The sequence below is a fragment of the Enterococcus sp. E4-150 genome (assembly GCF_035726465.1).
Lineage (GTDB): Bacteria > Bacillota > Bacilli > Lactobacillales > Enterococcaceae > Enterococcus_B > Enterococcus_B faecium.
In genome coordinates this window covers 1-57,671 of sequence record NZ_JAPRGK010000003.1, presented here as the reverse complement: position 1 = coordinate 57,671, position 57,671 = coordinate 1, and the positions used below count along the sequence as shown (strand labels likewise).

Here is a 57,671-nt window from a genome sequence, read left to right as displayed (position 1 = left end):
CAAAATTCTGAAACAAAAAACGTAACTCACAAAGAGTTGTTTTTGCGTTCTTTCTTGAATGATTAGGTCTGAATCTTTTGTTCACAACCTTATTCATGGTGCCCCGGCTTGAGCTGATAGATTTTTGAAGGACGGCCGATTCCTACAGGACGTTCACCGATCTCATCGAAATATTGGAGCATAGCTTTCTTAAAATTGGAATGATCGATCGTTTTATAATCGATCCCTAAGAATTTAGCAAATACTTTTCGAGCTTCCGTAATCGTGAAATCTTTACCTAAAACTTGTAGAACTTGCGGCTCGTGTTCCATTTTATTGACTACACGGTTGAATGCTTTCAAGATGATTTGACTATGGTCAAAAGCCAAAGTATCTTTGCCAGAAGACTCTCCAGTGACTAAATCAAGCGAGATAGCCACTTCTCCGCTAGATAAATGGATCTTGTTACTATGACGTTCTAGTGTGAACCAGCGTACTTCCTTGGCATCATCTCCGGCGATTAGCGGTTCTTCTCCAATAAAGGCTAAGTAGCTGACTGTGACGACCCAGCCTCGCGGATCTCGATTAGGCGTACTGAATGTATGCAGTTGCTCAATATTTTCTTTTGAAATAACCACACCAGTTTCTTCCTTTGTTTCTCTTAAGACGCTTTCTCCAGTTGACTCATCCTTTTGGACAAAGCCACCAGGCAATGCCCATGAATTTCGATAAGGATGCCCTTTTCTTTGGATCAACAAAACTTTCAGCTGATCTTCTTCTTTGTTATAGCACATCAGTACGATATCGACAGTCAAAGAGGGCTTGTCATATTCTGGACGTTCCTGTTTTTGATACCAGTTAAGAAATTCTTCTTCACTAGCTTCATGTTCATAATATAATTTTTCTTCTTCTTTAGAAGCAAAACGGTTCATCTGACCACCTCCATTGACAGTAAAAGTACTTTTTACCTTATTGTAGCAGACTCTGAAAAAAAACCAAGGATTTACTTGAAAAATCTAGGTTATCATTTAAATATGAAAAATAAATGGAAGTATGAGATTGAATAAAAAGAAAAGCAGATAAAACGGCAATACTTTATACCGCTCTTCACGAATGGCAAAGAAGCCACAAATAACGATATATACGTCAATGATAAAACGCAAAATCCAAGCTGCTGTCATAAAACTGCTCAAATGCCCATGGAGGTTAAAATAACCATACATACGAATATAAAAATAGCTGAATATTAAATGTGCTAATGAAAGAAAAGCAATACTAAGTGTAAAAAAAAGATGTTTCTTCTGCATGATTGTTCCAGTCCCTTACTAAGATAGATAGTCTTTATTATACCACGTGTGAGGGGAGAAATAAAAAGCCGTTTTTTAGTAGATATGAAACAAAACAAAAACCCGCATTTATTCAACCTATTCATCCTTTTAAAGGATAGATTGAACGTAGATAGAAGTCGTTTATCCAGTCTTTTTCATTTTGAAAAAAAGCTAACAGCATGCTTTTTTTATGGTATACTAGCAAGGAAACGAATTCGCATCATGCGATAAAGGAGGAAGAGCCCCGTGGCAGAAAAGGAAACTTTTTATATCACTACGCCAATCTATTATCCAAGCGGCAAACTTCATATCGGCAACTCGTATACTACGATTGCATGTGACGCAATTGCTCGTTATAAACGGTTGATGGGCTTTGATGTGTTTTATCTCACTGGAGTGGATGAACATGGTCAAAAAATCGAAACAAAAGCAGAAGAACTAGGTGTAAAACCGCAAGAATATGTAGATAAAATGGCGGCTGATGTCAAGAAATTATGGAAAACGCTTGATATCAGTTATGATAAATTCATTCGCACGACAGATGATTACCATAAAGCAGCTGTTCAAAAAATATTTGATCGTTTATTAGAACAGGGAGATATTTACTTAGGTGAATATGAAGGCTGGTACTCTGTTTCTGACGAAGAATTCTTTACAGAAACACAACTTGCAGAAGTGTACAAAGATGACGAAGGTAACGTGATCGGTGGTAAAGCGCCAAGTGGACACGAAGTAGAATTGGTAAAAGAAGAATCATACTTCTTCCGCATGAGCAAATACGCAGACCGTCTGTTGGAATACTATGAAGAACATCCCGAATTCATCCAGCCAGAATCTCGTAAAAACGAAATGATCAACAACTTTATCAAACCAGGATTAGAAGATCTTGCAGTTTCAAGAACAACCTTTACTTGGGGGGTGCCAGTCAAGAGTGATCCGAAACATGTGGTGTATGTATGGATCGATGCATTATCCAATTATATTACTGCACTAGGATATGGCTCCGAAGATGAAAGTCTATTCGAAAAATACTGGCCTGCAGATGTTCAGATGGTCGGTAAAGAAATCGTTCGCTTCCATACGATCTATTGGCCAATCATGCTGATGGCTCTTGATTTGCCTCTACCTAAAAAAGTATTTGGGCATGGCTGGTTATTGATGAAAGACGGAAAAATGTCTAAATCAAAAGGAAATGTCGTTTATCCTGAAATGCTTGTGGAACGTTATGGTTTAGATGCACTTCGTTATTATTTGCTTCGTGCTGTTCCGTTTGGGTCAGATGGTGTCTTTACGCCAGAAGATTTTGTTTCCCGTGTCAATTATGATCTGGCAAATGATCTAGGGAACTTATTGAATCGAACGATTGCTATGATCAACAAATATTGTGATGGACTCGTTCCTGACTATGCCTCACTTGTCACTCCATTTGACAGTGAACTGTCTACGACGGCTGCTAACGTTGTCGGACGTTACCACGATGCAATGGAAAAAATGGAATTCAATACAGCGTTGGCTGAAATCTGGGTGCTGATTTCTCGTGCAAATAAATACATTGATGAAACAGAACCATGGATATTAGCAAAAGACGAAGAAAAGAAAGCTGAATTGAATAGTGTCATGATCCATTTAGCTGAATCTTTGCGTATCGCAGCGATATTACTTCAGCCAATCATGACAGAAACGCCAGAGAAGATCTTCAATCAACTAGGATTGGACTCTGAAACGATGAATCTTGAAGGATTACACTTTGGCGAATTTCCTTCAGGAACAAAAGTAGTTGCAAAAGGTACACCAATCTTCCCACGTTTAGATATGGAAGAAGAAGTGGCTTTTATTCAAGAAAAAATGTCTGAAGGTACTCAAACAAACGAAGATACAGTCAAATGGGATCCAGAAGAAACAGAACTTGTTTCAACGAAAGAAAAACAAATCAAATTTGATGTATTTGAAAAAGTAGAACTAAAAGTAGCAGAAGTCATCAACTGTCAAAAAGTAGAAGGGGCAGATAAGTTGCTGCAATTCCGACTAGATGCTGGAGACAGCCAAGACCGTCAAATCTTGTCAGGAATCGCTGAATTTTATCCTGATCCAAGCGAATTGATCGGGAAAAAAGTCGTCATTGTAGCAAATCTGAAACCACGAAAGATGCGTGGACAAATCAGTCAAGGAATGATCCTTTCTGCAGAAGCACCAGATGGCTCTTTACAAGTGATCGAAGCACCAAAATCCATGCCAAATGGCTCAGAAATCGCATAGAAATTCAAAGGGGGTATGACACTAGTTGTGTCATACCCCCTTTTTCCGAAATTTGAGAAGCAATTTTCGTAAATTCCTTCTTATTACTTGAAGCCAATCATATAATACAGAAACAGAGAACTATCCAAAATAAATCCTAGAAAAAGAAGTACGAGCTTCGCTGATTTTTGTTAATTTAGAATAATACTAATAGGAATCGTAAAAACAGAAAAAAAGCATAATGATAAAGGGTCGGGCAGATTTTAATTGATTCATCTGGTACTCTTTTTTATTGTCCTTACATTCATAAAGTTTGAATGCAATGACTTTGTTACATCTATATTTATATCTAACAGTAGCGTTGATGTGTTAATTCTAAGTTCTATCACTTTATGTTCAATTAGTTTGTGCTCTTATATGTGTGATTGAAAATATAGATAAAAAAACAATCATCGGCTTTGACTTCGATGATTGTTTTCTTTATTTTGTAAAAATCCTATCACTTGATTTTATGGTAACCTTTTATTTTTGTCTTCAAACGGTTTGGTAAGAGAGCAGTAAGCAGTGCAAATGGGATCGAAAAGACATACCAGAAAATCGTACGTCCGATACCATAATGTTGATAGAGCTTTGTCAACATCACGTGTAACAAGATCAACCCTAAAAGCAAGGAGCCAGCTATAAACCAATGATTATCCCAATGCATGACTTCACTAAGTGCCATCACTCCAAAAGGATAGAAATAAAAATAGATCCCGACTAAGGTCATCCGCCAGTTCTTTGTAAATGTTCCGATATTCAATAAAAAGAAAATCGCTGAAAGCAAAATACCGATAGGCGGAAAAAGCCCAACCAAAAAGGAATACAACATCCCCCACAAGATCATCACAGGACCTTTGATCAATGCAACGATTGCGATGAACAAAGTCAGCAATATTAGTTTTTGTGATAACGTTGCAACAGTCATTAATCCAAATAAAATTAATGTGAACCAATGCCAACGGGACTGCTGTTGTTCTTTACGGGAAAAATCGACCCGGTTGGATAAATAATCTGCTAATTTCGGATAAGAACGCTTAAAATCCATAAACTGTTCCTCCTTCGTGGAAAAGGTAGGTTTAGTATACGAAAAATAAAAAAGAAATACATCCGTCTTAAGAGGGAGTTTTTCACTGAAAGTGGAGAAAAAAGAATGGTAAATTAAAATATTCTCAGTTATACTGAAAATTATACCAAATTTCAAAGAAGAAAGAGGATGGGAATGAAAGGCAAACTAAAACGAGAAATCAATCTGTTTGGCGCATTAGCTACCGTTATGGGAACCGTGATCGGTGCAGGCGTCTTCTTCAAAACTGCTGCTGTTACTGCTAGTACTCAGTCTACAAGTTTGACATTGCTAGCTTGGCTTTTGGGTGGTTTCTTAACGATCTGTGCTGGATTGACAGTGGCTGAATTAGCTACAGCAATCCCGGAAACTGGTGGAGCTGTAAAATATATTGAAGCTGCGTATGGAAAATTGCCCAGCTTTTTATTAGGATGGGCGCAAAGCTTGATTTATTTTCCTGCTAATATTGCTGCATTATCGATTATCTTTGCGACACAATTGACGAACTTATTACAATTATCTACCGATTATCTTTTGTTGATTGCAGTGATCACCGCTGTTTCTGTGACAGGGTTGAATTTGTTAGGAACAAAAGTCGGTGCTTCTGTACAATCAGTGACGTTGATTGTTAAATTAATACCAATTGCTGTGATTGTCATATGGGGATTATTGACCCCAGGACAAGGAACTGTCCAGTTATTTCCAATCGAAGCTGGAAAAGATGTTACTTTTGTCGAAGGATTGAGCAGTGCGTTGTTAGCAACGTTGTTTGCTTATGACGGCTGGTTAGGTGTCGGTGCAATGGCAGGGGAAATGAAACGGCCGGAAAAAGATTTGCCTAAAGCAATTATTCTTGGTTTGAGTTTTGTAACAGTCGTTTATCTATTGATCAATTTTGTTTTTTTGAAAACTTTGCCGATTGATCATCTTGCCGGTAATTTGAATGCAGCTTCTGAAGCATCAGACGTCATTTTTGGGGGAATCGGTGGAAAGCTGGTCACTATTGGGATCTTGATCTCGGTATACGGTGCATTGAACGGTTATACACTAACTGGGATCCGCGTGCCTTATGCGATGGCTTTAGAAGACGAGCTACCTTTCAGTAAACAGCTGACAAAGCTTTCAAAGAAGTTTACGGTTCCTTATGTTCCTGCGATTTTCCAGTTAGCAGTAGCTTGTATTATGATGAGCCTTGGTTCTTTCGACTTTTTAACAGACATGTTGATTTTTGTGATGTGGCTATTCAGTTTACTGATTTTTATCGGTGTCTTTATTTTAAGAAAAAAAGCGCCGGAATTGCCACGTCCATATAAAGTACCACTTTATCCAATCGTTCCGATTATTGCGATTCTCGGCGCTATTTTCATTTTAGGTATGACGATGATGACGCAAACGAAATTAGCATTGATCGGTATAGGTGTTACCTTGATAGGTATCCCAGTCTATTATCAAAAAAAGAAAAAACGCTCAGAAGAGTAAAATATTTCAACAACAGACAGAAAAAGTACGAACTAGGTCCTCTAGATCTTCGTGCTTTTTCTATTTCAATAAAACAAGTTCTTCTATTTTGATTTTTGCTACTTCTGCAAGTAGTGCTTATGTGCTAAAGTAAGAATGAAAAGGAGAGATAAACATGATATTTGATTCTCATACCCATTTAAATGCTGAACAGTTCAATGAAGATATTCCAGAAACGATTCAGCGAGCACAAGAAATGGGGGTAACGAAAATGGCGGTCGTGGGCTTCGATACGCCAACGATTGAAAAGTCTTTGCAATTAAGCCATGACTATCCAAATATATACAGTATTATCGGCTGGCATCCGACAGAGGCTGGCAGTTATACGAAAGAAATCGAAAATAAATTACAAGAACAATTGACTTTACCAAAGGTTGTAGCATTAGGGGAAATTGGCTTAGATTATCATTGGATGGAAGACCCGAAAGAAGTCCAAGATAAAGTATTTCGCAGACAGATTGCTATCGCAAAAGAAATGAACCTACCAATCAGTATTCATACTAGAGAAGCACTTGAAGACACGTATCAAATCCTAAAAGAAGAAGATGTTCGAGATATCGGTGGAATCATGCATAGTTTCAGTGGTGATTATGAATGGGCAAAACGGTTTCTTGACTTAGGGATGCATATTTCATTTAGCGGTGTCGTCACTTTCAAAAAAGCATTAGACGTCCAAGAGGCTGCAGCAAATGTACCAATCGAACGATTACTTGTGGAAACAGATGCCCCTTATCTGGCACCAGTTCCTTTTAGAGGAAAGCGAAATGAACCAGGCTATACTCGTTATACAGTAGAAAAGATTGCTGAACTTCGGAATCTTCCGACAGAAGAAGTGGCTGCCCAAACATGGACAAATGCGCACCGATTATTTGGTCTAAGCGAACATGGATAAGATGAAGATCCAAGAGATTATAGTCGTTGAAGGAAAAGACGATACAAGAAGGCTGCGGGAAGTAGTTGATGCAGATACGATAGAAACAATAGGGTCTGCAATAAATGAAGAGATCCTGATGCAAATTGAACATGCCCAAGAGACTCGTGGAGTGATCGTTTTTACCGATCCTGATTTTTCAGGAGAAAAAATAAGAAAAATCATTATGGAAGCTGTTCCTCAGGCAAAACATGCTTTTTTGCCGCGCACACAAGCTAAACCAAAGAAAAAGGGAAGCCTTGGTGTCGAGCATGCAAGTGATGCTGCTATTTTAGAAGCATTGAAAAAGGTCGTGACGCCAGACATTTACCAAACGGCTGTTTCTGAAATCACTAGACAAGACCTTTTAGACTATGGTTTAATAGCTGGGGCACAAGCAAAAGAAAAACGAGAAAAACTAGGTGACGAGTTGCGCATCGGTTACACGAACGGCAAACAATTGGAAAAACGTTTGAAGATGTTTCGTATTACGCCGAAAGAACTCGCCCAAGCAATGAAAATAGTGGAGGAACAACATGAGTGAATATCGTGAAATTGCGACACCCTCTAGAACAAAAGAGATTTTATTGAAACATGGTTTTTCATTTAAAAAAAGTTTAGGACAAAATTTTCTGACTGAACCAAATATTTTAAGGAAAATCGTAGAAACTGCGCAAATAGATGAACATACGAACGTGATCGAAGTTGGACCAGGAATCGGTGCATTGACGGAACAATTAGCCAAGCATGCAAAACAAGTCGTAGCATTTGAGATCGATGATCGTTTGATCCCTGTATTGGCTGATACGATGCAACCCTATGACAATGTGACTATTGTACATCAAGATATTTTAAAGACCGATTTGTCAACAGCTGTTAGAGAAACATTTCATGAGGAGCTTCCGTTAAAAGTCGTAGCGAATTTACCTTACTATATTACGACACCGATCATGATGCATTTTCTTGAATCAGATTTGGTTGTGGATGAACTAGTCGTCATGATGCAAAAAGAAGTAGCTGATCGTATCTCTGCTGAACCAGGAACGAAAGCTTATGGTTCATTATCGATTGCTGTTCAATATTATATGGAAGCCAGTTTAGCATTCATCGTACCAAAAACAGTATTTGTCCCTCAGCCAAATGTAGATTCAGCGATTTTGAAACTGACAAGAAGAGATATACCGGCAGTCGAAGTGACAGACGAAAAAGCATTTTTCCGATTGACAAAAGCGGCATTTCAACAAAGAAGAAAAACGCTTTGGAATAACTTGCAGCATTCGTATGGCAAAGATGACCAGACAAAAGCATGGTTAGCAAAAAGCTTGGAAACAGCTGGAATCGATCCAAAACGTCGTGGGGAGACTTTGTCATTACAAGAATTCGCCGCATTAAGCAATGCGATGTCAGAAAATATGCAGTAAAAAAGAGGTTGTGACAGAAGTTGTGAAAAAGCTGTCCTGCATCAAGTAATAAGAACAACCAAACAAAAATAGTTCCTCATGTTTTTCGTTTGTTTGGGCTTGTTACCGCAGATGCAAGCTTTTGAACACCGTTTACCAAGAGGTTGTGAAATCAGCGCTTTGACCTGAGTATTAGAGAAACAAACGGCAAAATAGTTCCTCATATTTTGCCGTTTTTTGAGCTAATACCGAGGTTCAGCTGATTGAACACCGTTTAAGAAAGAGGTTGTGGGCCTGCCGTTTAACTCTAAGTCACAAGGAACAATTTCAAAAAACAGCTTCTCATGTTTTTGAGTTAGTTGGTCTTATTACTTGATGCAAGCTTTTGACAACTATTATGCCGAACAAGGAGATGTAACACAAATTTTGTCACATCTCCTATTTTTGTTTCTTGATCAAAAAATTCTTATACTTGATACTCACACTCATTTTGTATGGATTTAGAAAAGAATATGTGTCTTGACAGTTATTAGTAAGTGAGTTATACTAAGTCGACATTTATGTGTCAAGACATATTAGGGGAGAGAAAAAATGAGAAAAAATTCAGTTCGAAAACTAACGATTTCTGCTTTATTGATTGGGATGGGGGTCATTATCCCAATGGTCATGCCTAAAATCATGATTCCACCAGCTTCCTTTACTTTGGCGTCTCATGTGCCATTATTTATTGCGATGTTTTTTACACCAGGAGTTGCAGTGGCTGTTGCGCTAGGTACGACATTTGGTTTCTTTTTAACAACGCCGGTTATCATCGCATTGCGAGCATTGTCACATCTTGTGTTTGCGTTGATTGGGGCTTGGTACTTGCAAAAGCATCCGAGTATCGTTTTAAAAAATGGACAGTTTACTTTTGCTAATTGGCGTTTCCAAGGGTTCAATTTTGTGATCGGTGTGATTCATTCTTTAGCAGAAATGCTAGTAGTCAGCATCTTTTACTTTATTGGTAATATGCCTGAAACATATTATTCTCAAGGATATTTTTATACAGTATTCATCTTGATGGGGATTGGTGGGCTCATCCACAGTTTAGTTGATTATAATATTGCTTATTTTATAGCAGGAACACTCAGCAAATATTTTGATATCCCCGTATTTACGGCAGCAAAAAAAGAAAATCGGAAAGAGTCGATTCAAGGGTACGCGAAGAAAACGACATATTAGACATGATCTCTCAAAAAAAACTCTCATCTAGTAATGGATAATAAATCCTCTAAGATGAGAGTTTTTTGTCCTAAAAAGAGCTGCACCAACATCTTCTGGCACAGCTCTAACAGGGGGCAATTTATGGAAGTTTGATGACTTGTTCTGTTTCTTTATCAAAGAAGTGGCCCTTGCTGATGTTGAAAGCAAGGTCGACTATTTCGCCTGGTTTATGGAAATCTCTTGCATCTACTTTTGAGATGAACTCAGTAGAACCAGTTTTTGTGTAAAGCATCGTTTCAGCTCCAAGTAATTCGGAAACGACAACTTCTGATTTGACTACGGCTTCAGGTGAAGCTTCAAGGGCTACTTGTTCACTGTGGATGTCTTCTGGACGAATACCGAAGATAACTTCTTTTCCTTCATAACTTTTTTCAACTAATACTTTGTTTTTCCCTTCAGGAATACGAAGCTTAAGCCCATGTCCATCTGTGATAACACCATTTTTCAATGTCACATTAAAGAAATTCATGGCAGGAGATCCAATAAAGCCGGCAACGAACATATTGACGGGTGTATCATAAACTTCTTTCGGTGTACCGATTTGTTGGATAAATCCGTCTTTCATGATAACGATTCGGTCAGCCATAGTCATTGCTTCTGTCTGATCGTGAGTAACATAGATGGTCGTTGTTTCAAGACGCTGGTGAAGTTTGGCAATCTCAGCACGCATGGCTACACGTAATTTAGCATCTAAATTTGATAATGGCTCATCCATTAAGAAGACTTTTGCATCCCGAACGATTGCCCGTCCCAATGCCACACGTTGGCGTTGTCCACCAGATAAAGCAGCTGGTTTTCGTTTCAAGTATTCTGTCAGACCTAAGATCTCTGCTGCATTGTCCACACGTTTTTTGATGTCTGCTTTATCATATTTACGTAATTTCAAGCCAAAAGCCATATTATCAAAAACAGTCATATGAGGATACAATGCGTAGTTTTGGAAAACCATGGCAATATCACGGTCTTTAGGTGCCACGTCATTCATGACTTTTCCGCCGATATTTAGTTCTCCTTCAGAGATATCTTCCAGTCCCGCGATCATTCGCAAAGTAGTTGACTTTCCACAACCGGAAGGACCAACAAAAACGATAAATTCACGGTCTTTGATTGATAGATTAAAATCAGTTACAGAATAATTTTCTGCATTGTCATATTTTTTATATACGTTTTTCAGAGCCATTTCTACCATAATACGTTCCACACTTTCTTTTTTAGTTTTATTAACTATTTAAAGTATAAATGAAAGCGTTAACTAACTTCAATGTCATGTTGAACAAGAATTTTTTCTTTTTTTTGTCAATGTGCTAGTTTTAAGCTTTAATAAATATCCATAAGAAATAAAAACTGATACACTGGAGTAAATAAGTATGTTAACAATATCAAAAGGAGTGTCTCTTATGAAAATCGCTTTGATCGCTCATGACCGAAAAAAACCTATGATGGTGAAATTAGCAACAGCGTATAAAACAATATTGGAAAAACATGAACTTTTTGCTACCGGGACGACTGGGCAGAGGATCACGGAAGCAACCGGCTTGCCGATCCATCGGTTTAAATCCGGACCGTTAGGCGGGGATCAGCAAATTGGAGCCATGATTTCGGAGGATCAGTTAGATTTGGTGATTTTTCTTCGAGACCCGCTGGCTGCACAGCCCCATGAACCAGATGTAACAGCACTTATCCGTTTATCTGATGTCTATGAGATTCCGTTAGCTACGAATATCGGAACAGCTGAGGTGCTACTAAGAGGACTGGAAGCCGGCTTCCTAGATTTTCGAAGAATCGTCCATGAAATAGACAAGCGTCCACTTTCATTTTGATGGATAAGCGTATGGAAAAATAACGTTTAATGTTCGCCTATATGTAGCTATAAAAGCTAAACAAACTGATAATATGCGATATAATACGAACGTATTGGATAATATAAACAATAATATTAGTTTTTCGTATTTGCAGTAAATGTGAAAATATGCTATAGTTTCTGTGGGAAAAGATCCCAAAAATAATACAGAGTAGAAAATAAAGCGTTAAGTGCTAAGAGGATGGGATGTTGCCTCTTGGACGAAGGACGTAATGTTCGCGGTTTTATTTTCGCATTCGCTGCATGATACGATGTAGCAGCTCTTAAAGGAGATGCTAAAAATGAAGAAACACCGGTTAGACGCACGTATGATTGCTATTATGGGCTTATTGATTGCATTGATGGTCACTTTGTCCCGACTGGTAGCAATCGAGACCCCATTTATTAAAATCAGTGTCACATTTATTCCACAAGTGATCATGGGCATTCTTTTTGGTCCTTTTTGGTCAGGGATAGGCGCAGTTTTAGCTGATTTAGTAGGAATGGCCCTCTTCTCGAAATCTGCATTCTTTATTGGATTTACATTGAATGCATTTATTGAAGGAGCAATCTACGGATTCTTTTTCTATCGAAAAGAGATCACTTGGAAAAATGCCATTCTGGCTACGCTTAGTGTCACGCTGATCATCAACTTATTTTTGACACCATTATGGCTTGCGTTGATGTACCATGTGCCATTGTTCAGCTGGGTCGTTTGGGCGCCCCGCCTGTTAAAAACAGTAATATGGTTACCGATTCAATCAATTGCCATTTATTACGTAGGACGTAGTATTCCTTACAAAAAAATTTTAAGAAGTTTAGCGATCCACGCTAAATAAAAAACAAGCAGTCTTCCCATCCCAGAAGACTGCTTGTTTTTATTGTGCTGTGAATTGTGCTTGATAGAGCCGTCGGTAATAACCATCTTTTTGAAGCAGCTCATCATGGGTGCCCATTTCGACAATAGCTCCCTGATCCATCACTAATATCTGGTCCGCATTTTTGATTGTGGACAGGCGATGGGCAATCACAAAACTGGTTTTTCCTTCCATCATTGCTAAGAAGGCTTGTTGGATTTTTTTCTCTGTCAATGTATCGACTGAGCTGGTAGCTTCATCTAAGATCAACATAGGGGGATTACTGATCATCGTTCGAGCAATCGTCAACAGTTGGCGTTGTCCATCTGATATCTTTAACCCTTGACCGCCAATCTTAGTATCTAATTTTTCCGGCAAACGTTCTACAAATTCATACATGTAAGAGGCTTTTAGGGCATCATTGATTTCTGCGTCACTTGCTTCCGGATTTCCAAAACGAAGATTTTCTCGCAATGTACTGTCAAATAGCCAAGTATCTTGTAACACCATTCCAAAACTTTTACGTAATGTATCACGTTGGATAGAGCGGATGTCATGGTCATCGACTGTAATTGTTCCTTTTGTTGTGTCATAAAAACGCATCAGCAAATTAACAAGTGTGGATTTTCCGGCCCCTGTTTTTCCTACTATAGCAATGGTTTGACCTGGATAAGCAGTAAAATTGAAATCTTCGATCAAACGCTGTTTGGGGTCATAAGAAAAAGAAACATGATCAAAAGAGACTCTTCCTTTGATATTTTTGGGTTCCAAGGCATAGGCATCTGGCAAATCAGGCTTTTCTTCTGGCTGATCGATCAAATCAAATGCTCGTTCTAGACCAGAAAAAGCGGTTTGCAGTTGTGTCGTGATTCCAGAAAGTTCGATAAATGGTTTAGAAAACTGACTTGAGTAGATCGTAAAGCTGGAAATCACACCAACAGTGATTGACGAACCACTCTTCAATGCCAATAGGCCGCCAACTAAACCAATCGATAAATAAGCAAGGTGATCTACAAAACGAGAAGACGGGTTTGTCAAGGAAGAAGAAAATTGTGCCCGTTGTCCTTTTTCATATAGATCAGCATTTAGCAGTTCAAATTGCTGTTGACTAGCTTCTTCTTGCTGAAAAGCTTTCACGATTTTCTGGTTACCGATTCGTTCGGTCACAAAGCCCGAGATATCCCCAATAATCCTTTGCTGTCTATCGAAATTTGTTTGTGAAGCACGAGCAACGATCCAACTCACAAGGAAAATAATTGGTGTAGAACAAAGAACGACCAATGTCAGAAGTGGACTTAGACGCATCATAAAAATAAACGAAAGAATGATGATTGCCACTCCAGAAAATAATTGATTGAAGGCCGCAGAAATTGCAATGGAAATATTGTCCATATCATTTGTAAATCGACTGACGATATTTCCGTGTGAGTTTTGATCATAATAACGAAGTGGCAATCGATTCAGATGAGCAAATGCATCTTTTCTTAATTTTGCAACGGATAAGTAAGCTAACCGATTGCTTAACACTTGGATGAGCCATTGACTGACTACGTTGATTAAAACGATACCACCGAATAGAATAAGTAAATGGAACAATCGATTGAAGCGGACCTGTCCTTCTCCAATCATTTGATCGATACTTTGACCAATTTGTAACGTCATCACAACTGTTGCAATCCCATTGATGATTCCTAGTATCACAGCTAGCCAAATGTCTTTTGCATAGGCAGTAAGGTAAGGAATGAATCGGCGGAGCGTCTGCAAGGATAATTTTTTTACTTTCATAACTATTCTTCCTCCTGTGATGCGACGATTTCCTGATATTCTGCTGATTGAGCAAGTAATTCTTCATGGGTACCCTGAGCAGCAATCTTACCTTGATCCATCACTAAGATATGATGTGCTTCTTGAATAGAGCGGACACGTTGGGAGATAATAATCACTGTACTGCCAAGATAAGTCTGTAGCGCCTTACGCAAATCCAAGTCTGTTTGATAATCCAACGCACTTAAAGAGTCATCTAAAATCAGTAATGCTGGCTTGGCAATCAAAGCTCTTGCAATCGTCAGTCGCTGTTTTTGTCCGCCAGAGAAATTTTTCCCATTTTCCATGACTTTTGTATCTAAACCATTTGGAAGCTGACGGACAAATTCTTCTGCCTGAGCGATTTTCAGAGCTTCCCAACATTCTTTTTCTGTGGCGTCTTTCTTACCCCATTGAAGGTTTTCACGAATAGTCCCGGTAAATAGTACAGAAGTTTGGGGAACAAGAGCAATTTGCTGACGGAGATGATCCAGCTGCCAAGAACGAACATCCATTCCGTCCATTATAACTGTACCGGAACTGACATCATAGAAACGCGGAATCAATTGTGTCAAAGTCGTTTTCCCGCTTCCGGTTGGACCAATGATTCCAAGGACTGTATTTCGCTTCAGCTGAAATGTAATATTTTGGAGAGAAAGACCAGAATCAGGAGTATAACGGAAGTCAACATGGTCAAAAGCGATAATTGCTTCAGAAGAAAAATCGGGAGTAGTACTGACCTCAGCTTCAAGAATCGAATTTTCTGTGTCTAGCACCTCTTTCACCCGATTTCCTGAAGCTTCGGCACGTGTGAAGATCACGACGAGGTTTGAAACAACGATCAGTGCCAAAAGCATTTGATTCATATAATTGATCAAAGCAAGAACTTGTCCTTGTTGCAAGCTACCAATATTTACTTTGATCCCGCCAACTGTCAGCAAACAGATGATCCCGATATTCATGATCAAGGTTGTAGCAGGTGATAATAGGGCAGAGATATTGGAAACACGTAAATAATTGTTCGCTAGATCATTTGTGCTTTTATCGAACTTCTCTGTTTCTTTTTTTGTCTGCGCAAATGCGCGGATGACACGAACACCGCTAAGATTCTGACTAACGTGTTCATTGAGCTGATCTAGTTTTTCTTGCACTTTTTGGTAGAGAGGAACGGTTTTTTTGATGATAAAAAATAAAATGATTGAGAAAACAGGCAATAATGCTAAGAAAAACAGACCTACTTCCCAGTCGATCACAAAAGCCATGACCACTGACCCGATACTTAAAAACGGTGCTCTGATCAATAAACGAATGACCATTGCTAAAGCTAGCTGAAGCTGATTGATGTCGTTTGTCATTCGGGTGATCAAGGTATCTGTTCCAAAATGATTCAACTCGTTGTGAGAGAAAGTATTGATTTTTTTGATTAGCTGATTACGTAACTCTGTACCAAATCCTTGTGAAGCTACTGAAGCATAGTATTGGCAAATGATAGCACAAATCAGACCAATCACAGACATAGCGACCATCCATAAGCCCATTTCAATGATTTTTCCTCGGTCATTCATTTTTAGTCCATTATCGATCAAGGAAGCCATCATTAAAGGCAGGACAAGTTCGAAGACAGCTTCAAGAAATTTGAAGAACGGGCCCAAAATGATTTGCTTACGATAGTCTTTTGCATAACGTAATAACTGAATCATATGATTCCTCCTATTATTTATTTGTCCACAATTGAAAAAACAAGTACTACCACATTGTAGCTTAGGAAATTTAGAATGAAAAGAGAACAAGCCTTTTCATAAATGAAAGTTTTATTATGAAGAAGCTTTAGAAATTGAATAGACTATTTTTTTTTAAAAAAAGAAAATGAGACAACATGCCAGTCTCTTCATTCATAGGAACGTCTATTTTACTTAATTTTTCTATAAATGAATTCTGCATAAAAAATATATCAAGTAAATGTTTATAGACGAAACTCTATTTACTTCTTTTTTAATTTGTTCTTGCAATCTTTTTTACTAAGTAATTTTTGTAAAAAAGTGGGTTGAGAGAAATCTAATTGATTTTCAAAGAAGGAGTATGAAAATGAGAAAAATATCTATTCGTTTATTGTGGGGACTATCTTAGAGGAATAAATAATAGTGGAGAAAATTATGGTTTGGCGCAGATTCTATCAGGTTTGATGGAACGAAGACAACCTCCCGACATCAAGTCAAAAGCTACTTGAGATTTTGATCTGAAAATAAAAAAAGAAAACAAGGTAGGAACATCAATGTTTCTACCTTGTTTTCGTAATCAATGGGAAAAAACTAAGAGTGGTGTACGTAATCAATAAAAAGGATGGTGACAACAGTACCTCTTTACTCTCTGAAAGCATCATAACTCGTTTTTCCTCATTATGCCAATAAATTGTTGTTATACCACATATAAGGATTTGTAATAGCTAAAAACAGACAGGAAAGTTGAAATCTGTGAATCTTATTTTGTATGGAAGGATTTATAGAACGCAAAAATCAAGATAAAGATGAATAAAAATCCTGTTTCGGCTATATATTGCGTATCTACGCCAATAAAACGAGTTTGTTCTGTCATAGCCATATAAAGCAAAGGCAAAAATACAACTACAGCGAGATAAGATCCGATGATTTCTCGAAAAGTTTTCCAGGAAGTATGTTTCCTGTTTTTATATTTATCCGATTTCATTGAATAGTCATAGCCTCCTTATTCTTTCATATGTTGAAATTCCAGTATAAAAACTGGAAGGAACTGTACGTTTTTTAGAATAAAAATTATAAGGGATAAGTAGGCTGCTGTCTATAATAAGATATATTTTTCAATTCTTTATTAAAGATTTTATTGACAAAATGAATCCGTTTTCTATGATGGAGGAGGGGTGAATAAGTTGTTGAAGAAGGAAATTTTATGTTACTTAGAGAACCAGACAGCCTTTTTCGATTTAGAACATATGAACGAGGTCTTTACAGCACAAAGGTTAGCTGATCATTTTGGGGTAAAAAGAAACACAGTCAGTCATTATTTGAACCAGTTAAATGATGAGCAACTACTAGTCAAAATCAATTCTCGACCAGTGATTTATTTCCACAAAGAAGCTTTTGAAAAACAATTTTTTAAGTTACGCACGAATTTTTATTTTTCTATCGATGATCTCAAAGAGGAACAGCCTTTTTTCGCGCAACCAAAAGACTTATTCTCTTTTATGATCGGATACGACGCCAGTTTGAAAGAAAGTATCGAACAAATCAAAACAGCTCTTTACTATCCAGATGGCGGATTACCACTTTTGATTACAGGCGAAAGTGGCACAGGTAAAAGTTATTTAGTTAATTTGGTCTATCAGTATTGTCTGCTTCATGATCTGCTAGAAGATTCTGCACCATTCATCACTTTTAATTGTGCACAATATGCAGATAATCCTGAACTTTTGACTAGCAATTTGTTTGGACATGTTAAGGGAGCGTACACTGGTGCAGAAGAAAATAAAAAAGGGGCTTTTGAAGCAGCAGATGGTGGGATCTTGTTTTTAGACGAGGTACATCGCTTAACACCAGAAGGTCAGGAAAAACTGTTCACCTATCTTGATCAAGGTGTGATTTATCGTATGGGAGAACCTAATTTGTCACGCCGGATCAAAACACGTCTCTTTTTTGCTACGACTGAAGAGATTACTAGTCATTTCTTAACAACTTTCATTCGAAGAATACCTATCCGAATCGAACTACCTGCACTTAATCAGCGTAGTCGTAATGAACGGCTAGAACTGATTTACTCTTTTTTTCTCGAAGAACAAAGAAAAATGGGGAGCCCTTTGTCAGTCAGTGGACCAGCTTTGTCACTTTTAACAAGTCAGAAATTATCCGGAAACATAGGAGAGCTGAAAAATATCGTCAAAGTTTCAGCAGCAAAAGCATATGCTGAACAGCGTGAACAGCCTGAAATCCATGTCACGATCCATCATTTGCAAAAAGAGCTACTTGCGCAGCCTATTACTAAAAATACAGCACAGCAAGGAATCTATATTACGCAAGACCAGACCTTAGAGCAATTAATGGAGAAGCAACAGCCCGAACAGCAGCGAATCGTTAAAAGTTTTGAGCAAATCCTACTTGATTTCAAGAAAAATAACTGTCTGCTATATTCTTGCGAAGGAAAATTAAAGCAAGAAGTGATTCAATTATTTGATTTTTTGCTGTTTGAGACCAGTAGACAAGAAAAACACGAGCTGCTGGTTTATTGGACACAATCTATCCGAGAGACCTTTCGACAAATGGAAACTGCCTATCAAATCAAATTCGATGGAAACAGTGTCTATGCCTTGAGTTACTATCTCTATCAGCGAAGCACTATCAAATGGTTACCGGAAGAACATGATATTATCCAACTAATCAAAGAATTAGAACAACAAGTTTCTCAGTCTTATCCATCTAGTTATCACTATGTCCAACGAATTCTGGAATTAAGTAAGATCAAATTAGATATTGAAGACACAAGTATGGATCGGATTTTACTGACGATCTATCTAAAAAAAGCGAAATGGTCAAAAGAAAAACGACTGCCAAAAGCGATGATTGCTTCTCACGGTTATGCAACTGCTAGCAGTATGGCAAATGTAGTAAATCGTTTATTACAAGAGGATCTATTTGAATCATTTGATATGCCACTAGATGTCACACCACAGCAGATTGCTTCAGAAATCCTTGATTATTGCGAAAACAGCGATGTTTCAAATGGATTGATCATATTAGTAGACATGGGATCTCTGAAAGAAATCCATCAGTTTTTTAAAAAACAGTTATCCGTACCGCTTTTGATTTTGAATAATGTAACGACACCTTTAGCAATCACAGTAGGGGAATGCCTGCAAAAAAATGTATTATTAGAAGAGATAGCAGAAGAGACTGTTCGACAGATCCAGCCAGAATGGCGACTGCTCTATCCAGAGGAAAACAAACCCAAAGCACTCATTACTACTTGCTTCACTGGAATCGGTACGGCGGTCCACTTAAGTGAACTGCTAGAAAAAAGCTTACCTACGGCTTGTCAGTTGAAAATCATCCCATATGAATATCAGCAATTGAAAGATAAGAAAAACAGTGACCCATTATTTTCCATATACGAAGTCGTAGGAATGATTGGCACCACAGATCCTGATATCACCAATATTGACTATCTTTCATTAGAAGACCTCATCTCGGGGGAAAAGATGTCTGTACTAGCTGAATGGTTGGACACTACTATGAATGCTTCAGAGAAGGAAATATTCAATCAGCGCATCATTCGTAATTTTTCATTGGAAAAAGTACTGGATTCCGTGACTATTCTAGATACAGAGAAGGTGATGGGAGAAATCGATCATTTTATGAGAGAATTAGAGGTGCAGTTGAATCGAAGCATCAGCAATCCCAAAAAATTAGCGTTGTATGTCCATGTGAGCTGTCTCATTGAACGATTGATCCGACAAATGCCAATCGAAACCTATCAAGGATTAGAGAAATGGAAGCAGTGTCAAAAAGAAGGGTTATCTGCTATTAAATCTGCGTTTAGTGTCATTGAAGAGCATTATAGTGTCATGATCCCCAATTCTGAGATTGCCTATATCTATGATATTTTGAGTGAAGATACAGAGTTTCTCTCGATAGAAGAAGAATTTTGAACATAAGCAAGTTGTTGCCACTAATTTTGGCATGCAACTTGCTTTTTTAGTATGTGTAAGTGAAAAGAGGAGATGAAAAAGTGGATAGAGAAATTATTTTAGCTTCCCATGGAAAATTTGCTTCAGGGATATTAGATTCATTAGAGCTGATCTATGGGAAAAATCATTCTATTACTGTATTGGATTGCTATATTGATGAGAATTTTGATTTAGCGGAAACAGTAAGCCAGCTTTTTATGAGGTACAAAGATAAAGAAATCATTGTTCTGACGGATCTTTTTGGCGGAAGTGTCAACAACGAATTCTTACAATATATCAATCGGGATCATGTCTATCTCGTTGCCGGATTGAATTTGCCACTATTGATTGAGCTAGTATCTCGGTTGGACGCTGAAGTAGAGACAACTGTTTTGATCCAGCAGGTGCTAACTGATTCAAAAAAAATGATCCAGTTTTGTAACGAGCGGCTCAATCAGAAAATAGAAGAAGACGAATTTTAGGAGGAAGAAAAATGATTGTATTGACAAGAGTCGACCATCGGTTATTACACGGACAAGTAGCTTTTTCATGGACACAAACAATAGGCGCAGACTGTATTTTGATTGCTAATGATGATGTACCTACGAATGAGATACGAAAGACAACGATCAAATTAGCCAAGCCACAAGGAGTCAAACTAGTGATCAAATCAATTGATGACTCGATTGCCGCGTTGAAAAGCGGGGTGACAGATAAATATAAGTTATTCATCGTAGTGGAATCGATCGAGGATGCATATAAGCTGGCAGAAGCGTATCCAGAAATCAAAACCATCAACTTAGGAGGGATCAAGGCAAAACCTGGTACTCGCAGCATCGGAAAAGCGGTAAATATTTTACCAGAAGAGGAGGAACGCTTGAAACGATTAATTGACAAACAAATAGAAGTAGAAATCCGTCAAGTACCAGCAGATAAAAAAGTGGATGTAAGAGAAGTTTTGTAAGAAAGGAAGAATCTCAATGATTGTACAAGCAGTCTTATTAGGAATTGTTGCATTTGTCGCACAATCAGAATATGCACTAGGGACATCGTTGCTTTCTCGTCCGATTGTGACGGGGCTGTTTACAGGAATCGTGTTAGGTGATGTAAAAACTGGGATCATTATGGGCGCAACTTTAGAGTTAGCATTTATCGGATCGTTCTCAGTAGGTGCTTCGATTCCACCTGATGTTGTGACCGGTGGGATTTTAGGGACGGCTTTTGCTATTACAGCTGGAGCCGGTACAGAAACCGCGCTTTTACTAGGTTTGCCGATTGCTACGTTGACATTGATATTGAAAAATATTTACTTAGGGCTTTTGATTCCAATTATGAACCATAAAGCAGACAATTATGCAGAAGAAGGAAATTATAAAGGAGTCGAGCATATGCACTTGCTTGCCGGTATCGGTCTTTCCTTGATGCTTGGTGTTGTGGTAATGGTTTCTTATATGGTGGGAAGCAATACGATCGGAAATCTATTAAATATGATTCCTGACTTCGTTCAAAAGGGGTTGTCAGTAGCTACAGGGTTGATTCCAGCTCTTGGTTTTGCGATGCTTGCTCGTTTGCTGATCAACAAACAAGTTGCACCATATTTTTTCTTAGGTTTTGCTATAGCTTCTTACTTAGAGATTCCTGTGACCGGAGTAGCTATTTTTGGTGCGATTTTAGCAGTTGTGGTAGTCAATATTATGAATGTCCGTCAACTACCACTTCAAACAACTGCAGGGGAGGTAGAAGAAGATGAAGAATTCTGAGATCAAAAACAGCAAAATAACGAAAAAAGAGCTAAATCACGTATTTTGGCGTTCTTTTCAAATGGAGTTTTCTTGGAATTATGAACGTCAGATGAATATGGCTTATGTTTATGCAATGATTCCGATTTTGAAAAAGTTATATCAGTCGAAAGAAGAAATGGCAGCAGCTTTGAAACGGCATCTAGAGTTTTTTAACACGACCCCACATATCGTTACACTGATTTTAGGAATCACGGCTGCAATGGAGGAAGAAAATAAGGATGATCCTGAATTTGATGTGACTGCGATCGATAGTATCAAAACATCTTTGATGGGACCTCTTGCAGGGTTAGGAGATTCTTTCTTTTGGGGAACTTTGCGATTGATTGCCACAGGTGTGGGTACCTCTTTAGCCATGCAAGGAAATATTTTAGGCCCTATCTTGTTCATTTTGATTTTCAATATTCCGCACATTCTGTTTCGCTATCTAGCAACAGGTTGGGGATATCGCTTAGGAACGGGTTTTTTGAAAAAGATCCAGGCAAACGGTATGATGGAAAGTTTGACATTAGGCGCGTCTATTATTGGACTGATGGTCGTTGGAGCAATGACTGCCACGATGATCACCATCAATATTCCTTTAAAAATCGGTTCAGGAGAAAATGCTGTGACTGTTCAAAGTATTTTTGATGATATCGTTCCAAATATCTTATGTCTTGGAGCATTTGGCATAGTGTTTTATCTATTGAAGAAAGAAGTGAAACCATTAACGATCTTGATCGGACTAGCTTTCTTTGGAATTTTTGGTTCGTGGATAGGGATTTTTTAAAAAAGGAGCAGAGAAAATGTTTACGATGCAAGATTATATCTATGAAGAAAAGGAAGTACTAAGTACGATCTTGAAAAAGAATGATTTTTCGACAAGAGAACATATGAAAAAAACAGTGAATTTACTGATCTTAGCAACGGGTTCATCTTATAACGCTTGTTTAGCAGCGAAGCCAGCATTGGAATCTTATGGTGATCTTACTGTCGATATTCAAGAACCTTTTTATTTTTTCCATTATGGAAAACTTTCTCCTTCAATCGATACTGTGATTGCTGTGTCACAAAGCGGGAAAAGTGCTTCTACTGTTGAAGCAGTAAAAATGATACAAAAACAAGGGTTACCTGTTGTTGCTATCACAAATGACGTGCAAAGTCCACTTGCTTTAGAAGCTGCACAAATTATTGATTTAGGTGCCGGGGTAGAATCAGTAGGCTTCGTTACAAAAGGCTATTCTGCGACTGTTTTACAGTTACTACTCTTAGGGATAGGAATTGGAATAAGTAAAAATAAAATCAGCAAAAAAATAGAACAAGACTACATGCAACAGTTGCGCAAAATAATCAACCATTTACCAGCGATTATTCAAAAAACGGAAGAATTTTTTGATGGATATCAAAGTTTATTTCGTTTAGCACAGCGTTTCGTCACCATTGGATATGGTCCAAACTGGGGAACAGCTAAAGAAGCAGAGACGAAATTGACTGAAACAATCCGCGTTCCGTCACAAGGATTTGAGTTAGAAGCTTATATGCACGGCCCATACCTGGAGGCAGATACTTCGCATTTGCTATTCTTTATTGAAGGGGAAAGTGTAAATAAGGAACGTTCGCAAAAGTTGCAAAGATATATGAGTCGGTACGTTGGAGAGACTCTCACCATTACCACAAAAAAAGCAAGAAACGAGAAAACACTTGGATTAGCAATAGAATGTGATGAATATCTGTCTGTATTAGCGCTTGTCGTTCCGTTTCAACTATTCGCTTATAAAACCGCAGTAGCTAAAGGTATTGACTTGAACAAAAAGATTTTTGAAGACTTTGATACAGTCTTGAAAAGTAAATTATAAGAGGTGGAAATCATGCTGAAATTCAATGAAGAAGAACAAATCAAAGCAATAAAAGGCGCACTAGCTTTACGTCCGCAAGTAGAAGAAATCATCGATAAACTTTATGCGGAAAAATTTGACGCTGTCTATTATCTAGGAATCGGTGGAACGTATGCTTCCTCGATGCAAGCTGTCACTTATATGAATGGGAAAAGCAACTTGCCTGTCTTTGTACAGCATGCTGCAGAATATTACACTACTGGAAACAAAAGATTAACAAAAGATTCTATCGTTGTCGTGTCCTCTGTTACTGGGACAACCCAAGAAGTAGTGAAAGCAGTAGAAGAAATCAAGAAAGTAGGAGCGACACTGATTGGATTTATCGATAAAGCGGAGAGTAAGTTGTCTCAACTATGCGATTTTGTGGTTACTTATCCAGCTCCCGGAACAGAACAAATCAAATTTTTTATGGTAGCAGATCGATTGATGTATTTGCATGGGGAATTCGAAGATTACTCAGAGTACTATGAACAGCTCGAACATTATTTGCCAACAGGGTTAGTTGAAGCAGAGAAAAAAGCAGATGCATTTGGCTTATCATTTGCAGAAAAGCATCGACGTGATAGCATGCATTATTTTATCGGAGCAGGGAATCAATGGGGAGCTGTTTATTCATATGCCATGTGTTACTGGGAAGAACAAAGCTGGCTCCCATCGAAATCTATCCATGCTGCCGAGTTTCTTCACGGGACGTTAGAGATCGTTGAAGAAACGACCCCAGTCACTTTATTTTTAGGCGAAGATGAACAGAGAGTGTTATCTGAACGTGTAGCTAAACTTTTGCCAAAAATTTGTAGTAATTATACATTGATAGATACAAAAGACTATCCAGTAGAAGGTATCAGCGAAAAATATCGCGGACGTGTTTTGTCTTTCTTATTGATGCATGTAGTGACACAACGCATCGATGCTCATGTGGAGCAGTTGAACTGCCATCCATTAGAGATACGCCGCTACTATCGTCAGTTTGATTATTAGGATAGACTGGATAAAAAGAATATAAAAAATAAAGAGAGCAGCGATAACTGCTCCCTTTATTTTTTTAAAATATTGGCATCAATTACGTTATAAAACACATTTTTTGCATTATCTACAGTTCAACTTATAATCTGTTTAATGGGACATGTGGGTGCCAACCATTTTTTGTTATGCAATAGTACTATTTTGTTGTTGCATGGATCCGTAGTAAAAGTCCAAGTACAACGAGTTGCGCCAGTTTACATAGCGTTTTGTATCCAGAATGTTGACTAAAACAAAAGTTCCTATGTCAACCGTCAACAGAGACAATCTGTCCGTTGCAGGACCTGACAGATTTAGAAATGTTCAATCTGTCTCTTATGTATTTTAAATCAATACTCACTAGGAGAAGTTTCCTAACCTCCTAATAGTAATGCTGGTAGTAACATTGTCAAAACTGCTTCCTCTTAGGAACAAGCAAAGCATAACGAGTGTAAAAATAAAATGTAGACTATTGTAACATATCATTGATTATTTCAAGTAAAAACGATAAAAGAAGTAAACAAACACTTAAAAACAATGGAAATTAGTCCCAACTTTAAGAAATGTATACTATAATGGAAATTATCAATTATTTATTTGGAGGAATATCCATGAAACAAAAAATCGCAGTTCTGGGTCCTGGATCTTGGGGCACTGCTTTAGCACAAACATTGGCAGAAAACGGGCATGATGTCCGTATTTGGGGAAATGTACCTGAACAGATTGATGAAATCAATAAGTATCATACAAATCAGCATTTTTTACCTGATTTGACGATCCCAGAATCGATTATCGGATATAAAGAATTGGCAGAAGCAGTGGATAACGCAGATGCTATTTTATTTGTTGTTCCAACAAAAGCGATTCGTTCAGTCGCACAGGAACTTATTGGTAAAATGAATACTAAGCCAATCATTATACATGCAAGTAAAGGACTAGAACAAGATACGCATAAACGAATCTCAGAAGTTTTGGCTGAAGAAATTCCAGAAGAAAAAAGACAGGCAATTGTTGTATTATCTGGTCCTAGCCATGCTGAGGAAGTGGCAGTACATGATATCACAACAATTACAGCTGCAAGTATTGATCAAAAAGCAGCAGCCTATGTACAAAAACTGTTCATGAATGATTATTTCAGGATTTATACAAATAATGACGTGATTGGCGTAGAAACTGGTGCAGCACTGAAAAATATCATTGCAATTGGTGCCGGCGCTATCCATGGATTAGGATTCGGAGATGATGCAAAAGCAGCAATCATGACTCGAGGATTGGCAGAAATCAGCCGTCTTGGTGTCGCGATGGGTGCCAATCCTCTGACATTTATCGGTTTGAGTGGTGTGGGGGACTTGATCGTTACTTGTACAAGTGTTCATTCTCGCAATTGGCGTGCCGGTAACTTGTTAGGACAGGGACATAAGCTGGAAGAAGTTCTAGAAAACATGGGAATGGTCGTTGAGGGTGTGGCAACGACAAAAGCAGCAGTAGAGCTAGCTCAACAGCTAGGTGTTGAGATGCCAATTACTCAAACAATCTATAATGTTTTGTATAATGAAGAAGATATCAAAAAAGCAGCAAAAGAAATCATGTTACGTGACGGAAAAATGGAGAATGAATTTTCTCTTCGTTAAATAGATGATCAATAGTTAATCGTCGTTTAGGAGGAACAGCAAGTGAAGGTCAAAAAAGCAGTCATTCCTGCCGCTGGGCTAGGAACACGTTTTTTGCCGGCAACAAAAGCCATGGCAAAAGAAATGCTTCCAATCGTGGATAAACCAACGATCCAGTTTATTGTGGAAGAAGCATTGGATTCGGGAATCGAAGATATCTTGATCGTAACGGGAAAAGAAAAAAGACCCATTGAAGATCACTTTGATGCAAATATCGAATTGGAAAACAATTTGCGGGAAAAGGAAAAAACAGAATTACTCGCTTTAGTTGAAGAAACGACTCAAGTCAATCTTCACTTCATCCGTCAATCTCATCCAAGAGGACTGGGGGATGCCGTGCTTCAAGCAAAAGCATTTATAGGAAATGAACCGTTTGTCGTCATGCTGGGGGATGATTTGATGAAAGATGATATCCCATTGACTCAACAATTGATGATGGATTATGAAGAAACACAAGCTTCCGCTGTTGCCGTCATGCGTGTACCAGAAAATGAAACATCTAAATACGGAATTATTGATCCTAAAACAGATAGCGAAAAGGGTCGTTGCAGAGTAAAAGGGTTTGTAGAAAAACCTGAAATGGGAAAAGCACCAAGTAATTTAGCCATTATCGGACGTTATCTACTGACTCCTAAAATATTTGAGATATTAGAAACTCAAGAACCAGGAGCAGGAAACGAGATACAGCTAACGGATGCACTTCAGACTCTTAACCAGACAGAGGCGGTCTATGCGAGAGAGTTTAAAGGAAAAAGATACGACGTAGGCGATAAGTTAGGATATATGAAGACAAATATTGAATATGGACTTCAACATTCGGAAATTGGGGCTTCATTAAGTGCATATATTATCCAGTTGAGTAAAAAGCTAAGAACAGAAAGTTAACTGGAAATAAGTGGCCTGCTGAGAATGAAAGGCTATTTGTTATTAAAGCGGCAGCTTGTGCGTCATTTGCGCAACTGTCGTTTTAGTTTTTTGACTCTAGATCAGTTGAGTCGTGGAAAACGAAAGATAGAAAAAGACTTTCGTGAATAGATTCAGAAAATATTCTGCTAATGGTTTAATTTTTTTTTAAGTTGTATAAAAGAAAATGATTACATAAGAGAAATGAAAGCCAAGCCAGAAGATTCATAGTAGAATAAAAAGGCGAATTTTTTAATTATAAAAAAAGGTGTGTGTTCACTATGGGAAAATTAGTCGCTGTTGCACAGTCGCTGCTTGATATACTCAAGTGGCTGATGGAAGGAAGCAATTGGATATTTGTGTTGCCACTATTGCTTATTAGTCTATTTATCATGTTTCGCATGGTCAGAAAAAAAGAAACGTTTCTGATTTTTATCTGGTATGCAGCATCCGTTGCGGTTGCTACCTTGATGGTTGAATTGGCGTTAGGTAGTTGGGAAGCTTGCGTATTTGCTTTATTTTTTGCTGTACTGTATCTAATCATTTATATCCCATATATGAAAAGAAAGTCTCGGATAGGCAGAAAAGGTAGACATACAACTACTTTTTCTAGTACAGATTCTCTCGAACAAAGTAGAAGAACGAGAAGAAGACGGTAATATTCAGTAGGTATACGCAAAAAAAGATAAAATAATGGATAAACTATTGAGATGAGAGATTTATTTAATTGGTGGAAAAAAGTTTTTTTCACTTATATAAAAGAATCTTTTTTAAAGGAATGCTTGTTGTATCGGGATAAGCCATTCCTTTTTTTATGTTATTTATATATATATAAATCATACCAATGTTTTTTTGTATTTTCGTGCTTGCACTTGGATAAGAGATTACTTACAATAAATTCAGATAGAAACAGCTGAATAAAAAAAGGCTCCCTGACCCTTAGTTGGCGCTAAGAATCAGGGAATGACCAGTCACACACATACACCCTGACCGATCATTTTGCCATAGTCAATGCAGTGCATCGACCTAATTTATTGTACCTAATCTAGGGTGAAAATTCTACCCCTATGTAGATATTTTCCATGGTCTGCACGTTGTTTTATTTGCTATGTCAAGGTATTGGGCGTATTCGTTCAATGCCTTTTTTGTGTTTGAAACAGCAAAGACCACATGTGTTACTGTCTAACTACTGTTTTTTTATGTACTTCCTTAGATTAGGCAGCTGTTTCTATTCATGTCAAGTATAGCTAGGCGGGAGAGATAAATGAGTTTATGTTATTTTGACTATTATCACCAATTGGAAGAAAAATTAAGGATAGAAGAGCCGCTGATGCTTCAAGCTGGCACTTGGATCGCGAAACAAATTAATCAAGGTGGTAGATTGCAGATATATGCTAGCCGCACACTAAGTGGTGTAGCTTTTGAATTTTGGGATCAAACCCCGGATCTTGTACCAAGTATATTGATTGAAAATCCAGCCGGAGGTGTCTATGAAACGCTAGAAGGTGCAGGACAGGCAATTATTGATCAGCTTTCTGTCAAATCAGAAGACATTTTTCTTCTTCTTTCGAATGAAGGAAGAAACCCGGCAATCATCGAACTAGCTCAGTGGATCAAAGAAAATGGTCATCCATTAATCATTGTTACTGGATTTGATTTGTCACGAAGTATCAAATCGCAACATAGCAGTGGTTTGCGATTATTTGAATTTGCTGATTTGGTTTTGGACAACCACGCCAATTTACATGATGCAGTCTTGACTTTGCCAAATCTAGATCCAGCGATCTGCGGAACAGCCTCTCTTGCAACGATCTTTTTGCTGCAGCAAGTTTTGTATTTTACAGCAAAACAGCTAGTCCAGGACACAAGTGGAAAATAGTTATCCACATGTTGACAAAGTTCCTTGAAAAAATAATGTTCCACATAAAAATGGAGCGTTTGAAAAAAAGAAAACGATTATTAATGAGGATTAACAACGACTACTTTTTTTGTTTTAGTTATTTTAAGATGGATCATCTTTGATTTTAAGCTTGTTTTGTTTAAAGTTTGTTATTTTTATAAGTTGTTTCACAGTTATGAGAAATGAGTTATAAGAATATGTAGTGTCAGAAAAATAAAAAGTAGTGGAAAAAGAGACAAGAAAGAATCCATATGGATTCTTTCTTGTCTCTTAATACACGTTGATGAAAGAGTCTTCCCCAAAACTCTTTACAAAGTAATTATAGTACATTTGTTATCATTATTGCAATGAAGTTTACCTGATATAACAAAATTGTCCAACAGGATACCTTTTTCTAATAGAAAGAAAATACACAAAAATTGAAGGATAGATAATGGATATTTATAAGTGTTTATTATTTTTTTTTGCAATGAAATTCAATTTTTCAATGATTGTAAAATGAAAAAAACAGGACGAGATTTTCTCTAATCTAAAAATAAAAAAAGAATTTTAAGGAAAAACAGAGAAATAAAATACTTAATATAAATGGAAAGAGAAAAAAATAATCATACATAGGAGAAAAAAAGCAAAATAGAAAAAAGTGATTTTCTAATAAATTATTCATGTGGAAATGTCATTTTTACTGTATAATTCATTTGATTATCCATTTTTTATTCATCAAAATTACTGAAAAAAGAAAGGAAGAAATAAATTTGAAGAAAACAAATTCTTCAGGAAAACCGAAACGCGACTTCACTAAATTATCGACACCGCATACGTATGTCATTATTTTTGGTGTAGTCATCTTTGCATGGATACTGACTTTTGTCGTTCCAGCAGGAAAGTTCAGCACGCAAGATATTGAATACAAAGATGCAAATGGCGAAACAAGTACTCGTACTGTTTTACGTCAAGATTCCTTCCGTTATGCTTACGAGCTGGATAAGTCGTATGTGTTTGATCAATTAGAAGAACTGCAAGATCATCCAGCAGAACGTGAAAAACTGGATGTTCCGGAAAAAGGATTGGAAAAAGTCATTGCTGACGGAGAAAAAAATCTTACTCAGGAAAAGCTAGATGAAATCTCCTTGACAGATGATGTGCTTTACGATCAGTACGGCGAAAATATCTATGATACTTCTAAAAAATTGCATAAAACAGCCAAAATATGGGGAACAGATGATTTTGGCGGCTTTGGTTTCTTAAATTTTGTTTTTGAAGGACTAGTATCTGGAGATAAGTATGGATCTGCTGTAGGGATCGCTGCATTGATCCTTGTTGTTGGAGGTGCTTTTGGTATTATTATGCGTACCGGAGCGATCGACGCAGGTATCTATGCGTTTATCAGTAAAACTAAGGGACTGGAGCGTTTAGCTTTACCGCTATTATTCTTTGCTTTTTCATTCGGTGGCGCTACATTCGGGATGGCAGAAGAGGTAATTCCATTCTCAATGGTGATGGTTCCATTTGTCATTGCGTTAGGATATGACTCGATCGTAGCAGTAACCGTGACTTATGTCGCATCTCAAGTCGGAAATGCGACCTCTTGGATGAGCCCGTTTAGCGTAGCGGTGGCTCAAGGGATTGCTGGAATCCCCGTGTTGTCTGGTGCGACATTCCGATTGATTATGTGGGTAGTTGTTACTGCATTAGCCGCTGGTTATATGATGATATATGCAGAAAAAATCCGTAAAAAACCAGAAAGTTCGTTGACTTACAAATCAGATGATTATTTCCGTTCTCATATCAAAAAGACATCTGATGAAAATAAAAAATTCATGCTTGGGCATAAACTGATCTTATTAGAGATGTTAGTTGTCCTTGTCTGGATCGTTTGGGGCGTGACTCAAAAAGGCTATTACATTCCAGAAATCGCTTCTCAATTCTTTGTGATGGGATTAGTTGCTGGAATCATTGCTGTTCTTTTCAAATTAGATGGAATGAAAGTCAATGACATCGCTTCTTCTTTCCAATCTGGTGCAGCTGATTTAGCTGGTACAGCAATCGTAGTAGGTATGGCCAAAGGGATTCTTCTTGTCTTGGGAGGATCTGATGCATCTGTTCCTTCAGCTTTGAATACGATTTTGCATGGGATCGGGACGGCGTTGACCGGTGTTCCAGCTGTCATTGGTGCTTGGGCGATGTACATCTTCCAAAGTTTGTTCAACTTGGTTGTTACATCAAATTCAGGACAAGCAGCTTTGACTATGCCAATCATGGCTCCACTGGCAGATTTAGTAGGTGTATCCAGACAAGTAGCAGTTCTTGCTTATCAGCTTGGTTCAGGTTTTATGGACGCTTTTACACCAGTATCAGCCAGCTTGATTGGTGTGCTAGGTGTTGCACGGATCGAATGGGCAAAATGGGCAAGATTCCAAATCAAGATGCAAGGATTCCTGTTTGTTTTAGGAACTATTTTCATCATGATTGCCATTGCAATAGGTCTGCAGTAGTACTGGAGACCTGTAAATAAAAAAGTAATCCAAACAGTAGATAAGGACTCCAAGAACCGTCATTTTACGGTAAAATCAAAGGAGTAAAGATTCTATCGTTTGGATTATTTTTTAAGATCCTATCATCAGTTATACTTAAAGAAAGAGGAAAAATGTATGAAAATCATTCGACAAATTGAAGTGTTTGCACCAGATTACTTAGGAAAAATGGATGTACTGATTGCCGGTGGGAAGATTTTGGCTGTAGAAGAACAGCTAGAAGGCGGCTACGAAGGAGTGGAAGTAGAAGAACTTTCAGGTGAGGGAAAAGTACTAACCCCGGGTTTCATTGACTGTCATTTCCATATTTTAGGTGGAGGAGGAGAAGGCGGTTATCAAAATCGAACGCCAGAAGTCACATTGAGCCAATTGACTACAGCTGGTGTAACGACAGTTGTCGGTTGTTTGGGAACAGACGGAGAAGGTAGAGATATGACTGCGTTGATCAGCAAAGCGAAAGGTCTGGAAGCAGAAGGAATCTCCACTTATGTATACGAAGGTTCGTACCGATTGCCGGTAAAAACAGTAACAGATTCTATCATCAAAGACTTTTTGACAATTGATAAAATTATCGGAATCGGAGAAATCGCAGTATCCGATCACCGTTCTTCTCAGCCAAGTTTTGAAGAGTTCGCTCGTGCAGTAGCAGATGCTCGTGTAGGAGGCATGTTATCCGGAAAAGCTGGGATCATCAATGTCCACTTAGGCGGAGGAAAAAGAAAGCTAGAGCTATTGACACGAATCGTAGAAGAAACAGAAATTCCGATCACACAATTTTTGCCTACTCATGCAAATCGCACACCAGAATTATTTGAAGCTTGCGTGGCATTTGCCAAACGTGGTGGCACGATTGACTTCACTGCTAGCGAAGATCCTGATTTTTGGGAGAAGACAGATGGTGAAGTTCGCTTCAGCAAAGCACTGAAACGATTGATCGAGGAAGATGTTTCTTTAGATAATTTCACGATGACCTCAGATGGACAAGGAAGCTTGCCTTATTTTGATGAAAACAATCATTTCCTAGGGTTAGGAGTAGGAAGTGCCAAGGCATTGCTAGTAGGGATCAAAGAAGCTGTGCAAAAAGAAAGTATCCCTTTGGAAATCGCCTTACGAGCTATAACCAGTAATCCAGCACGTATATTGAAATTGGATAAAAAAGGAAAAATCGAAATTGGTGCTGATGCAGATCTGTGTATCTTGGATAAAGAAACGCTTGATATTGATACAGTTATCGCTAAAGGAGAAATAATGGTCCAAGAAAAAGAAGTCAAAGTATGGGGGACTTTCGAAAAAAGTTTTTAATCAACAGCTCTAACTATCTTTTTTAGAAAACGAGCGTTCTGTTTGTCTGTATCTGTTGTTGATGTTACCCTGAAGGTAGATCAATAAACAAACTAAGAGGAGGAAGCACAATGGCAGATTTAAAAGGACGTTCTAAAGATATGAAAGATAAAGTAGTCGGTGAAGGAAAAGAAGCATACGGCAAAGCAACAGACGACAAGAGCAAAGAAACAGAAGGGAAAGCACAATCACTAGGTGCTGACATCAAAGAAAAAGCTCGAAATTTAGGCGACGAAGTCAAAGACAAGTTTTCTCGAAAAGACGAAAAAAAATAAAAACCACTTATTACTAATTGAATCAAGCAAATAAAAAATCCGAACCATATCTGTCTCGCAGATATGGTTCGGATTTTTTATTTGATCATTATCCTGTTTTTTAAACTTCGATTTTTTGAAATTTTTTATTTTTTAGTTCAAAGACTTCATCACAGCTTTTTGCTACTTCAATCTCATGAGTCACGATGATAATACAGCGATTTTGTTCATGGGCGATTTCTTGGAAAAGTTTGACGATATCTTGTGAAGTTGTTTCATCTAGATTTCCAGTAGGCTCATCCGCTACGATTAGTTGATGTTCGCAGCAGATAGCACGAACGATAGCGACTCGCTGCTGCTGACCTCCCGAAAGTTTGGTCACCTGTTTTTTTGCTAATATTTCATCAATTCCTACACGAGCCAGTCGATCTAAAGCAACTTGTCGATAATTCTCTTGCTTGGTCTTAGTGATTTCCATTGCTGCTATGACGTTGTCTAGAGCCGATAAATAAGGAAGCAAGTTGTAAGCTTGGAAAATAATCGAGACATCATTTTTACGATAACTTCTTAACCCGATTTTGTTCAGTGAACGATCTTGATAGTATACCTTTCCTTCTTTTGGTGTATCTAGTCCAGAAATAAGCGAAAGAAAAGTCGTTTTTCCAGAACCACTTGCTCCTAAAATAGCGTACATTTTTCCAGCTTCGAAATTCAGTTCTACATCTTTGTAAAGCGCATCTTGCGGATCTTGATACCAAAATCCCAATTGTTCTGTCCGTAACATCAAATTCCTCCTTTAGTTTAATAGGATTTTTCTTGGGTTTAATCTTAATATCCCTATAGAAGCTAAAAAGACAGAAAACAGACTGATTCCAAATGCTACTCCGGCTAATAGTCCCAATTGTGCAGGTTTGACATTGATTTCCAATTCGCTGACTTGATCAGAAACAGCAAATGGATTATTCGTGGTTCCTTGTTGACCACCGCGTTGACCGCCTTGTTCTTGTCTGTTACCTGGCATTTGTCCACCGCCAGGAGCTTGTTGGTTTTGTGTCGTGGTTTCTGTCTGTTGGTCAAGTAGCTGCTGTCCCACGGCATTCGCGACGACGTTTCCGCTAAGCGAAGCAACTCCTAATGCAAGAATCATACAAATAGCCACTTCGGTAAACAATTGGAGAATGATTTTACTTCTGGATTCTCCTAAAGATAGCAGGACGCCTAACTCATGCCGACGCTCCCGAATGGTAATCATAATGATCAGAGTAAGTATGATAGTACCGGCTACAGCCACTAGTAAAACAACATTTTTAGAAAAACTTGCCACGTTGTTTAAAGGTTCCAACATTGACTGATACATGGAATCATTTGATTGTAAGCTAAATGTATCTGTGTCGATCAGCTTCTCAGCTTCTTTGAGAAACTCATCCATTTTATCTGGATCAGATAGAGTGTAAACAGCAGAATCTATCGTGTTATCGTCAGATGTCCCATTTAGTTCATTTGCAAAAGTGTAAGAAGTGTAAAGTGTATTCGACGGATTCATGAAGTTGAATTTCGTACCCATACTGCTGCTTGTTTCGCTGGATTCATAAATTCCTTTGATCGTCATTTCATAAGTGGTATCTTCATCTTCAGTACTCGTGATTGTGAAAGTATCTCCGACTGCCAGGTCATTTGTTTCTGCTAGAGTAGAATCAATGACTACATTGTTTGTGCCTTTGTCGCTGTCATCTATTCCTTCACCATCCGTGATTTTTGCTGTTCCATCAGAAAAATTACTATTTTGTGCAGTTGCTGACACACCACTGATTTGAAAGTCTGCTTGAGTCATTTGCGGATTCCCGCCCATTCCTCCGGCAGGTTCACCGCCTGCATCGGTAGTTTCTGAACTGTCTTCACTTGAATCAGAACTAGTGATGGCAGTTATTCCATCTTTTGCCATAGCTGAGGCGGAACTTTCAAAGGAATAACTCTTTACATTATCTAATTCAGCTATTTTTTCCGCGTCCGTTAAGGAAACTGGTGTAAGAGAAAAACTGCCTGGATCTGGACGTTCTTCAGTGGTAGAACCGCTTGAAGAAGTTTGTTCCTGTTTTTTAAATGAAGCTTCTCGATTGGCACTTAAAGTCACTGTTGCTCCAACTTCTTTTTGTGCTTGATTCGCTGCTTCTTCTGCAGCGCTTCGAATCGTAAGGCCAGCTAGCACAAAAATAAGAATGGCTGTGAACACGGCAAACAATAACAATGAACGTCCCCATTTTACTTTTGTACTTTTCCATGCACGTTTCATAAAATTCATATTTTGCATCCCTCCTAGTAGATGCATTTGATAATAGATAACCTATCTTAAAGCTAGCTTAAATCTTATGCTGTTTGCACACCATCAACATGAGGTTCTGTATATATCAAAAGTCACTATAGTTATTGCAAAAAATGTGGTAAAATGAAAAAAGTATGTTTCAAACCGACGAAGAAGAAATGAAAGAGGAATAGCAAAAGAAATCCTAGATGCTACAGAGGGATTTTTACGTGCATAGTTGTTCTAACAATTGCTGATACTAGCGATTTAGTTTATTTGTTGTATAATAATGGGGAACAGCTGAATACTTATATAAGTATTCTGGCTATAGCGTTTCGCAAAAGATCCATTTTGTTAAAGAAGTATATCCAAAATAAAATGCCCATCCAACTGTCAGAACGCGGATGTGATGGTAATTTTCCTGCTGATTCTCCATAAGTTGAGAAATAGTAATTTTGCATATGCTTCATTGGAATGGCTCATATATTTAGATAAAGAAGAAAATCGACATCTTTAAACTTGGATGTCATAAGAAGAGGTGAAGTTTGTGAGTACCATTAAAATTATCCCATTAGGCGGCGTTCGTGAAAATGGAAAAAACATGTATGTCGCAGAAGTGGGCGAGGATATTTTTATTTTAGATTGTGGGCTAAAATATCCTGAAAATGAGTTGTTGGGGATCGACGTCGTAATCCCTGATTTTACGTATTTAGAAGAAAACATTGATCGTGTAGCTGGTGTCTTTTTAACACATGGGCACGCAGATGCGATCGGGGCGCTTCCTTACTTGTTGTCGAAAATTTCTGTACCAGTATTTGGAACGGAGTTGACGATCGAGTTAGCAAAATTGAATGTCAGTCGTAACGAAGCAGCCAAAGGATTTAAGGATTTCCATGTGGTAGATGAGCATACAGAAATCGACTTTGGTGAAACAGTAGTGAGCTTTTTCCGTACCACTCACACGATACCAGATTCAGTGGGGATCAATCTGAAAACAAAAGAAGGTAGTATCGTTTACACGGGAGATTTTAAATTTGATCAAACGGCTATCCCAATGTATCAAACAGATTATGCACGATTGGCGGAAATCGGCAAAGAAGGAGTCTTAGCCTTACTAAGTGAATCGGCAAATGCAGAAAATCCTCAGCCTGTAGCTTCTGAAGCCCAAATAGCAGATGAAGTATTTGATACGATCAAATATTGGGAAGGGCGTATCATCGTCGCTTGTGTAGCAAGTAATTTGCAACGAGTGCAACAAGTATTGGATGCAGCAGAAAAAGCACAACGAAAAGTTGTCTTGACTGGTCAAGATTTCGAACGAATTATTCGCACAGCGATGCGTTTAGAAAAACTTCAATTACCAAGTGAAGATCTGCTTGTTACGTTGAAAGACATGAAAAACTATGATCCAGAAGAACTGATCATTTTAGAAACTGGCCGAATGGGTGAACCCATCAAGTCTCTGCAAAAAATGGCAAACGGTACACACCGTAATGTCAAGATTGAAGAAGGAGATTTGGTTTATATCACTACTACGCCAAGCATCGCGATGGAAACCATCGTGGCGAAAACGGAAGATATCATTTATCGAGCTGGTGGAACAGTGAAGTTGATCTCTGAGAATATGCGCGTTTCTGGCCATGCCAATCCTAATGACTTGCAATTAATGATCAATTTGATGAAACCAACATATTTTGTGCCAGTTCAAGGAGAGTATCGTGAATTAGCTGCTCATGCAGATTTGGCTCATGCAGTAGGGATGCCATACAAAAATATCTATATTACTGGACGCGGAGACGTGCTGGAATATAAGAACAAGCGTATGAGTGTTGCAGGAACTACAAGTGCAGAAAATGTAATGATTGATGGATTAGGCATAGGTGATATCGGAAACATTGTTTTACGTGATCGAAAAATCTTGTCAGAAGACGGGATTTTCGTAGCGGTTGTCACTATCAGTCGGCGAGAAAAGAAAATCATTTCAAAACCTCAAATTACTTCACGGGGATTCGTTTACGTAAAAGCTAGCCGTGATCTGATGAAAGAAAGCAGCAATATGATTGAAACAATCGTTGAGAAACATTTAGAAAGTAATGATTTTGAGTGGAGCAAATTAAAGCAAGACATCCGAGATCAATTAGGCCGTTACTTATTTGAACAAACAAAACGCCGCCCAGTGATCTTGCCAGTCATTATGGAAGCTACTCAACGTCGAAATAAAAAATAAACAAAAAGAGTAAGATGAACCTCTCTATAGAGTGCTCGTCTTGCTCTTTTTTTTGCGAAAAACAAATAATTTTTGAATACAGCATCCCTCGCTTTATAATAAACGATAGAATAAAGGGAGTGAATCAATGATGAGTCAAACAAAAGTCGAACGTTATTTAGAAGAACAAAAGATCAGCTATCAACCACTTGATTTTAGTCATGTGGTAGAAGAATCTTTCACAGAAGAACTACAAAAAAGAGGGATTGATCCAGCTTTGATATGTAAAACTCTCGTAGTGAAAGGAAACAAAACTGGGGTGATCATCGCATTGATTCCTTTGAACGATCACTTAGATTACAAAAAAACGAGACAAGTGACGAAAGATCGTAAAGTTGGTTTTCCTGGAATGGATTTTGTATTAATGCATACAGGATATCCCCACGGAGCAAACACCCCTATTGGAATAAAACTCGCACATCCTGATTATTGTTTTTTAGCAGACAGTTCTTTAAAAGAAAAAGAAGAAGTAATTGTGTCAAGCGGTGAAATCGGGAGAAGCCTTCGGATAAAAGCAGCCGATTTAGAAAAGATCGTCCATCCTATTTACGCTGATTTAATTAGTTAAGGGACGAGAAGAGAGGCTAAGCAGAGCAGAGACCTCAAACTTGAGATTATATCTGCTTGGTACTTGGTGCATCCTGTATTATCTGTTACAATTGCTTTGTACATACTGTACTATCAATCCAATGAAAATATATTTAGCAGCTATATTTTTTCATTGATGTGCAAGTGATGAAATCGTTTTTAATAAAAAAGATACAGAGAAAACGCGAGGTGTAAAATATGAAAATTACGTATCATGGACATTCCTGTTTAACAATTGAAATGGAAAATGGCCAACGCGTGATGATTGACCCGTTTATTACAGGAAATCCATTGACAGACTTAACTGCAGAAGAAGTAAAGACAGATTGGTTGCTGATTACTCATGGTCATAGTGACCACATAGGAGATATGATTCCTATTGCAAAAGAAAATCAAGCCACAATTATCAGTATTGTTGAGATTGCTGATTATGCGAACAGCAGAGGAGTAGATTCATTCGGTATGAATATCGGTGGAAAACATGCGTTTCCATTCGGCGTGGTAAAATTCGTACATGCACAGCATAGCTCAAGCTATGAAGTAGACGGTATCGTTCAGTATATGGGCGAGCCTAGCGGAATTATTATTCAAGCAGAAGGAAAAACGATTTATCATGCAGGGGATACTGCTTATTTCAGTGATCTAGGATTGCTTGCAGAAGAATTCGATATTGATGTCGCTTTCTTGCCGATTGGCGATAACTATACGATGGGGCCAGAAGATGCAGCAAAGGCTGCGCAAACAATTCGTGCCAAGAAAGTAGTTCCAATCCATTACAATACTTTCCCTGTCATTGAACAAGATCCCGAATCTTTTGTAGAGTTACTGGAAGATAGTGAAGGAAAAATAATGAGCGTCTCGGAAACGCTGGAAGTGTAGGCAGAAAATGGCGACAAAACATGATTTGATTTTAGAATATATTGAAAGTTTACCTGTTGGCAATCGAATTTCTGTAAGAAGCATCGCAAAAGAATTGAATGTCAGTGAAGGAACAGCGTACCGTGCAATCAAAGATGCAGAAAATGTCGGACTAGTTTCAACAATTCAACGAGTAGGGACCATCCGTATCGAACGCAAATTAAAAAAACATATTGAACGTTTGACATTTGGCGAGGTCGTCAGGATCATTGAAGGGGACGTTTTAGGCGGGGCGGCAGGATTAGACAAGGTCTTGAATAAATTCGTCATCGGCGCGATGACTAAACATGCCATGGAACGCTATATTACGCCAGGATCACTAATGATCGTCGGCAACCGGGCGGAAGTCCAAAAATTAGCATTGGAAGATGGCGCCGCAGTATTGATCACAGGAGGATTCAATACGACTGCTGAGATTGCAAAGCTAGCTGATGATCTTGAAATGCCGATCTTACGCACCTCTTATGATACATTTACAGTCGCAACCATGATCAACCGAGCGTTAAGCGACCAATTGATCAAAAAAGATATCATGCTTGTCAGTGATATCTATATGCCAGCTGAAAAGACTCATTATTTGCAGCAGACAGATACGATTTCTGATTATCAGCGTTTGTCAGAAGAAACGCAGCATTCGCGTTTTCCAGTCGTCAACCGCCATCATCGTTTGATGGGGATTGTTACGGCAAAAGATGTTTTAGGGAAATCGCCAAACCAGATCATCGATCGGGTGATGACGAAAGAACCAATCAGTGTAAAGAAAACAATGAGTATTGCCTCTGTTAGCCATCAAATGATCTGGGATGGGCTAGAAGTCATGCCGGTCGTTTCCGATGACTTGACATTGGAAGGCTTGATTACCCGGCAAGATGTAATGAAAGCGATGCAGCTTGTCCAGCGACAACCGCAGATTGCAGATACGATTTCGGATCAGATATCTGGAAATATCCATACGATTGATACTGACCGTGAAGGAAATCGTTTGGAAAACCCTAAGTTCAAATTCGTAGTAGCACCACAAATGGTCAATGGCGTTGGAACCATTTCTTTTGGCGTACTTAGCGAAATCATTTCTGATGTCGCACAAAAAACAATGGTGATGAACCAAAAACGAAATATCTTGATTGAACAAGTGAACCTACATTATTTGCGGCTGATCCAATTGGAAAGCGAATTAGACATTCGTCCACGTGTATTGGAAATCGGCAGACGTTCCGCTAAACTGGATATCGAAGTGTTTATTGAAAACACCATCGTTTCCAAAGCAATCGTTGTTTGTCAAGTAATGGAACGTTCTTAGAAAGCAGGAGTGAAATGACAGTACAGCAAGAAATAGTAGATACAATAAAAAAATACGATAAAATCATTATCCACAGGCATTTGCGCCCTGATCCTGATGCATTAGGATCACAAGTAGGATTAGCCGAACTATTACGGGAAAGTTTCCCAGAAAAAGAAATACGTCAAGTAGGTGAAACGATTGAAGGGCTTCGCTTTTTAGCAGAAATGCAAGAAGTTGAAGATGTCTTCTACCAAGGAGCGCTAGTCATCGTGACTGATACAGCTAATTCACCCAGAATCAGTGATCAAAGATATCAGTTGGCAGAAAAACTGATCAAAATCGACCATCATCCCAATGATGACCCTTATGGAGATCTTGTGTGGGTAAATACAAAAGCAAGTAGCTGTAGTGAGATGATTGCAGAATTTGCTTTGATGTTTCCTGAATCTTTAAAGATGAACGTTAAGGCTGCACGGTTACTTTATGCAGGAATCGTCGGAGATACAGGGCGCTTTTTGTATCCCTCCACGACGTCCCGTACATTAGAGATTGCTTCGATATTGAGAAATTATCCATTTGATGCAAGTGCTTTGAACAGAGAGATTGAACAAATGCCGATGAAAGTCGCTAAACTTTCCGGTTATCTTTATCAAAATATCCAGGTGGATGAAAATGGTGCAGGAAGAATAATCCTTCCGCAAGAAATTCTTGATAAATATGGAATCGATGATTCAGAGACAGCTTCGATCGTTTCACTTCCTGGAGTGATTGACGAAGTGCTGGCTTGGGGGATTTTTGTTCAGCAGCCTTCAGGGTATTACCGCGTACGTTTACGTTCTAAGGGGCCGATCATCAATGAATTGGCTAAACGCCATCATGGAGGAGGCCATCCATTAGCAAGTGGTGCGAATGCAAAAGATTTAGCAGAAGTAGAGGAAATCTATAAAGAGATCCAAGATATATGCCAATCGTATAAGAGCAGAAAAACAGAATGATACTTCGTTCGAAAACGTGCCTTTTGTAGTAAAAATCACAAATGTATCTTTTCAAGATCTTCTTTTTCCGTTACAATAGTGCTCACTAAAGATTTTAAAGGAGAAAGAAGATGACATTACCAAATTGCCCAGAATGTGGCTCAGAGTACACATATGAAGATCGAGGCTTGTTGATTTGCCCAGAATGCGGGAACGAATGGAACAAAGAAGAACAAGAAACTGTCATAGAAGACGGATTAGTGGTATTAGATGCAAATGGAAACCGTCTGTTAGAGGGCGATAGCGTGACAGTGATTAAAGACTTGAAAGTAAAAGGTGCGTCAGGTGCCATTAAACAAGGAACAAAAGTCAAGAACATCCGATTAGTAGAAGGCGATCATAATATCGATTGCAAGGTAGAAGGATTTGGACCGATGAAACTGAAATCGGAATTTGTGAAAAAGAATTAAAGAATATTCAAGGTCTTTTCACATTCTTTTCCTACTACTAATGATAAAATAAAGTAAACGAAAAGGAGTGAAACGAAAATGTATGGTTATGGAATGTATGGTTTTTTAGATCCGACATTTCTTTTGGTCATTCTTGGATTAGTTATTTCCGGAATTGCGTCAGCGTACGTCAATAGTACTTTCCGAAAATACGATCAAGTGAGAAGCAAAAACAATGTGACTGGTACACAAGCAGCACAATATATATTACAAAGTCAACAGATAAATAATGTCGGTGTTCAACAAATTGCCGGAGATCTCACAGATAACTACAATTCAGGTAATAAGATGTTGAGTTTGTCTCAAGCAACTGCACAGTCTACTTCAGTTGCTGCGATAGGTGTAGCAGCTCATGAATGCGGACATGCGGTACAAGATGCTTCGGGTTATGTCCCATTGAAGATTCGTGCAGCACTTGTTCCAGCAGCTAACTTTGGTTCGATGATTTCGTTCCCCTTGATTATGGTAGGTGTATTGCTTAGCTGGAACTCTACGTTAATCAATATCGGGATTTTCGCTTTTTCTTTAGCATTACTTTTCCAATTGGTGACATTACCAGTCGAATTTAACGCGTCTCGGCGAGCAATCCAAATTTTGAGTGAAGGCGGACTACTGACGGAAGAAGAAGTACCGATGGCAAGACACGTATTATTTGCAGCAGCACTGACTTATGTTGCAGCAGCGCTTTCGACATTCCTGCAGCTGTTGCGCTTGATCTTATTGTTCGGCGGCAACCGAAGAGATTAAAATAAAGAAGTTGTGAAATCAGCGCTTTGATCTGAGCTAATACCGAGAGTTAGCTGATTGAATACCATTTATTTGGAATAAGAGGATGTGACAAGAATTTTGTCACATCCTCTTTGTTTTGTTCTCATAACCTTTTTTCATATACAGTTCATGAACCGCTTTTATTAACTCGCCAAATAACACTGTATTGTGCGTTGTATCCAGATAGAAAGTCTCCGTTTCATCTGAAATTTTCTCATGCTGATCTGTAATGATCAAATCAGCATGTTCTGAATATGCGGTAATTTTAACAGCATCTTTGAGAAATAACTGCTGCAAATGGCTTTGAAGATGATAATTTCCTGTAAACTGTTTGGTTATCTGTAAATGGATGAGTAACTGCTCTTTCGTTTCTGTTTGTAGTAAGTGTTGGATCAATTGACTAAGGTATTGACTGATTTGGTTTCTTTCCCCATTTTTTGAAAAAATTGTATCGATTTTTTCTCTTAAGTTCTTTTCCTGTATAAAAGAACTAGAATGATTGGACGTGGCTTCTGGAAAGCAAAGTGTAGAAAAACTACTGCTGGATTCACCCAACAGTTCGAAAAAAACAACTGCCAACACAAGAAAATAAAAATAAATTGGTATTTTATTTTCTAAATGGTTGAGAGGAAACTGTTGAGTTAAGTAAGTCATCAATTGACCGACTTGTCGACAAATAAGGTTTTTGCTTGTGGAAAATAAGAAACCAATCTCCTGTTTTTGTCGAAAAGAGATTTGATTTGGAAAAAAACAATAGAAAAAATAATTAAAGTAGGCTCTCTCTGTTTCTGTCTCTTCACAAGGACAACTCACTGAAAAAGAAGTAAATTATTCTGAATAATCATGTGTATGCTGCAATAAGTCCATCAATTCAGTGATTTCAGAAGAAGTTTTTGGAAAATATGCCTGTTGTTTGTTTCGTAATATGAATAAAGTTAACAGCAAGTAGATATTTTTTTCTTGTTTTGAAATTTTTTCTATTTGCTCATCTGTACTGTTCATTTTTAGTGCATTTAATTCAAGTGAGGAAAATGGCCAATCGTTACCTCCAAATGTATCTGAAAGAAAAAAGTAAAGATAGAGACGGATAGATAACTCATTTCCTTCAAGAGTACAGCAATTTTTTACAGATAGGATCCGTAAATGGAATTTTTTTAAGGAATGATTGAGCTGTTTTGTCAGTTTTTCGAGATAGGAGGGCGATATATAAAGTTGTTCAAGTAAATATTTTTTTGGTACAGCAGTTTGTGGATAATTGATTAGTAACATCAAATAGTTAAAACGATTGGATTCTTTTAGGTAGCATAATTTTAACTTAGAAAAAACAGCTAACTTTTTAGTTTGATCGGTTTCTTTGGTTTGGATCTCTCCTTTATGATTAGAATAAATAAATTCATCAATCAATAAAAATTGCTTGAGTGATACATTTATTTTTCGGATCAGTTCTTTGATTGTCCGTTTTGGAATATGTAAGTCATTGGATAATTCTTGTAAAGAACAATTATTTTTTTGAATGACCATTTGTAGAACAAGTAACTCTTTTTTTCTTGCTTCAATTAGCATAAATACCTCCTTTTTATTCTGTTTTTGTATATAGTTAGACAAAAACTGTGAATGGAAAGTCATTTCAGTCTGTGTTATTCTCACAGAGTGTCGCCTTCTTTTTTATATAACGTTATTTAATTTTTTTGTTACCTTGTTTATTCTATTGTTTATTTCCTAGGGCATTTTGTCAAGATATTCTTGTTTTTAAGGCGAAAAAATTGATTTTTAATGGATATAACTAAATATATTTTGATAATTATCAATAGCATTTTTTATAATTATTTATGTTATTTATTTATGGGTAGATGAAAAGAGACGGAGGTAAGAATGATGGGGAGAGTAACAAATTATAGTAAAGAATATTTGCTGTTCAAAAGTATGGTATACGTGGAAGAATATGGAATGAAGTCAATTACTGCAAGAGAGTTAGCAGAGTTCTGCGGTTGTTCTACATACCCGATTTATACACATTTCAAATCAATCAGCGGGTTAAAAGAGAAGATATTAGAAGAAATCACTGTTTATTTTGAAAACTACTTAGCTGAATGCAGTTCCGATGATGTTTTAAGCATTGTCTACTTATTGAAAGATTTTTTTTCTATCCATGAAAGTATTCGTGAAATCATTGCAAAATCTGATTTAGACATGGATTCGCTATTTAAGCGGCCATTTTTCTCATATGTCAAAGGTCACACGAAGATCAAAGAAGAAAAGTCGCTTGAATTGGTATGGCTTAATGCATTGGGAAGTTTGCGCTCAGATGATTCTTCTCAAGATTTTCTTGAAATGATGAACGCTGTTGGGGATAAAAACGAGGTGACGGATGAATACTTGGAAAATATCTTAAAGGAACAGTCACCTTAGGCAGCAACATGAAAAAGTAGATCAGCCACCTTTATTTTTCGTAAAAAAGATTGTAAAATGTCTAACGAAACATTGGAATGAAGGAGGAAGCGACAACGTTACCACAGCAATTTATCAAAAAATATCGTCTTCTTTTAGGCGAAGAAGCATCCGATTTTTTTTCTGCGCTTGAACAAGGAAGCGTGAAAAAAGGATTTCGGTGGAATCCACTAAAACCGGCAGGATTGGACATGGTCCAAACTTACCATAGCGAAGAATTACAACCCGCTCCCTACAGTAATGAGGGATTTCTTGGCACTGTCAATGGAAAGTCTTTCCTCCATCAAGCTGGGTATGAATATAGCCAAGAACCAAGTGCAATGATCGTTGGAACAGCTGCTGCAGCAAAACCCGGTGAAAAAGTTTTGGATTTGTGTGCGGCTCCCGGTGGTAAATCAACCCAATTAGCTGCTCAAATGAAGGGGAAAGGGTTATTAGTGACGAATGAGATCTTTCCGAAACGTGCGAAGATTTTATCAGAAAATATAGAACGATGGGGAGTTTCGAACGCAATAGTGACAAATCATGCACCCGCAGAACTTGTCCCTCATTTTTCGGGCTTTTTTGATCGGATCGTGGTTGATGCTCCTTGTTCAGGAGAAGGAATGTTCCGAAAAGATCCAAATGCAATAAAAGAGTGGACAGAAGAATCTCCGCTATACTGTCAAAAACGTCAGCAAGAGATTTTGTCTTCAGCAATAAAAATGCTAAAAAATAAAGGACAACTGATTTATTCGACTTGTACGTTTGCACCAGAAGAAAATGAAGAGATCATTAGCTGGCTTGTAGAAAATTATCCAGTAACGATTGAGGAGATTCCTTTGACTCAATCCGTTAGTTCAGGACGTTCTGAATGGGGAAGCGTAGCTGGTTTGGAAAAAACAATACGTATATGGCCTCATAAAGATCAGGGTGAAGGACATTTTGTTGCAAAGCTGACTTTTCATGGACAAAATCAGATGCATAAAGAAAAGAAGACACGAAAAAAAAGTAAAGTGCAAATGACAAAAGAGCAGGAAAAACTCTGGACGGAGTTTTCAAATGATTTTCATTATGAAGCTACTGGAAGACTTTTAGTGTTCAACGACCATCTTTGGGAAGTTCCTGAGTTAGCCCCTTCTCTCGATGGTTTAAAAGTCGTACGTACAGGTTTGCATTTAGGAGATTTCAAAAAGAATCGATTTGAACCTAGCTATGCATTAGCGCTTGCTACAAAAAAGATAGAGAATATACCTTGCTTGCCGATCACTCAAAAGGAATGGCAATCTTACACAGCAGGAGAAACATTTCAACGTGATGGGAATCAAGGATGGGTTTTGCTAGTATTAGATAAGATACCTGTCGGATTTGGGAAACAAGTAAAAGGAACAGTAAAGAACTTTTTCCCTAAAGGATTGAGATTTCACTGAGTGGATTAGTTCGTTTATTTTTTTGTCTATGCTATGATGGAGATAGATAAAAAGGAGCTGATACTTATGAAAACATCAACAAAAGTAACAATCGGATTAAGCGTAGCAGCCGCTGCCAGTGTAGCGACAGCAGTCGTTGTATCGGGAAAAGTAATGGAAAAGATCCATCATATGACTACTCGGACGAAAGTAAAAAAATTCGTCTATGACAAATTTGATGGAAATGAAAAATTACTAGAAATCGTAGATGGTCTTTCAGATAGTGACTTGGATTCTTTGATGGGAATGTTAGCAAAAATCAAATCAGGAAAAAAGAAAATCTCTGTTTATGGTGATTCGATCAAAGATTCAACCGAAGATGTAAAAGACCGGCTAATGCATTTTGTTGAAAAAATGATGTAAGAGAAACTAGCTTTTGAACACTATTCATTCGAAATAAGGGGTTGTGACAAAATTATTGTCACAACCCCTTTAATCTATCTTTAATTATGTTCATGAATCAATAAAAGATAGCAAAACAGTAAATCGTTGGCTTTTTTTAGATTGAAACCAGACTGTTCTTGAAATTTTTCGATTCGATATTTTAGAGTATTACGATGAAGAAACAGTGTTTTTGCAGCAGAGCTGACATTGCCTAATTCATTCCATAATTCTTGAATGATCACTTCCATTTCATTTTGTTTGATCAGTTCTATGTAACTTTTGATCAACTTACTATCTTTTACAGTATCTTTTGTATAGTAATGTAAAGCCACATCTTGCATAGAAAAAGTACGGCTGTGAGTATAAAGATTGTTTTGCTCTGTTAAAAAAATTTTTCTTTCTTCAGCAAACAAAGGGACGAGGTCGGTGCCAGGTGAATGGAAAGAACCAACGAATACAGACGTTGTCGTATCAAAATCAGCATCTAAAGATAGAAAAATACCGTTGATTTCAGTAGCATCAAGATAATCACGGTTTATTTGTTCGACTAAGAGCGCATCTGTGTCTGTATAAAAAAAGAAATCAGAAGAATAGCGAAATAATTCCAAAATAGTATCTTGCCATTCTTTTTTTAAGAATTCTCCTTTTGATTCGACGTGAAGCTGGATCAAACGAAAACTTTTTTCTTGAACACAAGAAGCATCTTTAAAAAGATATTGATACCATGGGTGTTTTTTTTGATCGTTGATTACAGGGAATAACGCTTTCAAAAGGCTGGTTTCTTGTTGAGATAATGAATCTTGTTTGATCCAGATAAAAGCATCATCAATTGCAAAAGAAAGGATATCCGCTTCTGATGCTGGAGAGTTTTTTTTCTGTGCTTGTGGGTAAAGAGCAAGTAATTTATCCATTTTCATCTTGTTCACCTCTTGTATTTATTTTACCATAGAAAAAAAAGTTAGTTACAGCCTTTTTATCATATGCTAAAGTAAAACAAGAAAAAACAAAGGCAGGGAAGGGTAATTGGTAAATACAAATCTTGATGCAGTAGAAAAAGAAAAATGGATGCGCCTTGCATTGGCAGAAGCAAAGAAAGCAGAAATGCTTCATGAAGTTCCGATTGGAGCAGTGGTTGTATTGGATGGAAAAGTGATTGGAAGAGGATATAACCTTAGAGAAACCACGCAAGATGCTACTACACATGCAGAAATGCTTGCAATCAAGGAAGCCTGTGAAAAAGTGGGAAGCTGGCGCTTGGAAGATGCCGCACTTTTTGTTACCTTAGAGCCTTGTCCTATGTGCAGCGGCGCGATGATTTTGTCTCGTGTAGCAGAAGTTTATTTCGGTGCGTATGATCCAAAAGGCGGAACAGCCGGTACCTTGATGAATCTTTTGGAGGACGAGCGGTTTAACCACCAAGCATATGTAGAAGGTGGCATTTTAGAAGACGAATGTGGGATGATTTTGACTGACTTTTTCCGAAAGCTCCGCCAGCGAAAAAAGAAATTAAAAAAAGACTGGTCAACGAATGAAAAATAAGGTATACTATTCTTTGCCGAAAGGCTAGGACAATGGTGGGCTTGTGAAGCGTGTCAGGTCTGGAAGGAAGCAGCACTAAGCAGGTTCCGCCATGTGTCTGATTATAATGAAACGGCAACAGACTTTCGGGTCTGTTTTTTTTTATTTTTATAGTACTGTAAAAATGAATGTTCCTGATTTTTTAGCCAGACTGATTTATCGAATATTGTACTTATACAATTTGCTTCAAGGCAGGAAAAACTCTGAAATAGAGCTTGTTTCAATGGAAGAAAAAGCTGCCTATGGTATGATAAAGATAAAGAGAGGCGAGAGGGTACATGGAAAAAATAGTGATTTTACATACGAATGATCTGCATTCTCATTTAGAAAATTGGCCAAGGATCAGAAGGTTTTTGGATCAACGTAAACGAGAAAACGAAAAGAAAGAAAAAACGACAACGATTGCAGTAGATCTAGGTGATTTTGTGGATCGTTGGCATCCATTGTCAGAAGCAACGAATGGACAGGAAAATATCTTGCTGATGAATGAAGTTGGTTATGATGCAGCGACGATAGGAAACAATGAAGGCGTAGGAAATTCCAAAGAAGAGCTGAATCATTTATACGATCATGCTGAGTTTGATATCATCCTGGATAACTTATTCGATAAAAATACGCTCCAGCCACCGGCATGGACGAAACCATATAAAATTATTACAACGAAACACCAGACGAAAATCGGACTAATTGCATTTACTGCTCCATTTCCGCTTACTTATAATCCGAATGGCTGGGACATACGGAATCCTTATGATATTTTGCCAGAATTAGTCGAAGATTTACGTTCACAAGTGGATGTTTTAGTTTTGATGAGTCATCTCGGGATTCAGGATGATTTCCAAATTGCAAAAGAAATACCAGCAATTGATGTTATTTTAGGATCGCACACCCATCATTTATTCAGAGAAGGTCATGTAATCAATGATGTCCAAATAGCAGCCGCTGGAAAGTACGGGCAGTATGTCGGTGAAGTCCATTTAACCATCGATGAAGAGAAAAAAATCCTTAAGCATTCAGCCAAAGCCATCCCTACCGAAACAATGACAGCTTTTACAGAAGATGAACAAGAAATAAATAGTTATCTAGAACGTGGGCATGAATTATTAAAAGAAAAAGAAGTAGCAGATTTGCCATTTTCTCTGAGTCTAGATATCTTCAATGAGCATTCGTTTATCCAAGTCGCCCTTGAGGCGGTGAAAGAACGAGGAAAGACGGAAGCAGCAATATTAAACAGTGGTCTGTTTTTAACTGAAATTCCAAAAGGGCGGGTCAATCAGGATCAGCTTCACACTGCGTTGCCACATCCGATGCACTTGTTAAATGTCACATTGGGTGGAAATGATCTGATTCGCTTAGTTTTAGAAATAGAAAAAAATCGTAACTTTTTACGTAACTATCCTATGAAGGGAATGGGATTTCGCGGTAAGATTTTTGGGCAGATGGTCTATAATGGAATCACATATGATTCTATTAACCATCAAGTCTTTTGGAAGAACAAGCCAATCGATCTGAATAAAAATTATACTTTTACTACCGTAGATCATTTGATGTTTGTTCCATTTTTTCCAACGATTGAGATTGCTGGAAAAAATGAATTTTTGTTCCCTGAATTTATCCGAAGTGTGGTAGGAGATTACTTGAAAGCTCACTACCCAATCAAATAAAAACAAGGTATAATAAAAAAGATAGGTGGTGAACGCATGTCTGCAAAACAAAATGAACAGCAGAACGTTGAGCATAAAACAGAAATTGCTAAGAAAAAATCATCAGCTGAACAGGAAACAACAGTCACCGAAGAACTGACAGCTGCTTTGGAAGAAATCGTTGAGGAGCCTAAAGCAGAAAAAGTCAAAGGCGAGCTAGTGACACTGTTAGATGACAGTAATTTTTTGATAGGTGAAAGACATTATCGGCTTGTGTCCGATTATCGTGAAGGATTTAATGCAGAAAAGCTTGGAGAACGTTACAGTGATGTACTAGCCCGATATGATTATATCGTAGGAGATTGGGGTTATGAACAACTACGCCTAAAAGGATTTTTCCAAGCGGATAATCGACGGGCGCATCCAGATCAGCGAATCGATTCCTTGGAAGACTATCTTTACGAATATTGCAATTTTGGTTGTGCGTATTTTGTCATCGAGAGAATCGGCGGTAAAAAAGAAAAGACAACTCAGCGCCGAAAAAAGAAAAAAAACCATAATCGTGCGTATATCGATGAGAAAAAAGGACCAGTCGCATCTAATCGCAAAAAACCGGTTATTAAAAATCGAAAAACAGAGTCAGCAAAAACCTCTGAAAAAGTAAAAAAACAAGAACAACCTAAACAAGTAGAAAAAACAAAAACAGCATTTACGATAAGAAAAAGGGAAGAGTAGTGGATGAATGGACTATAAAGGATATTTAATTGATTTAGACGGAACGATTTATCGTGGGACACAACCCATACCGGCCGGTAAACGATTTGTGGAAGAATTGCAAAAAAGAAAATTACCTTTCTTGTTTGTTACCAATAACACGACTAAGTCACCAGAAACAGTAGCTAATCGTCTAGCAGATGAGTTTGACATTCATGTAGCTCCAGAGACAGTCTACACAGCTACTTTGGCAACAATCGATTTTATGAAAGCAGATGGAAAAGGGAAAAAAGTCTATGTTATCGGAGAAGCAGGATTGATTGACTTGATTTTAGCTGCCGGATTTACATGGGAAGAAGAGGCTCCTGACTATGTAGTGGTAGGCTTAGATAATTATCTGACCTATGAAAAAGTAGTTAAAGCAACACTTGCTATTCAAAAAGGTGCTACTTTCATTGGAACGAACCCAGATAAGAATATACCTACTGAACGCGGCCTTCTTCCTGGAGCAGGGTCAGTCATCTCTTTTGTAGAGACAGCAACCCAAACGCCGCCGATCTACATCGGAAAACCAGAAGCCATCATTATGGATAAAGCCGTTGAAGTATTAGGGCTGCAAAAAGAAGAAGTAATCATGGTTGGAGATAACTATGAAACAGATATCCAAGCTGGGATACGCAATAATATAGATACTTTGCTCGTTTTATCAGGTTTTACAAAAGAAGAAGATGTACCTGGGTTGCCTATCCCAGCTACCTATGTGAAACAATCACTGGATGAATGGAGCTTCTAATATGAAAAATTCGAGATGGCAGTGGATGGAATATGCTGGATTGTTCAGCCTATTTCTGACACTGATCAGTCTGGCAGTTGGTGTGACGATCAACTTTCGACCACTATACGTATTTGATATCGGACATTTGCAAATTTTGGATTATACTTCTTTAGATCAAGAGACATTACTGAAAAATTTTGATCACCTAATGAATTATCTCAATAATCCCTTCAAAACCATCCTCAGCTTGCCAGATTTCCCAGTTTCTGCTAGCGGAGCCCATCACTTTTATGAAGTGAAAATTTTGTTTTTAGTGGATTATGCTGTGTTTTTCATCACTTTGATCCCGAGTATTTTGTTTATCAAATATTTGCAAAAGAATGATCGGCTTTGGCGGTTGATTCGTCCGTTTCAAATCGGCATGTTACTGCCAGTTGTTTTCGGTTTTTTCATGATGATAGGATTTGATCGCTTTTTTATCCTTTTTCATGAAACGTTTTTCAACAACGATGACTGGTTATTCGATCCCGTTACTGATCCAATCATCAATGTACTTCCAGAAGAATTTTTCATGCATAGCTTTATCTTATTTTTTGTATTATTAGAATTATTTTTTGCTGTTTTTCTTTTCTTAGGAAAAAATAGCTTGAAACAAACAAAAAAGAAAGAACTCGTCTAAATAGACGTTTTCTTTCTTTTTTTGTTGAATTATTGAGTAAGGCGACTTCTTTTTTCTGGTTCTTTGTGTGCTAATCGACTGGCAGCAGCAGCGGCGATCGCTCCGACGATATCATCTAAGAAGGTATGGACATGAACGCCATCGTGGCTGTTTAGTTCTTTTAAAATACCAGGTTTCACCTTGTCGATATAACCATAATTCGTAAAGCCGATCGTACCGTAAACATTCACGATTGACAAGGCTAGGATCTCATCGATACCGTAAAGGCCTTCGTCATCTTCGATAATATGTTGCAACGGACTCATCAATTTTTTCTTTTCTGCTAATATATCTAATTGGATTCCAGTGATAATGGCGTTATGTACTTCACGCTTTGTTAGCACGCTGTTGACACTTTCAGTACAATCCGCCAAAGTCAAATCAGAAATATAGTCTTTTTGTAAAAACATGACAAGTTGTGCGATATCTTCTACAGTTACGCCACGTTCCTTCAATAGTTCTCTTGCCTTTTCTTCTAAAGTCTCAGTTTTGACGACCATATTATTGCTCCCCCTTTATTTTTTCTTTCTTTCTCTATTTCATGTTAACGGAACATGAAAAAAATGCAAGAAACTGCTTTCGGGTTTAACTTGAAATGCAAAGAGATATAAAAAATCAACTAGGACGAAGATTTTTATCGTATAAGCTTGTGCTGTGACCAGGCTGAGTTCGTTCCTTTGGATTAATATAGTGTAAAGCGTTGTTCACTGCAGTAGGTGCTTCACCGAGCCCAGTAGCAATCAGTTTCACTTTTCCTTCATAGGTACAGATGTCACCAGCTGCATAAACGCCTGGAATAGAAGTAGACATATCTGATTTTACAGTAATGGCATTTCTGGTACTATCAAGTCCCCAAGAAGAAAGATGTTCTAAATTAGAAGAGAATCCATAATTGACGATCAGAGAATCAATCATCAAATCAATCGTCTCGTCACTTTTCACTTTTTTTAACCGGATATCTGTCAGTTCCCCATTATTGCCTGATAATCCATCGATGAGATAGGGAGTAAGCAAGTTGACAGATGAAGATTTCAAGCGTGATACACTATGTTCGTGCGCACGAAATTCCGGGCGACGATGAATCAAGTAAACTTCGCTTGCAATAGGCTCTAACATCAACGCCCAATCGATAGCAGAATCACCACCTCCAGCAATAGCGACTTTTTTTCCAGCATACTTCATCAAATCATTCACGAAATAATCCAATCCGTGGTTTTCAAATGATTCAGCATTATCTAAATTCAATTTTCTTGGCTGGAATGAACCATTTCCTAAAGCTAAAATGACTGCTTTGGAATAATGGATGCCTTTATTTGTAGTAATCTCGATAACTTCGTCTTCACGAGTAAGCGAGAGAACTTCTTCTTTTAAATGGAATGTATGGTTAAAAGTAGTTAATTGTTTTTCTAATTGATCGATTAATTCACTTGCTTTTATTGCTGGATACCCAGGAATATCGTAAATATATTTTTCGGGATACAAAGTTGCTAATTGACCACCAAGTTGAGGTAGACTGTCAATGATTTTTGTTTTAGCTTGGCGCATTCCTGCGTAAAAAGCGGCAAACATCCCTACAGGACCTGCACCGATGATTGTAATGTCATAGATTTCCATAAAAATTCCTCCCTTTTCACACTATAGCAGAATTTAATTGAGAATGCTTCTCAAAAATGTTTGAATTCGAAATCGAAACGGTAAGTTATAGAATGTATCTAGTGATGAAAAATAAAAGAAAACAAATCTAGTATTTTTACGAGAGGTTAGGTATTATGTTATTATTATTATGAAGTATGCAAATATTAGGAGGAAACAATATGGCATTCCCACAACTAGATTTAAAAAGTGAAAAAGGACCAAAAGCTGTTATCAAAACAAACCGTGGTGACATTACTGTTCAATTATTCCCTGAACTAGCACCGAAGACGGTTCAAAATTTCATTGAACTTTCCAAAAAAGGTTATTATGATGGCGTGATTTTTCACCGCGTTATTCCTGATTTCATGATCCAAGGCGGCGATCCAACTGGAACAGGAATGGGTGGCGAAAGTATTTATGGCGAAAGTTTTGAAGATGAATTCAGTCGTGAACTGTTCAACCTTCGCGGAGCTTTATCTATGGCAAATTCAGGTCCAAACACAAACGGAAGCCAATTCTTTATTGTAAATAACACAAATGTGCCAGCTAATATGCTTGGACAACTAGAAGGTGCTGGATTCCCATCAGAAATCATTGAAGCGTATAAAGGTGGCGGAACTCCTTGGCTAGATTTCCGACATACAGTCTTTGGACATGTACTAGAAGGGATGGACACAGTAGATGAAATCGCAAATGTACAACGTGGTCCACAAGACCGACCTGTACATGATGTAGTGATTGAAACAATTGAAATTTCAGAATAGTTTGGTATGGTACGGAGTAATTATGAAAAAGGACGAAACCTAGTAAGGTCTCGTCCTTTTATTTTGAATAAATGATTTAATCGATTGTCTCTAAAGCATACTTGATTCGATTAAGTCCTTCCAGTAAAGTTTCTTCTGGACAAGCAATATTCAAGCGCATATGCCCATGACCGGAAGGACCAAACGTGATGCCAGGATTTAATACGACTTTTCCTTTCCGAACAAGAGTGTTCTCCAATTCTTGGTCGTCTGAAATATAGGCGGTAAAATCTAACCACATTAAGTAAGTTCCTTCAGGGTTCATTATTCTCACTTTCGGAAGATACTGTTCAAAAAACTGATTAACTGTTTGAACATTTTTTTCTAGATAAGGAATCAGTTGGCTTAACCATTCTCCACCCGTCTCATAAGCCGCTTGGGTTCCAATCAGTCCAAAAGTGTTGATTTCGTGCTGTTGGTTCATCACTAAATGTTTTTCAAAATCAGCTTTCATCTCTGGATTTTTGATAAATACCATTGAATTTTTGATTGCAGCTAGATTGAAAGTCTTGGTTGCGGAAGTAAAAGCAACTAGTAGATCATCTAAATTAGGATCAATCGTTAGCATGGAAGTAAATGTATGATCGAATAAAGTTAAATCTTGATGGATCTCGTCACTAAACAGAATCACTTGATGTTTTAAACACAATTCGCTTAACTGTTTCAATTCTTCTTTGCTCCAAACACGCCCTCCAGGATTGTGAGGATTGCATAAAATCATTGCTTTTACATTGTTTTCTTCGATTTTTTTCTCCATGTCAGACAAGTCCATGATGAAATGATTATTTTTTTCTAGCAAAGAACTTCGAACGATGTGACGTTGATTTGTTTCTATAATAGAGGAAAATGGAGGATAAACTGGGTCATGAATCAAAATAGAATCGCCTGGTTTTGTAAAAGTTTGTACTGCTGCAGCTAAACTAGTTAACACACCACTTGTAAAAACGATATTTTCTTTCGTCAACTCCACAGCATGGTGTTGGCGTTCCCAATGAATGATAGCCTGATATAGTTTATCAGACAGAGTGGCATAACCAAAGATTCCATGTTTGATGTATTCACTAAACGCTTTAGCTACCCCACCGGGAGACAAGAAGTCCATATCTGCTACCCACAAAGGAAGTAAGTCATCCATTTGATATGTCTCAGCAATTGCGTCCCATTTTACACTTTCTGTATCTTTTCTTGAAATCTGTTTATCAAATTCGATCATCTTAAGACCTCCAGTCATTTTCGTCGCTTCTTTTTTTGAGCTATTTACAGTATAATGATAAATGCGAAGAGAGGGAAGTAGATGACTTATAAAATTGGACAAATAATTGAAGGAAAAGTGACAGGGATACAGCCTTATGGCGCATTCGTTTCTCTTGATAACGAGACGCAAGGACTTATTCATGTTTCAGAAGTACAATCCGGTTATACGAAAAATATCCATTCATTGTTAAAAGTCGGACAGCCAGTAACAGTTCAGATCATCGACATTGATGAATATTCCAAAAAAATCAGTTTATCTTTAAGAACGTTAGAAAAAACAAATCCAGCTGTTCCATATCGCAGAAAAAGGTATTTCACGAATAAAAATCGTAAGATCGGATTTACCACTATTGCGGAGCAGTTACCTATTTGGATAGAAGAAGCATTATCTGAACTAGAACGGAAAGAAAATAAGAAATAAAAAGTGTATTTTTTCTGAAAATGTGCTAGAATTTTTATGTAAGCCATAGAACAAGTTGATCGAGGTGGAAATTTTGGCAAGCAAAAGAGTTGCTGGTACAATTATGTTGCATTTGGAGGATGGTACTAAAAAATTTTTGGTCCATTCAATTGATGACAAGTTGGAATTTGCGTTAGCGGAACTTTCTGAAGGAAAGACTGGTTTAGCGAATATACTTAATTTCTTAAAAGAAATAGTTCATATCGATGTTAGCAAGATTAGTTTGATGGAATTGACAAATACACATATTAAAGAGGAAAATGTTCCGTTGTTTGTCTTTGAAACTGAACAAAAGAATCAAAGAGAAGAATTAGGCGAAGGATATATTTGGGAAGAACCAGGTCAAATGCGCTCTGTTCTTGGAACTTACGAAGTAGAGGGAGTGCCTTTCTTCTAAAATACAGATTAAGCGAACAAAGAAGTTTGAATTTTTTTCAAACTTCTTTTTTTATTGTTTGGTCCAAAAAATACAATGAAATGTTCTGCTAAAGATAGTTTTTTAGTGCATTTTATTTTCAAAATATGTTGAAAACGGTTGTATAACGAATAATAATAATTGATCGAAAAATCATTTCACAAAGTAATGCTTAATTTATAGTTGACCAAGGAAGAAATACATGATAAATTTAACAGCGTTGATTCTGAAGTGGATGTTATATCACATTACTAAAAAATTTAAAAAATAGTTATTGACATGTTACTAACGACATGATAAGATAACTGAGTCGTTAAAAAAGAACCACTTGCGAAGCTTGATTCTATCGAAAAAAAACTTCAAAAAAGTTCTTGACAAATAACAAACGATAAGTTATGATAAATGAGTTGCTGAAAGATTTCGAAAAACGAAATCGAAAAAAACTTTTAAAAAAGAGTTGACAATCGCTTGTCTCTCTGATATGATATAAAAGTTGCTACGGCAGCCAAAAACGAATCGGGAAACACTCCCGATGAAGTAGACCTTTGAAAACTGAACAAAGTAAGACAAACCAAATGTGTAGGGCGTCTTGAT

The 57,671-nt window shown here is 37.7% G+C and carries 53 protein-coding genes, 1 other RNA gene, 1 pseudogene and 1 riboswitch; of the genes and pseudogenes, 41 read left to right on the top strand and 14 right to left on the bottom strand.

The window, feature by feature from the left end:
- Positions 1–89: 89 nt before the first annotated feature.
- Together OZ002_RS03685 and OZ002_RS03680 are read right to left on the bottom strand one after the other, a co-directional pair.
- A complete protein-coding gene (locus OZ002_RS03685) occupies positions 90–911 on the bottom strand; it encodes an NUDIX domain-containing protein (RefSeq protein WP_002293995.1) in 822 nt (273 codons plus the stop codon).
- Positions 912–1,007: 96 nt separating this feature from the next.
- Positions 1,008–1,286: a hypothetical protein gene (locus tag OZ002_RS03680; protein WP_125178996.1), complete on the bottom strand. Its 279-nt coding sequence runs from the start codon at positions 1,284–1,286 to the stop codon at positions 1,008–1,010.
- A 267-nt stretch (positions 1,287–1,553) separates the two neighbouring features.
- On the opposite strand from OZ002_RS03680, the gene metG reads away from it, so the two are divergent.
- Positions 1,554–3,563, top strand: a complete 2,010-nt coding sequence (gene metG / locus OZ002_RS03675) for a methionine--tRNA ligase (protein WP_252704043.1) — start codon at positions 1,554–1,556, stop codon at positions 3,561–3,563.
- Positions 3,564–4,041: 478 nt separating this feature from the next.
- Here the strand turns inward: metG and OZ002_RS03670 are convergent, their stop codons facing one another.
- On the bottom strand, positions 4,042–4,629 hold the full coding sequence (locus OZ002_RS03670) for a hypothetical protein (protein ID WP_156249237.1): 588 nt from the start codon (positions 4,627–4,629) through the stop codon (positions 4,042–4,044).
- Between the two features lie 174 nt (positions 4,630–4,803).
- On the opposite strand from OZ002_RS03670, the gene OZ002_RS03665 reads away from it, so the two are divergent.
- The 5 genes from OZ002_RS03665 (at position 4,804) to OZ002_RS03645 (ending at position 9,696) form a co-directional block, all read left to right on the top strand.
- Entirely contained in the window at positions 4,804–6,126 is a 1,323-nt protein-coding gene (locus tag OZ002_RS03665; RefSeq protein ID WP_002319648.1) for an APC family permease, read from the top strand.
- A gap of 154 nt (positions 6,127–6,280) precedes the next feature.
- Positions 6,281–7,057: a TatD family hydrolase gene (locus OZ002_RS03660; protein ID WP_002294001.1), complete on the top strand. Its 777-nt coding sequence runs from the start codon at positions 6,281–6,283 to the stop codon at positions 7,055–7,057.
- Positions 7,050–7,619, top strand: a complete 570-nt coding sequence (rnmV, locus tag OZ002_RS03655) for a ribonuclease M5 (RefSeq protein ID WP_002307251.1) — start codon at positions 7,050–7,052, stop codon at positions 7,617–7,619. The genes OZ002_RS03660 and rnmV overlap by 8 nt, the downstream gene beginning before the upstream one ends.
- Positions 7,612–8,496 (top strand): 16S rRNA (adenine(1518)-N(6)/adenine(1519)-N(6))-dimethyltransferase RsmA, encoded by an 885-nt coding sequence (gene rsmA, locus OZ002_RS03650; protein ID WP_002294004.1) that lies wholly within the window; start codon positions 7,612–7,614, stop codon positions 8,494–8,496. Before rnmV ends, rsmA begins: the two co-directional genes overlap by 8 nt.
- Positions 8,497–9,066: 570 nt before the next feature.
- Positions 9,067–9,696, top strand: a complete 630-nt coding sequence (locus OZ002_RS03645) for a hypothetical protein (protein ID WP_002294011.1) — start codon at positions 9,067–9,069, stop codon at positions 9,694–9,696.
- Between the two features lie 121 nt (positions 9,697–9,817).
- Here the strand turns inward: OZ002_RS03645 and OZ002_RS03640 are convergent, their stop codons facing one another.
- Positions 9,818–10,927, bottom strand: a complete 1,110-nt coding sequence (locus OZ002_RS03640; RefSeq protein WP_002307252.1) for an ABC transporter ATP-binding protein — start codon at positions 10,925–10,927, stop codon at positions 9,818–9,820.
- Positions 10,928–11,135: 208 nt separating this feature from the next.
- Between OZ002_RS03640 and mgsA the strand changes: the two genes are divergently transcribed.
- Positions 11,136–11,558 carry a methylglyoxal synthase gene (mgsA, locus tag OZ002_RS03635; protein ID WP_002291069.1) on the top strand — a complete coding sequence of 141 codons (423 nt, stop codon included), beginning with the start codon at positions 11,136–11,138 and terminating at the stop codon, positions 11,556–11,558.
- Between the two features lie 186 nt (positions 11,559–11,744).
- Positions 11,745–11,843, top strand: a riboswitch (THF riboswitch).
- A gap of 37 nt (positions 11,844–11,880) precedes the next feature.
- Positions 11,881–12,417: a folate family ECF transporter S component gene (locus OZ002_RS03630; protein ID WP_002289509.1), complete on the top strand. Its 537-nt coding sequence runs from the start codon at positions 11,881–11,883 to the stop codon at positions 12,415–12,417.
- Between the two features lie 39 nt (positions 12,418–12,456).
- Here OZ002_RS03630 and OZ002_RS03625 read toward each other — a convergent pair whose 3' ends face one another.
- From OZ002_RS03625 to OZ002_RS03615, 3 genes are all read right to left on the bottom strand, one after another.
- Positions 12,457–14,220 (bottom strand): ABC transporter ATP-binding protein, encoded by a 1,764-nt coding sequence (locus tag OZ002_RS03625; RefSeq protein WP_325082874.1) that lies wholly within the window; start codon positions 14,218–14,220, stop codon positions 12,457–12,459.
- A gap of 2 nt (positions 14,221–14,222) precedes the next feature.
- On the bottom strand, positions 14,223–15,938 hold the full coding sequence (locus OZ002_RS03620) for an ABC transporter ATP-binding protein (RefSeq protein WP_125178997.1): 1,716 nt from the start codon (positions 15,936–15,938) through the stop codon (positions 14,223–14,225).
- Positions 15,939–16,716: 778 nt separating this feature from the next.
- Positions 16,717–16,941, bottom strand: a complete 225-nt coding sequence (locus OZ002_RS03615; protein WP_002294014.1) for a hypothetical protein — start codon at positions 16,939–16,941, stop codon at positions 16,717–16,719.
- A 190-nt stretch (positions 16,942–17,131) separates the two neighbouring features.
- On the opposite strand from OZ002_RS03615, the gene OZ002_RS03610 reads away from it, so the two are divergent.
- The 14 genes from OZ002_RS03610 (at position 17,132) to OZ002_RS03545 (ending at position 33,219) form a co-directional block, all read left to right on the top strand.
- Positions 17,132–19,909, top strand: a complete 2,778-nt coding sequence (locus OZ002_RS03610) for a sigma 54-interacting transcriptional regulator (protein ID WP_197322325.1) — start codon at positions 17,132–17,134, stop codon at positions 19,907–19,909.
- Between the two features lie 80 nt (positions 19,910–19,989).
- Positions 19,990–20,409 carry a PTS sugar transporter subunit IIA gene (locus OZ002_RS03605; RefSeq protein WP_002332149.1) on the top strand — a complete coding sequence of 140 codons (420 nt, stop codon included), beginning with the start codon at positions 19,990–19,992 and terminating at the stop codon, positions 20,407–20,409.
- An 11-nt stretch (positions 20,410–20,420) separates the two neighbouring features.
- Positions 20,421–20,891 carry a PTS sugar transporter subunit IIB gene (locus OZ002_RS03600; protein ID WP_002287114.1) on the top strand — a complete coding sequence of 157 codons (471 nt, stop codon included), beginning with the start codon at positions 20,421–20,423 and terminating at the stop codon, positions 20,889–20,891.
- A gap of 16 nt (positions 20,892–20,907) precedes the next feature.
- Positions 20,908–21,687: a PTS mannose/fructose/sorbose/N-acetylgalactosamine transporter subunit IIC gene (locus OZ002_RS03595; protein ID WP_002287115.1), complete on the top strand. Its 780-nt coding sequence runs from the start codon at positions 20,908–20,910 to the stop codon at positions 21,685–21,687.
- Positions 21,674–22,495 carry a PTS system mannose/fructose/sorbose family transporter subunit IID gene (locus OZ002_RS03590; RefSeq protein WP_002287116.1) on the top strand — a complete coding sequence of 274 codons (822 nt, stop codon included), beginning with the start codon at positions 21,674–21,676 and terminating at the stop codon, positions 22,493–22,495. The genes OZ002_RS03595 and OZ002_RS03590 overlap by 14 nt, the downstream gene beginning before the upstream one ends.
- 16 nt (positions 22,496–22,511) lie before the next feature.
- On the top strand, positions 22,512–23,561 hold the full coding sequence (locus OZ002_RS03585; RefSeq protein ID WP_002307258.1) for an SIS domain-containing protein: 1,050 nt from the start codon (positions 22,512–22,514) through the stop codon (positions 23,559–23,561).
- Between the two features lie 12 nt (positions 23,562–23,573).
- On the top strand, positions 23,574–24,578 hold the full coding sequence (locus tag OZ002_RS03580) for an SIS domain-containing protein (protein ID WP_002332147.1): 1,005 nt from the start codon (positions 23,574–23,576) through the stop codon (positions 24,576–24,578).
- Positions 24,579–25,210: 632 nt separating this feature from the next.
- Positions 25,211–26,230, top strand: a complete 1,020-nt coding sequence (locus tag OZ002_RS03575; RefSeq protein ID WP_156249235.1) for an NAD(P)H-dependent glycerol-3-phosphate dehydrogenase — start codon at positions 25,211–25,213, stop codon at positions 26,228–26,230.
- Positions 26,231–26,272: 42 nt separating this feature from the next.
- Positions 26,273–27,154 (top strand): UTP--glucose-1-phosphate uridylyltransferase GalU, encoded by an 882-nt coding sequence (gene galU, locus OZ002_RS03570; RefSeq protein ID WP_325082871.1) that lies wholly within the window; start codon positions 26,273–26,275, stop codon positions 27,152–27,154.
- A 299-nt stretch (positions 27,155–27,453) separates the two neighbouring features.
- Positions 27,454–27,831 (top strand): hypothetical protein, encoded by a 378-nt coding sequence (locus OZ002_RS03565; protein ID WP_002298948.1) that lies wholly within the window; start codon positions 27,454–27,456, stop codon positions 27,829–27,831.
- A 605-nt stretch (positions 27,832–28,436) separates the two neighbouring features.
- The gene (locus tag OZ002_RS03560) at positions 28,437–29,051 is read left to right on the top strand and encodes an SIS domain-containing protein (protein ID WP_002287124.1); all 615 of its coding nucleotides are present in this window, start codon (positions 28,437–28,439) and stop codon (positions 29,049–29,051) included.
- Positions 29,052–29,824: 773 nt separating this feature from the next.
- Positions 29,825–31,564 carry a putative basic amino acid antiporter YfcC gene (yfcC, locus tag OZ002_RS03555; protein WP_002294022.1) on the top strand — a complete coding sequence of 580 codons (1,740 nt, stop codon included), beginning with the start codon at positions 29,825–29,827 and terminating at the stop codon, positions 31,562–31,564.
- Between the two features lie 156 nt (positions 31,565–31,720).
- A complete protein-coding gene (iadA, locus tag OZ002_RS03550) occupies positions 31,721–32,905 on the top strand; it encodes a beta-aspartyl-peptidase (RefSeq protein WP_002287126.1) in 1,185 nt (394 codons plus the stop codon).
- Between the two features lie 110 nt (positions 32,906–33,015).
- Positions 33,016–33,219 (top strand): CsbD family protein, encoded by a 204-nt coding sequence (locus OZ002_RS03545; protein WP_002287127.1) that lies wholly within the window; start codon positions 33,016–33,018, stop codon positions 33,217–33,219.
- 100 nt (positions 33,220–33,319) lie between these two features.
- Here OZ002_RS03545 and OZ002_RS03540 read toward each other — a convergent pair whose 3' ends face one another.
- Both OZ002_RS03540 and OZ002_RS03535 read right to left on the bottom strand, forming a co-directional pair.
- A complete protein-coding gene (locus OZ002_RS03540; protein ID WP_002298949.1) occupies positions 33,320–33,982 on the bottom strand; it encodes an ABC transporter ATP-binding protein in 663 nt (220 codons plus the stop codon).
- A gap of 12 nt (positions 33,983–33,994) precedes the next feature.
- Positions 33,995–35,497 (bottom strand): ABC transporter permease, encoded by a 1,503-nt coding sequence (locus OZ002_RS03535; protein ID WP_156249233.1) that lies wholly within the window; start codon positions 35,495–35,497, stop codon positions 33,995–33,997.
- Between the two features lie 547 nt (positions 35,498–36,044).
- Here OZ002_RS03535 and OZ002_RS03530 point away from each other — a divergent pair.
- From OZ002_RS03530 to OZ002_RS03500, 7 genes are all read left to right on the top strand, one after another.
- On the top strand, positions 36,045–37,724 hold the full coding sequence (locus OZ002_RS03530) for a ribonuclease J (RefSeq protein ID WP_002287130.1): 1,680 nt from the start codon (positions 36,045–36,047) through the stop codon (positions 37,722–37,724).
- Between the two features lie 127 nt (positions 37,725–37,851).
- Positions 37,852–38,331, top strand: a complete 480-nt coding sequence (locus OZ002_RS03525; RefSeq protein WP_002307263.1) for an aminoacyl-tRNA deacylase — start codon at positions 37,852–37,854, stop codon at positions 38,329–38,331.
- A gap of 218 nt (positions 38,332–38,549) precedes the next feature.
- Entirely contained in the window at positions 38,550–39,230 is a 681-nt protein-coding gene (locus OZ002_RS03520) for a metal-dependent hydrolase (RefSeq protein WP_002287133.1), read from the top strand.
- Between the two features lie 7 nt (positions 39,231–39,237).
- Positions 39,238–40,569, top strand: coding sequence for a DRTGG domain-containing protein (locus OZ002_RS03515; protein WP_002287134.1), 1,332 nt, complete (start codon positions 39,238–39,240; stop codon positions 40,567–40,569).
- A gap of 14 nt (positions 40,570–40,583) precedes the next feature.
- The gene (locus OZ002_RS03510) at positions 40,584–41,546 is read left to right on the top strand and encodes a DHH family phosphoesterase (RefSeq protein ID WP_002287135.1); all 963 of its coding nucleotides are present in this window, start codon (positions 40,584–40,586) and stop codon (positions 41,544–41,546) included.
- Positions 41,547–41,656: 110 nt separating this feature from the next.
- Entirely contained in the window at positions 41,657–41,995 is a 339-nt protein-coding gene (locus tag OZ002_RS03505) for a zinc ribbon domain-containing protein YjdM (RefSeq protein WP_002287137.1), read from the top strand.
- 78 nt (positions 41,996–42,073) lie between these two features.
- On the top strand, positions 42,074–42,781 hold the full coding sequence (locus tag OZ002_RS03500) for a zinc metallopeptidase (protein ID WP_002287139.1): 708 nt from the start codon (positions 42,074–42,076) through the stop codon (positions 42,779–42,781).
- A 102-nt stretch (positions 42,782–42,883) separates the two neighbouring features.
- On the opposite strand, the pseudogene OZ002_RS03495 reads toward OZ002_RS03500, so the two are convergent.
- A pseudogene (locus OZ002_RS03495) lies at positions 42,884–44,365 on the bottom strand (helix-turn-helix domain-containing protein).
- A gap of 309 nt (positions 44,366–44,674) precedes the next feature.
- Here OZ002_RS03495 and OZ002_RS03490 point away from each other — a divergent pair.
- The 3 genes from OZ002_RS03490 to OZ002_RS03480 all read left to right on the top strand — a co-directional run bounded on the left by OZ002_RS03490 (position 44,675) and on the right by OZ002_RS03480 (position 47,061).
- Complete coding sequence (locus OZ002_RS03490) at positions 44,675–45,211, top strand: TetR/AcrR family transcriptional regulator (protein ID WP_002307271.1); 537 nt, start codon at positions 44,675–44,677, stop codon at positions 45,209–45,211.
- Positions 45,212–45,288: 77 nt separating this feature from the next.
- Positions 45,289–46,659 carry an RsmF rRNA methyltransferase first C-terminal domain-containing protein gene (locus OZ002_RS03485; protein WP_002287145.1) on the top strand — a complete coding sequence of 457 codons (1,371 nt, stop codon included), beginning with the start codon at positions 45,289–45,291 and terminating at the stop codon, positions 46,657–46,659.
- 66 nt (positions 46,660–46,725) lie between these two features.
- Positions 46,726–47,061: a hypothetical protein gene (locus OZ002_RS03480; RefSeq protein ID WP_002287147.1), complete on the top strand. Its 336-nt coding sequence runs from the start codon at positions 46,726–46,728 to the stop codon at positions 47,059–47,061.
- 80 nt (positions 47,062–47,141) lie between these two features.
- Here the strand turns inward: OZ002_RS03480 and OZ002_RS03475 are convergent, their stop codons facing one another.
- A complete protein-coding gene (locus tag OZ002_RS03475; RefSeq protein WP_002318467.1) occupies positions 47,142–47,999 on the bottom strand; it encodes a helix-turn-helix domain-containing protein in 858 nt (285 codons plus the stop codon).
- Positions 48,000–48,105: 106 nt separating this feature from the next.
- On the opposite strand from OZ002_RS03475, the gene tadA reads away from it, so the two are divergent.
- The 6 genes from tadA (at position 48,106) to OZ002_RS03445 (ending at position 52,471) form a co-directional block, all read left to right on the top strand.
- Positions 48,106–48,621: a tRNA adenosine(34) deaminase TadA gene (gene tadA, locus OZ002_RS03470; protein WP_002287154.1), complete on the top strand. Its 516-nt coding sequence runs from the start codon at positions 48,106–48,108 to the stop codon at positions 48,619–48,621.
- A 21-nt stretch (positions 48,622–48,642) separates the two neighbouring features.
- An RNA gene (ffs, locus tag OZ002_RS03465) (signal recognition particle sRNA small type) lies at positions 48,643–48,729 on the top strand.
- A gap of 209 nt (positions 48,730–48,938) precedes the next feature.
- Positions 48,939–50,324, top strand: coding sequence for a bifunctional metallophosphatase/5'-nucleotidase (locus tag OZ002_RS03460; protein WP_002307275.1), 1,386 nt, complete (start codon positions 48,939–48,941; stop codon positions 50,322–50,324).
- A 36-nt stretch (positions 50,325–50,360) separates the two neighbouring features.
- The gene (locus OZ002_RS03455; protein ID WP_002287156.1) at positions 50,361–51,038 is read left to right on the top strand and encodes a YutD family protein; all 678 of its coding nucleotides are present in this window, start codon (positions 50,361–50,363) and stop codon (positions 51,036–51,038) included.
- Positions 51,039–51,045: 7 nt separating this feature from the next.
- Positions 51,046–51,810, top strand: coding sequence for a TIGR01457 family HAD-type hydrolase (locus tag OZ002_RS03450; RefSeq protein WP_002287159.1), 765 nt, complete (start codon positions 51,046–51,048; stop codon positions 51,808–51,810).
- A 1-nt stretch (position 51,811) separates the two neighbouring features.
- On the top strand, positions 51,812–52,471 hold the full coding sequence (locus tag OZ002_RS03445; protein WP_002287161.1) for a TIGR01906 family membrane protein: 660 nt from the start codon (positions 51,812–51,814) through the stop codon (positions 52,469–52,471).
- Between the two features lie 29 nt (positions 52,472–52,500).
- On the opposite strand, the gene OZ002_RS03440 is transcribed toward OZ002_RS03445, so the two are convergent.
- A complete protein-coding gene (locus OZ002_RS03440) occupies positions 52,501–53,010 on the bottom strand; it encodes a phosphatidylglycerophosphatase A family protein (RefSeq protein WP_002287163.1) in 510 nt (169 codons plus the stop codon).
- Between the two features lie 115 nt (positions 53,011–53,125).
- Positions 53,126–54,124, bottom strand: a complete 999-nt coding sequence (locus OZ002_RS03435) for an NAD(P)/FAD-dependent oxidoreductase (protein WP_002296073.1) — start codon at positions 54,122–54,124, stop codon at positions 53,126–53,128.
- Positions 54,125–54,324: 200 nt separating this feature from the next.
- Between OZ002_RS03435 and OZ002_RS03430 the strand changes: the two genes are divergently transcribed.
- Positions 54,325–54,909, top strand: a complete 585-nt coding sequence (locus OZ002_RS03430; RefSeq protein WP_002287167.1) for a peptidylprolyl isomerase — start codon at positions 54,325–54,327, stop codon at positions 54,907–54,909.
- A gap of 76 nt (positions 54,910–54,985) precedes the next feature.
- Here the strand turns inward: OZ002_RS03430 and OZ002_RS03425 are convergent, their stop codons facing one another.
- Positions 54,986–56,161, bottom strand: a complete 1,176-nt coding sequence (locus OZ002_RS03425) for a MalY/PatB family protein (protein ID WP_002296072.1) — start codon at positions 56,159–56,161, stop codon at positions 54,986–54,988.
- Positions 56,162–56,242: 81 nt separating this feature from the next.
- On the opposite strand from OZ002_RS03425, the gene OZ002_RS03420 reads away from it, so the two are divergent.
- Together OZ002_RS03420 and OZ002_RS03415 are read left to right on the top strand one after the other, a co-directional pair.
- Positions 56,243–56,623: a CvfD/Ygs/GSP13 family RNA-binding post-transcriptional regulator gene (locus OZ002_RS03420; RefSeq protein WP_002287231.1), complete on the top strand. Its 381-nt coding sequence runs from the start codon at positions 56,243–56,245 to the stop codon at positions 56,621–56,623.
- Between the two features lie 73 nt (positions 56,624–56,696).
- Complete coding sequence (locus OZ002_RS03415; protein WP_002287172.1) at positions 56,697–57,059, top strand: hypothetical protein; 363 nt, start codon at positions 56,697–56,699, stop codon at positions 57,057–57,059.
- Positions 57,060–57,671: the final 612 nt, after the last annotated feature.

Excerpts from the sequence above, each read along its gene's own strand:
- rnmV (WP_002307251.1), top strand. The coding sequence starts at position 7,050 with ATGGATAAGATGAAGATCCAAGAGATTATAGTCGTTGAAGGAAAAGAC.
- OZ002_RS03445 (WP_002287161.1), top strand. The coding sequence starts at position 51,812 with ATGAAAAATTCGAGATGGCAGTGGATGGAATATGCTGGATTGTTCAGC.
- OZ002_RS03515 (WP_002287134.1), top strand. The coding sequence starts at position 39,238 with ATGGCGACAAAACATGATTTGATTTTAGAATATATTGAAAGTTTACCT.
- OZ002_RS03425 (WP_002296072.1), bottom strand. The coding sequence starts at position 56,161 with ATGATCGAATTTGATAAACAGATTTCAAGAAAAGATACAGAAAGTGTA.
- OZ002_RS03680 (WP_125178996.1), bottom strand. The coding sequence starts at position 1,286 with ATGCAGAAGAAACATCTTTTTTTTACACTTAGTATTGCTTTTCTTTCA.
- OZ002_RS03630 (WP_002289509.1), top strand. The coding sequence starts at position 11,881 with ATGAAGAAACACCGGTTAGACGCACGTATGATTGCTATTATGGGCTTA.
- OZ002_RS03645 (WP_002294011.1), top strand. The coding sequence starts at position 9,067 with ATGAGAAAAAATTCAGTTCGAAAACTAACGATTTCTGCTTTATTGATT.
- OZ002_RS03520 (WP_002287133.1), top strand. The coding sequence starts at position 38,550 with ATGAAAATTACGTATCATGGACATTCCTGTTTAACAATTGAAATGGAA.
- OZ002_RS03600 (WP_002287114.1), top strand. The coding sequence starts at position 20,421 with ATGATTGTATTGACAAGAGTCGACCATCGGTTATTACACGGACAAGTA.
- OZ002_RS03670 (WP_156249237.1), bottom strand. The coding sequence starts at position 4,629 with ATGGATTTTAAGCGTTCTTATCCGAAATTAGCAGATTATTTATCCAAC.
- OZ002_RS03580 (WP_002332147.1), top strand. The coding sequence starts at position 23,574 with ATGCTGAAATTCAATGAAGAAGAACAAATCAAAGCAATAAAAGGCGCA.
- OZ002_RS03450 (WP_002287159.1), top strand. The coding sequence starts at position 51,046 with ATGGACTATAAAGGATATTTAATTGATTTAGACGGAACGATTTATCGT.
- OZ002_RS03430 (WP_002287167.1), top strand. The coding sequence starts at position 54,325 with ATGGCATTCCCACAACTAGATTTAAAAAGTGAAAAAGGACCAAAAGCT.
- OZ002_RS03460 (WP_002307275.1), top strand. The coding sequence starts at position 48,939 with ATGGAAAAAATAGTGATTTTACATACGAATGATCTGCATTCTCATTTA.
- OZ002_RS03535 (WP_156249233.1), bottom strand. The coding sequence starts at position 35,497 with ATGAATTTTATGAAACGTGCATGGAAAAGTACAAAAGTAAAATGGGGA.
- OZ002_RS03455 (WP_002287156.1), top strand. The coding sequence starts at position 50,361 with ATGTCTGCAAAACAAAATGAACAGCAGAACGTTGAGCATAAAACAGAA.
- OZ002_RS03585 (WP_002307258.1), top strand. The coding sequence starts at position 22,512 with ATGTTTACGATGCAAGATTATATCTATGAAGAAAAGGAAGTACTAAGT.
- mgsA (WP_002291069.1), top strand. The coding sequence starts at position 11,136 with ATGAAAATCGCTTTGATCGCTCATGACCGAAAAAAACCTATGATGGTG.
- OZ002_RS03440 (WP_002287163.1), bottom strand. The coding sequence starts at position 53,010 with ATGGTCGTCAAAACTGAGACTTTAGAAGAAAAGGCAAGAGAACTATTG.
- OZ002_RS03420 (WP_002287231.1), top strand. The coding sequence starts at position 56,243 with ATGACTTATAAAATTGGACAAATAATTGAAGGAAAAGTGACAGGGATA.
- OZ002_RS03490 (WP_002307271.1), top strand. The coding sequence starts at position 44,675 with ATGATGGGGAGAGTAACAAATTATAGTAAAGAATATTTGCTGTTCAAA.
- OZ002_RS03575 (WP_156249235.1), top strand. The coding sequence starts at position 25,211 with ATGAAACAAAAAATCGCAGTTCTGGGTCCTGGATCTTGGGGCACTGCT.
- OZ002_RS03525 (WP_002307263.1), top strand. The coding sequence starts at position 37,852 with ATGATGAGTCAAACAAAAGTCGAACGTTATTTAGAAGAACAAAAGATC.
- OZ002_RS03540 (WP_002298949.1), bottom strand. The coding sequence starts at position 33,982 with ATGTTACGGACAGAACAATTGGGATTTTGGTATCAAGATCCGCAAGAT.
- OZ002_RS03665 (WP_002319648.1), top strand. The coding sequence starts at position 4,804 with ATGAAAGGCAAACTAAAACGAGAAATCAATCTGTTTGGCGCATTAGCT.
- iadA (WP_002287126.1), top strand. The coding sequence starts at position 31,721 with ATGAAAATCATTCGACAAATTGAAGTGTTTGCACCAGATTACTTAGGA.
- rsmA (WP_002294004.1), top strand. The coding sequence starts at position 7,612 with ATGAGTGAATATCGTGAAATTGCGACACCCTCTAGAACAAAAGAGATT.
- OZ002_RS03505 (WP_002287137.1), top strand. The coding sequence starts at position 41,657 with ATGACATTACCAAATTGCCCAGAATGTGGCTCAGAGTACACATATGAA.
- OZ002_RS03615 (WP_002294014.1), bottom strand. The coding sequence starts at position 16,941 with ATGAAATCGGATAAATATAAAAACAGGAAACATACTTCCTGGAAAACT.
- OZ002_RS03640 (WP_002307252.1), bottom strand. The coding sequence starts at position 10,927 with ATGGTAGAAATGGCTCTGAAAAACGTATATAAAAAATATGACAATGCA.
- OZ002_RS03625 (WP_325082874.1), bottom strand. The coding sequence starts at position 14,220 with ATGAAAGTAAAAAAATTATCCTTGCAGACGCTCCGCCGATTCATTCCT.
- OZ002_RS03620 (WP_125178997.1), bottom strand. The coding sequence starts at position 15,938 with ATGATTCAGTTATTACGTTATGCAAAAGACTATCGTAAGCAAATCATT.
- OZ002_RS03590 (WP_002287116.1), top strand. The coding sequence starts at position 21,674 with ATGAAGAATTCTGAGATCAAAAACAGCAAAATAACGAAAAAAGAGCTA.
- OZ002_RS03595 (WP_002287115.1), top strand. The coding sequence starts at position 20,908 with ATGATTGTACAAGCAGTCTTATTAGGAATTGTTGCATTTGTCGCACAA.
- OZ002_RS03685 (WP_002293995.1), bottom strand. The coding sequence starts at position 911 with ATGAACCGTTTTGCTTCTAAAGAAGAAGAAAAATTATATTATGAACAT.
- OZ002_RS03565 (WP_002298948.1), top strand. The coding sequence starts at position 27,454 with ATGGGAAAATTAGTCGCTGTTGCACAGTCGCTGCTTGATATACTCAAG.
- OZ002_RS03475 (WP_002318467.1), bottom strand. The coding sequence starts at position 47,999 with ATGAAAATGGATAAATTACTTGCTCTTTACCCACAAGCACAGAAAAAA.
- OZ002_RS03660 (WP_002294001.1), top strand. The coding sequence starts at position 6,281 with ATGATATTTGATTCTCATACCCATTTAAATGCTGAACAGTTCAATGAA.
- OZ002_RS03560 (WP_002287124.1), top strand. The coding sequence starts at position 28,437 with ATGAGTTTATGTTATTTTGACTATTATCACCAATTGGAAGAAAAATTA.
- OZ002_RS03480 (WP_002287147.1), top strand. The coding sequence starts at position 46,726 with ATGAAAACATCAACAAAAGTAACAATCGGATTAAGCGTAGCAGCCGCT.
- OZ002_RS03545 (WP_002287127.1), top strand. The coding sequence starts at position 33,016 with ATGGCAGATTTAAAAGGACGTTCTAAAGATATGAAAGATAAAGTAGTC.
- OZ002_RS03485 (WP_002287145.1), top strand. The coding sequence starts at position 45,289 with ATGAAGGAGGAAGCGACAACGTTACCACAGCAATTTATCAAAAAATAT.
- OZ002_RS03435 (WP_002296073.1), bottom strand. The coding sequence starts at position 54,124 with ATGGAAATCTATGACATTACAATCATCGGTGCAGGTCCTGTAGGGATG.
- OZ002_RS03500 (WP_002287139.1), top strand. The coding sequence starts at position 42,074 with ATGTATGGTTATGGAATGTATGGTTTTTTAGATCCGACATTTCTTTTG.
- OZ002_RS03510 (WP_002287135.1), top strand. The coding sequence starts at position 40,584 with ATGACAGTACAGCAAGAAATAGTAGATACAATAAAAAAATACGATAAA.